Source organism: Nocardiopsis sp. NPDC055879, from assembly GCF_053615935.1.
Genome location: NZ_JBSHCT010000003.1, coordinates 1 through 49,893 on the forward strand (window position 1 = coordinate 1; position 49,893 = coordinate 49,893).

46 protein-coding genes and 3 pseudogenes are annotated in these 49,893 nt (G+C 67.6%); 18 read left to right on the forward strand and 31 right to left on the reverse strand.

The window, feature by feature from the left end; genetic code table 11:
• Positions 1 to 474: pseudogene (locus ACWGKS_RS04010) on the forward strand (flavoprotein); the annotation flags it as partial.
• Positions 475 to 691: 217 nt separating this feature from the next.
• Here the strand turns inward: ACWGKS_RS04010 and arsB are convergent.
• Together arsB and ACWGKS_RS04020 are read right to left on the reverse strand one after the other, a co-directional pair.
• Positions 692 to 1,774, reverse strand: a complete 1,083-nt coding sequence (gene arsB / locus ACWGKS_RS04015; RefSeq protein ID WP_358511372.1) for an ACR3 family arsenite efflux transporter — start codon at positions 1,772 to 1,774, stop codon at positions 692 to 694.
• Complete coding sequence (locus ACWGKS_RS04020) at positions 1,774 to 2,058, reverse strand: ArsR/SmtB family transcription factor (protein ID WP_358511374.1); 285 nt, start codon at positions 2,056 to 2,058, stop codon at positions 1,774 to 1,776. The genes arsB and ACWGKS_RS04020 overlap by 1 nt, the downstream gene beginning before the upstream one ends.
• Before the next feature lie 96 nt (positions 2,059 to 2,154).
• Here ACWGKS_RS04020 and ACWGKS_RS04025 point away from each other — a divergent pair, with 96 nt between their 5' ends.
• Complete coding sequence (locus ACWGKS_RS04025; protein ID WP_358511246.1) at positions 2,155 to 2,565, forward strand: arsenate reductase ArsC; 411 nt, start codon at positions 2,155 to 2,157, stop codon at positions 2,563 to 2,565.
• Between the two features lie 119 nt (positions 2,566 to 2,684).
• On the opposite strand, the gene ureG is transcribed toward ACWGKS_RS04025, so the two are convergent.
• The 9 genes and pseudogenes from ureG to ACWGKS_RS04070 form a co-directional block, all read right to left on the reverse strand.
• On the reverse strand, positions 2,685 to 3,428 hold the full coding sequence (ureG, locus tag ACWGKS_RS04030) for an urease accessory protein UreG (RefSeq protein WP_358511249.1): 744 nt from the start codon (positions 3,426 to 3,428) through the stop codon (positions 2,685 to 2,687).
• Between the two features lie 271 nt (positions 3,429 to 3,699).
• Positions 3,700 to 4,458: pseudogene (locus tag ACWGKS_RS04035) on the reverse strand (urease accessory protein UreD); the annotation flags it as partial.
• Positions 4,364 to 5,074, reverse strand: a complete 711-nt coding sequence (locus tag ACWGKS_RS04040; protein WP_358511255.1) for an urease accessory protein UreF — start codon at positions 5,072 to 5,074, stop codon at positions 4,364 to 4,366. The pseudogene ACWGKS_RS04035 and the gene ACWGKS_RS04040, both read right to left, overlap by 95 nt.
• Before the next feature lie 40 nt (positions 5,075 to 5,114).
• Entirely contained in the window at positions 5,115 to 6,824 is a 1,710-nt protein-coding gene (locus ACWGKS_RS04045; protein ID WP_358511258.1) for an urease subunit alpha, read from the reverse strand.
• Positions 6,817 to 7,182 (reverse strand): urease subunit beta, encoded by a 366-nt coding sequence (locus ACWGKS_RS04050; protein ID WP_358511261.1) that lies wholly within the window; start codon positions 7,180 to 7,182, stop codon positions 6,817 to 6,819. Before ACWGKS_RS04050 ends, ACWGKS_RS04045 begins: the two co-directional genes overlap by 8 nt.
• Before the next feature lie 158 nt (positions 7,183 to 7,340).
• The gene (locus ACWGKS_RS04055) at positions 7,341 to 7,670 is read right to left on the reverse strand and encodes an urease subunit gamma (RefSeq protein WP_452521681.1); all 330 of its coding nucleotides are present in this window, start codon (positions 7,668 to 7,670) and stop codon (positions 7,341 to 7,343) included.
• Between the two features lie 480 nt (positions 7,671 to 8,150).
• Complete coding sequence (locus ACWGKS_RS04060; protein WP_452521683.1) at positions 8,151 to 8,981, reverse strand: ABC transporter ATP-binding protein; 831 nt, start codon at positions 8,979 to 8,981, stop codon at positions 8,151 to 8,153.
• 6 nt (positions 8,982 to 8,987) lie between these two features.
• On the reverse strand, positions 8,988 to 9,995 hold the full coding sequence (locus ACWGKS_RS04065; protein ID WP_358511267.1) for an ABC transporter substrate-binding protein: 1,008 nt from the start codon (positions 9,993 to 9,995) through the stop codon (positions 8,988 to 8,990).
• Between the two features lie 27 nt (positions 9,996 to 10,022).
• Complete coding sequence (locus ACWGKS_RS04070; RefSeq protein ID WP_358511270.1) at positions 10,023 to 11,039, reverse strand: FecCD family ABC transporter permease; 1,017 nt, start codon at positions 11,037 to 11,039, stop codon at positions 10,023 to 10,025.
• A 1,183-nt stretch (positions 11,040 to 12,222) separates the two neighbouring features.
• Between ACWGKS_RS04070 and ACWGKS_RS04075 the strand changes: the two genes are divergently transcribed.
• Positions 12,223 to 14,169: a BCCT family transporter gene (locus ACWGKS_RS04075; RefSeq protein ID WP_358511273.1), complete on the forward strand. Its 1,947-nt coding sequence runs from the start codon at positions 12,223 to 12,225 to the stop codon at positions 14,167 to 14,169.
• A 25-nt stretch (positions 14,170 to 14,194) separates the two neighbouring features.
• Here the strand turns inward: ACWGKS_RS04075 and ACWGKS_RS04080 are convergent, their stop codons facing one another.
• Positions 14,195 to 15,100, reverse strand: a complete 906-nt coding sequence (locus ACWGKS_RS04080; RefSeq protein WP_358511275.1) for a formylglycine-generating enzyme family protein — start codon at positions 15,098 to 15,100, stop codon at positions 14,195 to 14,197.
• A gap of 38 nt (positions 15,101 to 15,138) precedes the next feature.
• Between ACWGKS_RS04080 and betC the strand changes: the two genes are divergently transcribed.
• The 9 genes from betC to ACWGKS_RS04125 all read left to right on the forward strand — a co-directional run bounded on the left by betC (position 15,139) and on the right by ACWGKS_RS04125 (position 24,109).
• Entirely contained in the window at positions 15,139 to 16,677 is a 1,539-nt protein-coding gene (gene betC / locus ACWGKS_RS04085; RefSeq protein WP_358511278.1) for a choline-sulfatase, read from the forward strand.
• A 469-nt stretch (positions 16,678 to 17,146) separates the two neighbouring features.
• Positions 17,147 to 17,842 (forward strand): formylglycine-generating enzyme family protein, encoded by a 696-nt coding sequence (locus ACWGKS_RS04090; RefSeq protein WP_358511281.1) that lies wholly within the window; start codon positions 17,147 to 17,149, stop codon positions 17,840 to 17,842.
• A gap of 299 nt (positions 17,843 to 18,141) precedes the next feature.
• Positions 18,142 to 18,468: a hypothetical protein gene (locus ACWGKS_RS04095; RefSeq protein WP_358511283.1), complete on the forward strand. Its 327-nt coding sequence runs from the start codon at positions 18,142 to 18,144 to the stop codon at positions 18,466 to 18,468.
• Between the two features lie 309 nt (positions 18,469 to 18,777).
• Positions 18,778 to 20,058: an MFS transporter gene (locus ACWGKS_RS04100; RefSeq protein WP_358511286.1), complete on the forward strand. Its 1,281-nt coding sequence runs from the start codon at positions 18,778 to 18,780 to the stop codon at positions 20,056 to 20,058.
• A gap of 145 nt (positions 20,059 to 20,203) precedes the next feature.
• The gene (locus ACWGKS_RS04105; protein ID WP_358511289.1) at positions 20,204 to 20,668 is read left to right on the forward strand and encodes an RNA polymerase sigma factor; all 465 of its coding nucleotides are present in this window, start codon (positions 20,204 to 20,206) and stop codon (positions 20,666 to 20,668) included.
• Entirely contained in the window at positions 20,665 to 20,793 is a 129-nt protein-coding gene (locus ACWGKS_RS04110) for a sigma factor-like helix-turn-helix DNA-binding protein (protein ID WP_358511379.1), read from the forward strand. Before ACWGKS_RS04105 ends, ACWGKS_RS04110 begins: the two co-directional genes overlap by 4 nt.
• Positions 20,794 to 21,077: 284 nt before the next feature.
• On the forward strand, positions 21,078 to 21,638 hold the full coding sequence (locus tag ACWGKS_RS04115) for a copper chaperone PCu(A)C (RefSeq protein ID WP_358511293.1): 561 nt from the start codon (positions 21,078 to 21,080) through the stop codon (positions 21,636 to 21,638).
• A gap of 1,038 nt (positions 21,639 to 22,676) precedes the next feature.
• Positions 22,677 to 23,240, forward strand: a complete 564-nt coding sequence (locus tag ACWGKS_RS04120; RefSeq protein WP_358511296.1) for a hypothetical protein — start codon at positions 22,677 to 22,679, stop codon at positions 23,238 to 23,240.
• A gap of 245 nt (positions 23,241 to 23,485) precedes the next feature.
• Positions 23,486 to 24,109 carry a sigma-70 family RNA polymerase sigma factor gene (locus tag ACWGKS_RS04125; RefSeq protein ID WP_358511299.1) on the forward strand — a complete coding sequence of 208 codons (624 nt, stop codon included), beginning with the start codon at positions 23,486 to 23,488 and terminating at the stop codon, positions 24,107 to 24,109.
• A gap of 277 nt (positions 24,110 to 24,386) precedes the next feature.
• Here the strand turns inward: ACWGKS_RS04125 and ACWGKS_RS04130 are convergent, their stop codons facing one another.
• Positions 24,387 to 25,790, reverse strand: coding sequence for a PepSY-associated TM helix domain-containing protein (locus ACWGKS_RS04130; RefSeq protein ID WP_358511302.1), 1,404 nt, complete (start codon positions 25,788 to 25,790; stop codon positions 24,387 to 24,389).
• A 467-nt stretch (positions 25,791 to 26,257) separates the two neighbouring features.
• On the opposite strand from ACWGKS_RS04130, the gene ACWGKS_RS04135 reads away from it, so the two are divergent.
• From ACWGKS_RS04135 to ACWGKS_RS04150, 4 genes are all read left to right on the forward strand, one after another.
• On the forward strand, positions 26,258 to 26,866 hold the full coding sequence (locus tag ACWGKS_RS04135) for a copper resistance CopC family protein (RefSeq protein ID WP_358511305.1): 609 nt from the start codon (positions 26,258 to 26,260) through the stop codon (positions 26,864 to 26,866).
• Positions 26,863 to 27,456, forward strand: coding sequence for a copper chaperone PCu(A)C (locus tag ACWGKS_RS04140; RefSeq protein ID WP_358511307.1), 594 nt, complete (start codon positions 26,863 to 26,865; stop codon positions 27,454 to 27,456). The genes ACWGKS_RS04135 and ACWGKS_RS04140 overlap by 4 nt, the downstream gene beginning before the upstream one ends.
• On the forward strand, positions 27,456 to 28,685 hold the full coding sequence (locus tag ACWGKS_RS04145; protein ID WP_358511310.1) for a Dyp-type peroxidase: 1,230 nt from the start codon (positions 27,456 to 27,458) through the stop codon (positions 28,683 to 28,685). Before ACWGKS_RS04140 ends, ACWGKS_RS04145 begins: the two co-directional genes overlap by 1 nt.
• 95 nt (positions 28,686 to 28,780) lie before the next feature.
• Positions 28,781 to 28,915, forward strand: a complete 135-nt coding sequence (locus ACWGKS_RS04150) for a hypothetical protein (protein ID WP_358511313.1) — start codon at positions 28,781 to 28,783, stop codon at positions 28,913 to 28,915.
• A 449-nt stretch (positions 28,916 to 29,364) separates the two neighbouring features.
• Here the strand turns inward: ACWGKS_RS04150 and ACWGKS_RS04155 are convergent, their stop codons facing one another.
• The 12 genes from ACWGKS_RS04155 to ACWGKS_RS04210 all read right to left on the reverse strand — a co-directional run bounded on the left by ACWGKS_RS04155 (position 29,365) and on the right by ACWGKS_RS04210 (position 41,023).
• On the reverse strand, positions 29,365 to 30,384 hold the full coding sequence (locus tag ACWGKS_RS04155; RefSeq protein WP_358511316.1) for a helix-turn-helix transcriptional regulator: 1,020 nt from the start codon (positions 30,382 to 30,384) through the stop codon (positions 29,365 to 29,367).
• 453 nt (positions 30,385 to 30,837) lie between these two features.
• Positions 30,838 to 31,632, reverse strand: coding sequence for a sulfotransferase (locus tag ACWGKS_RS04160; protein ID WP_358511319.1), 795 nt, complete (start codon positions 31,630 to 31,632; stop codon positions 30,838 to 30,840).
• A complete protein-coding gene (locus tag ACWGKS_RS04165) occupies positions 31,629 to 32,507 on the reverse strand; it encodes a sugar phosphate isomerase/epimerase family protein (protein ID WP_358511322.1) in 879 nt (292 codons plus the stop codon). The genes ACWGKS_RS04160 and ACWGKS_RS04165 overlap by 4 nt, the downstream gene beginning before the upstream one ends.
• A complete protein-coding gene (locus ACWGKS_RS04170) occupies positions 32,504 to 33,268 on the reverse strand; it encodes a hypothetical protein (protein WP_358511325.1) in 765 nt (254 codons plus the stop codon). Before ACWGKS_RS04170 ends, ACWGKS_RS04165 begins: the two co-directional genes overlap by 4 nt.
• Positions 33,265 to 34,260 (reverse strand): Gfo/Idh/MocA family protein, encoded by a 996-nt coding sequence (locus tag ACWGKS_RS04175; protein ID WP_358511328.1) that lies wholly within the window; start codon positions 34,258 to 34,260, stop codon positions 33,265 to 33,267. Before ACWGKS_RS04175 ends, ACWGKS_RS04170 begins: the two co-directional genes overlap by 4 nt.
• Positions 34,226 to 35,119, reverse strand: a complete 894-nt coding sequence (locus ACWGKS_RS04180) for a glycosyltransferase family 2 protein (RefSeq protein WP_452456989.1) — start codon at positions 35,117 to 35,119, stop codon at positions 34,226 to 34,228. The genes ACWGKS_RS04175 and ACWGKS_RS04180 overlap by 35 nt, the downstream gene beginning before the upstream one ends.
• A gap of 2 nt (positions 35,120 to 35,121) precedes the next feature.
• The gene (locus tag ACWGKS_RS04185) at positions 35,122 to 35,856 is read right to left on the reverse strand and encodes a polysaccharide deacetylase family protein (RefSeq protein ID WP_358511334.1); all 735 of its coding nucleotides are present in this window, start codon (positions 35,854 to 35,856) and stop codon (positions 35,122 to 35,124) included.
• Positions 35,853 to 37,367, reverse strand: a complete 1,515-nt coding sequence (locus ACWGKS_RS04190; protein ID WP_358511336.1) for an Ldh family oxidoreductase — start codon at positions 37,365 to 37,367, stop codon at positions 35,853 to 35,855. The genes ACWGKS_RS04185 and ACWGKS_RS04190 overlap by 4 nt, the downstream gene beginning before the upstream one ends.
• Positions 37,368 to 37,400: 33 nt before the next feature.
• On the reverse strand, positions 37,401 to 37,814 hold the full coding sequence (locus ACWGKS_RS04195) for a VOC family protein (RefSeq protein WP_358511338.1): 414 nt from the start codon (positions 37,812 to 37,814) through the stop codon (positions 37,401 to 37,403).
• 7 nt (positions 37,815 to 37,821) lie between these two features.
• Positions 37,822 to 39,018 carry an MFS transporter gene (locus tag ACWGKS_RS04200; protein WP_358511382.1) on the reverse strand — a complete coding sequence of 399 codons (1,197 nt, stop codon included), beginning with the start codon at positions 39,016 to 39,018 and terminating at the stop codon, positions 37,822 to 37,824.
• Positions 39,019 to 39,066: 48 nt separating this feature from the next.
• Positions 39,067 to 39,651, reverse strand: a complete 585-nt coding sequence (locus tag ACWGKS_RS04205) for a peptide deformylase (protein WP_358511341.1) — start codon at positions 39,649 to 39,651, stop codon at positions 39,067 to 39,069.
• Between the two features lie 37 nt (positions 39,652 to 39,688).
• Positions 39,689 to 41,023 carry a phenylacetate--CoA ligase family protein gene (locus ACWGKS_RS04210; protein WP_358511344.1) on the reverse strand — a complete coding sequence of 445 codons (1,335 nt, stop codon included), beginning with the start codon at positions 41,021 to 41,023 and terminating at the stop codon, positions 39,689 to 39,691.
• A 587-nt stretch (positions 41,024 to 41,610) separates the two neighbouring features.
• Between ACWGKS_RS04210 and ACWGKS_RS04215 the strand changes: the two genes are divergently transcribed.
• Complete coding sequence (locus ACWGKS_RS04215; RefSeq protein WP_358511347.1) at positions 41,611 to 41,862, forward strand: PLD nuclease N-terminal domain-containing protein; 252 nt, start codon at positions 41,611 to 41,613, stop codon at positions 41,860 to 41,862.
• Between the two features lie 42 nt (positions 41,863 to 41,904).
• On the opposite strand, the gene ACWGKS_RS04220 is transcribed toward ACWGKS_RS04215, so the two are convergent.
• From ACWGKS_RS04220 to ACWGKS_RS04235, 4 genes are all read right to left on the reverse strand, one after another.
• On the reverse strand, positions 41,905 to 42,078 hold the full coding sequence (locus ACWGKS_RS04220; protein WP_358511350.1) for a hypothetical protein: 174 nt from the start codon (positions 42,076 to 42,078) through the stop codon (positions 41,905 to 41,907).
• Positions 42,075 to 43,433: a cytochrome P450 gene (locus ACWGKS_RS04225; protein WP_358511353.1), complete on the reverse strand. Its 1,359-nt coding sequence runs from the start codon at positions 43,431 to 43,433 to the stop codon at positions 42,075 to 42,077. Before ACWGKS_RS04225 ends, ACWGKS_RS04220 begins: the two co-directional genes overlap by 4 nt.
• 68 nt (positions 43,434 to 43,501) lie before the next feature.
• Positions 43,502 to 45,526: a CocE/NonD family hydrolase gene (locus tag ACWGKS_RS04230; protein WP_358511355.1), complete on the reverse strand. Its 2,025-nt coding sequence runs from the start codon at positions 45,524 to 45,526 to the stop codon at positions 43,502 to 43,504.
• A gap of 10 nt (positions 45,527 to 45,536) precedes the next feature.
• Positions 45,537 to 46,844 carry an ATP-grasp domain-containing protein gene (locus tag ACWGKS_RS04235; RefSeq protein WP_358511358.1) on the reverse strand — a complete coding sequence of 436 codons (1,308 nt, stop codon included), beginning with the start codon at positions 46,842 to 46,844 and terminating at the stop codon, positions 45,537 to 45,539.
• A 188-nt stretch (positions 46,845 to 47,032) separates the two neighbouring features.
• On the opposite strand from ACWGKS_RS04235, the gene ACWGKS_RS04240 reads away from it, so the two are divergent.
• On the forward strand, positions 47,033 to 47,998 hold the full coding sequence (locus ACWGKS_RS04240) for a TIGR03557 family F420-dependent LLM class oxidoreductase (protein ID WP_358511361.1): 966 nt from the start codon (positions 47,033 to 47,035) through the stop codon (positions 47,996 to 47,998).
• A gap of 45 nt (positions 47,999 to 48,043) precedes the next feature.
• On the opposite strand, the pseudogene ACWGKS_RS04245 reads toward ACWGKS_RS04240, so the two are convergent.
• Together ACWGKS_RS04245 and ACWGKS_RS04250 are read right to left on the reverse strand one after the other, a co-directional pair.
• Positions 48,044 to 48,596, reverse strand: a pseudogene (locus ACWGKS_RS04245) (DUF1360 domain-containing protein).
• A gap of 19 nt (positions 48,597 to 48,615) precedes the next feature.
• A partial coding sequence (locus ACWGKS_RS04250; RefSeq protein ID WP_452521695.1) for a glycoside hydrolase family 15 protein occupies positions 48,616 to 49,893 on the reverse strand: 1,278 nt, incomplete at its 5' end.

Sequence of the window (49,893 nt, forward strand, 5' to 3'; positions counted from 1 at the left end):
TCCTGCGGCACCGTCTACCCGCACGGCGCGGCCGAGCTCTCCCACCCCGAGGACGGGTTCTTCCTGGCGGGAATGAAGTCCTACGGGCGCGCCCCGACCTTCCTGGCACTGACCGGGTACGAGCAGGTGCGCAGCATCGCCGCGCACCTGGCCGGGGACCACGAGGGCGCGGCCCGCGTGGAGCTGGTCCTGCCCGAGACCGGGGTCTGTGGCGGGGCCGGGCTGTTCGACGACCCCACCGCCACCAAGGCCGACGCCGACGGCTGCTGTGACCCCGCGCCCGAGGCCGTGCGGGAGCCCGCCGCGGAACAGGGCGGGTGCTGCGGTGACCTGAGCGTGTCCGAACCACCGGTTCTCTCTCGGCACGAGAGTCCCACGGAATCCTCCGAGGAATCAGTCCTGACCGCTGAGAGCGGTTGCTGCTCCGGCCCTGCACAGCAGGTCGGGCCGGGTGAACCGGGCCGGATTTCGTGACCCCGGTGGCCTGAACGAACCAGCGGCCCCTGGGTCGGGACCTCCACCGGTGGTTCACATGAACCGGCCCGGACACGACGACGTCGACACGGTGTCCTTCGGTGGGCATGGTCATCCTTTCCCGGTCGTCCGGGAAGTCCGAAACCAGGAGGGGCAAGGCCGGGGCTCGGGAGCGCAGACCTGCCGATACGAGGCCTGCGTTCCCGAGGACACTCCCCTACCGGCGTTCGGGGGTGAAGCGCTTGCGCCAGGCCAGGGATACGTAGACCAGGGCGATGAGCACCGGGACCTCGATGAGCGGACCGACCACCCCGGCCAGTGCCTGACCGGAGGTGACCCCGAAGGTCGTGATCGCCACCGCGATGGCCAGCTCGAAGTTGTTGCCCGCCGCGGTGAAGGCCAGCGTGGTGGTGCGGTCGTAGTCCATCCCGATCGCCTTGGCGAAGGCGAAGGTGCCGAACCACATCAGGACGAAGTAGGCCAGCAGCGGCACCGCGATGCGGGCCACGTCCAGCGGTTGACCGATGATCCGCTCCCCCTGCAAGGCGAAGAGCAGCACGATGGTGAACAGCAGCCCGTAGAGCGCCCACGGCCCGATCCGGGGCAGGAAGTGGGTTTCGTAGCGCTCGCGTCCCATCTTCCCCTCACCGAGCCGGCGGGTGAGGAACCCCGCGGCGAGAGGAATGCCGAGGAAGATCACCACGTTCAGCGCGATCGACCAGGGGGACACATCCAGCCCGCCGGTGTCCAGGCCCAACCATCCGGGCAGCAGGTCCAGGTAGAACCAGCCCAGCGCACCGAAGAGCAGGACCTGGAAGACCGAGTTCAGGGCCACCAGCACGGCGGCGGCCTCGCGATGCCCGCACGCCAGGTCGTTCCAGATGACGACCATGGCGATACAGCGGGCCAGGCCGACGATGATCAGTCCGGTGCGGTACTCGGGTAGGTCCGCCAGGAAGATCCAGGCCAGCGCGAACATCACCGCCGGGCCGACCACCCAGTTGATCACCAGGGAGGACAGGAGCAGGCGGCGGTCGCGGGTGACGGTGTCCAGGCGGTCGTAGCGGACCTTGGCCAGCACCGGGTACATCATGACCAGCAGTCCCAGGGCGATGGGCAGGGAGATCCCGCCGACCTCCAGCGCGGCCAGGAGTTCGTTCAGACCGGGAACCAGTCGTCCCAGGCCCAGGCCGACGGCCATGGCGAGCAGAATCCACACGGCCAGGAACCGGTCCAGGGTGGACAGCTTCGCCACCGCGGAGGCGCTGATCTCGCGTGTGGTGCTCTCCGAGCGCCCCATCAACAGGCCCGCTTGTTCTGTGCGGCGTCAGTGGAGCGGGCGGTGGCGGCCAACGCGGACAGCCCTTCGGAGAGCGCCTCCAGGGCCTCCGGGCGCAACCGGTAGTAGGTGAACCGGCCGCATGGTTCGGTCTCCACCACCCCGGCCTCGCGCAGCAGGCGCAGATGGTTGGACAGGTTGGTCTGGCGGGCGCCGGTCTCCTCCACCAGGTGGGTGGTGCACAGGGTCTCGTGGGCGAGCAGGGACACGATCCGCATTCTGAGCGGGTCGGCCAGGGCCTTCATTGGATCAGTATCGACTGACGTCAGCATGCGCTGATATTATCTCATCAGCCTCCCCTGATACGTTTCCCGTCGCTCCGAAGTAGAGGAACACCCGCCATGACCGGCACCGGCAAGCCGTCCGTCCTTTTCGTCTGCGTGCACAACGCCGGACGCTCCCAGATGGCCGCCGCCTGGCTACGCCACCTGTCCGAGGGTCGGATCGAGGTCCGCTCGGCCGGCTCGGCCCCCGCCGACACGCTCAACCCCGCGGTCGTCGAGGCCATGGCCGAGGTCGGTATCGACATCACCGACCAGAACCCCAAGGTCCTCACCGTCGACGCGGTCGAGGCCTCCGACGTGTGCGTGACGATGGGCTGCGGCGACACCTGCCCGTTCTTTCCCGGCAAGCGCTACCTCGACTGGGAACTCCCCGACCCCGCGGGACAGGGCGTGGAAGCCGCCCGCCCCATCCGCGATGACATCCGCGAACGCGTCGAAGGACTCATCGACGAACTACTCCCCCGCTGACCATTTCCACCGCGGGCGCGAGGGCCACTTCCAGACGCCCACCCGCCCCGCACCGCCACGGCACGAGACGGGTGGCGATACGAGCAGGCGATCCACCAGGACACACCCACACCTGTCGACTACGTGTGGCTATGGAAGTATCCGCCCTCCTCGTCCGCGTGAAAGTGAGGAGCCATGGGGCCGGGGTCGGTGGGCACGTGGGCCCCGGCGAGATGCCGGCGGCGCAGGGCGCGCACCCACTCTCCCAGCTGCTCGACGGTGTCCTCGTGCTTCCTCGAAAGCGCCAACACCGGGGCGCCCTCCCGGGCACGTGTGGCGTCCTCGATCATCCGCGCGACATCGACGTCGACGTGGTCGGCCAAGTCGATCTTGTTGACGATCAGCAGATCCGCACGTCCGATCCCCGGCCCTCCCTTGCGTGCCACGTCGCCACCACCGGCCACGTCGAGGACAAAGAACTGCGCGTCCACGAGCGATGGTGAGAACGTCGCGGTGAGGTTGTCGCCCCCGGACTCGACCAGAACGATGTCCAGTGGAGCGAAGTCCTGCTCCAGGTCCTCGACGGCGAGCAGGTTCATGGTGACGTCGTCACGAATGGCGGTGTGCGGGCAGGCTCCGGTTTCGACGGCGCGGATCCGCTCGTCCGGCAGCACCCCCTCGGCCTTGAGGAAACGCGCGTCCTCGTCGGTGTAGATGTCGTTGGTGATGACCCCGATGCGCATTTCCTCGGACAGCGTCCGGCACAGCGTGGCGATCACCGAGCTCTTCCCGGTGCCGACCGGCCCGGCCACTCCCAGACGCAGCGACCGGGACCTCGATGCCTCGACGTTCTGCTTCTCATCGGTGGTGTTCTCAATACCCATGGTTCTCCTGTGTGTGGTCGATGCCGGCGTTCAGCTCGGCCGGCCCGGAAAAGCGTCTGCTCTCGCGCGAGCCCTCCCATCAGCTCTGAGCCCATGGTGGCCCCAGAGACTTCAGGGCGTTCACGGTGGAGCGGCCGACGGCGAGATTGTCCTCTCCCACCGAGCTGATCTGGACGGTGTCGGGGGCGATCCCCATGATCACCGTGGAGTCGTCGACGATCTCGGAACGCGCCCCCAGCGCCGCAGAGCCCGCGCCGATGGCGCTGCCCGGGTCCACCACCAGGGTGCTGCCCACACATTTGGCGGAACCGGCCACTGCCGGGGTGTTCCAACCGATGTGCCGCCCACCGAGGCGCAGTTCCTGGTCGTAGAGGACGCCACCTCCGCGGGTTACGCGCACCCGTTGGGCGATAGCACCCGGTCGTTCACCGTGTCGTCCCATGATGAGCTCCTCACGCAGAAGAACACGTGCGCTCCGGGCCAGTCGCACCCGCACCTCCTGCCGGTGATCGCAGCCGCGGGCGGCGATCACCGGTTCGGGAAGCCAGATGAAGCTGGCCCCTTCCCCGACCTGGACGTCGATCGACATCAGCGACCGGTCCCCGGTGGTCCCCGGCAGAGCCAGGGTCGCGGAGATCTCGTTGAGCACCAGCGAGGCACCGTCCCCGATGACGACTTCGAGGTGCAGCCGGTCACCACCCAGCGGGCCCGCCGTGCCCGCGGACAGCGAGACACGGGCGACGCCGGCCTGGTGATGGGCCCATGGCTCGAAGCCCTTGGCGTGGGTGGGCCGCAACACCAGCTGGCCCTCTGAGCGCATCCGGCTCAGTCGATTGGTGCCTCGACCATCGAGCTCACAGGTCAGCGCCGCCGAGGCGGACATCCATGAAGGTGACGACCTCGCCTTCCGCACGCCTTGCGGAGCGACCGGCGTGTCAGGACGCAAAGAGTCTCGCCTCCTGAGTCTCGTGGACTTCGGCCACGTGGTCTGACAACGGAGCACCGAAGGATGGTAGGTCCTCCGGTTCATCCCAGGCCCGCTCGGCGGCGTCTTCGGCGATCTCGTCGAGGACACCGCGCAGATCGGCGATGACCCGATAAGCGTCGAACGGGTCGACGCTCATCAACTTCACCACCGCCGACGCCGGGCCGGACACGGCATCGTGGAGTACACCCCGGGCGGCGTCGATCGGCGCGAGGTCCAACATCGCCGCCCCGGCGCCGAAGGCCACCGGGTGGTTGGTTCTCTGCGGCATCCGCTGCTGCAGCGGATGCGGGTTCACAGCCTTCAGGGCGCGCAGCAACTGGCGACCCAAGGCGTGTGAGACCTTCCGCAGCGCCGGTGAGGGGGTCCGGGCGTCCAGCTCCGCGTCGAGCGACACCAGCCGATTCAGGGCCTGCCGCCGGTCATCGAGGTCGGCCTCGGGCTCCGCGCTCCGACGCAGGGTCGCACAGGCGGCCGCGGCGAAGGCGGCGTTCATCGCCCCTGTCGTCCTCATCCGTCCGGTGAGGAAGTGTCCGAGGTCCGCGGTGTCACGGACCCTACCGGTACGGATGGCCGATTCGAGTCCACCGGAATGGGCGTACCCGCCGGCGGGCAGACGCCCGTCGGTGAGCAACAGCAACCCCGCACCACCATGTGCCATCCCGCGTGGTCTCCGTCATCTCGTCGCAGCCGATATCGATTCAGAACAGGTAATAGCGCTGGCTCATCGGAACCTCGGAGGCGGGCTGATGCTCGATGAGCTCACCGTCGACGGTCACCCCATAGGTGTCCGGGTTCACCGAGATCTCCGGCAACGCGGCGTTCTCCGGCATGTCCGCCTTCGTGCGACCACGGACGGACTCCACGGCGACCATCCCACGAACGACGTCGAGTTTCTCCGGCAAACCCGCGTCCAGGGCGGCCTGGGACACGAACGCCACGGACGTCGACGCCGCGGCGCGGGTGTGATCGTTGAAACCAGGGCGCGGCATGACCGGTTGCGGGGTGGGGATGGAGCCGTTGGGATCGCCCAACGCGGCCGAGGCGGCCATACCGCCCTTGATGACCGTGTGCGGACGTACGCCGAACATCGCCGGTTGCCACAGCACCACGTCGGCCATCTTGCCGATCTCGACGGACCCGATGTGCGGTTCCAGGCCGTGGGCCACCGCCGGACAGATCGTGTACTTGGCGACGTACCGGCGGGCCCGGTGGTTGTCCGCGTGGGCGTCCCCGGGCAGGGACCCGCGCAGCTCCTTCATGCGGTGGGCGGTTTGCCAGGTGCGGGAGATGACCTCCCCGATGCGGCCCATCGCGTTGGCGTCGGATGAGACGATCGACAACGCGCCGATGTCCTGCAGGAAGTCCTCGGCCGCGATGGTTCCGGCACGCACGCGGGACTCCGCGAAAGCCAGGTCGTTGGGCACCTGCGGGTTCAGATGATGGGCCACCATGACCATGTCCAGGTGCTCGTCGACCGTATTGACCGTGAAGGGCCGTGTCGGGTTGGTCGATGCGGGCAGCACGTTGGAGTAGCCCGCGATCCGGATGATGTCCGGAGCGTGGCCGCCGCCGGCGCCCTCGGTGTGGTACGAGTGGAACGTTCGACCATCGACCGCGCGCATCAGGTCCTCGACGAACCCGGCCTCGTTGAGAGTGTCGGAGTGGACGGCGACCTGTACCCCGGAGTCGTCCGCGGCGCGCAGAGCGGCGTCGATGACCGCCGGGGTGGCGCCCCAGTCCTCGTGGACCTTCAGCCCACCCGCGCCGGCACGGATCTGCTCCCAAAGCGCCTCTTGGGAGACGGTGTTCCCGCGGGCGAGCATCAGGTAGTTCACCGGCCACGGGTCCATCGCCTCGAACATGCGGTGCAGCCACCACTCGCCCGGCGTCGCCAAGGTCGCCTTGGACCCTTCGAAGGGACCTGTACCGCCACCGACCACCGTGGTGGTTCCGGTCTGGATCGCCACACGAAACATGTCGGGGCCCACGTAATGTACGTGTGTGTCGATGGCACCGGCGGTCATGATCATGCCGTTGCCGGACATGATCTCGGTGGAGGGACCGATCACCAGGTCGGGGTCGACGCCGTCCATGGTGTCCGGGTTGCCGGCCTTGCCGATTCCACAGATGCGGCCGTCTCGGACGCCGACATCGGCCTTGACCACACCCCAATGGTCCAGGATCACCGCACCGGTGATGACCAGGTCCGGGGTGCCCTCGGCGCGTGTCACGGTGGACTGCCCCATCGATTCGCGAATCGATTTCCCGCCACCGAAGACGACCTCGTCTCCGCCTGCGCAACGGTCCTCCTCGATCTCGATCAGCAGGTTGGTGTCGGCCAGGCGTATACGATCGCCGGTGGTCGGACCGTAGGACGACACGTACTCGGCACGTGGGATCTCAGCCATCCAGCGCTCCTCCGCACAGACCGCGCAGGCCCGGAACGATTCGTCGTCCCCTGATCGCGACCAACTCCACTTCGACGACGGCCCCCGGCTCGAAACGCACCGCGCCGCCGGAGAGCACGTTCAGTCTGCGCCCCCAGGCGGCGTCACGGTCGAAGTCGAGGGCGGCGTTGACTTCGGCGAAGTGGTAGTGGCTCCCGACTTGAATCGGGCGGTCGGCGGTGTTCAGGACTCGAACTTCGGTGACGTCCAGACCCTGGTTGATGCTCACCGGGTCATCACCGAGCAGCAACTCGCCCGGGATGATGCCGGGCTCACCCGCGTCGACGTGGGTGTCCTCGCGCAACGGAGACTGGCGCATGCCCGTACCAGGGCGGCGTGGCTCCGAGGGACCGGAATACCCTGATGAATGGGCACGGTCGGCGTCCGAGTCGAAACTCCCACGCTCTGGCGCACCCTCTTGGGGGTAGTCACGGCCCGGCGCGTCGGAGGGGTGCTCCCACTTCTGATGATCGTCGCTCATGGGATCGGCCCCGTCACGGTCACGAGCTTCGTACCATCGGGGAAAGTGGCCTCTACCTGCACCTGGGCCAGCATCTCCGGCACTCCGGCCATCACATCGTCACGGGCCAGCACCGTGCGGCCGTATTCCATCAGGTCTGCCACCGAGCGACCATCGCGGGCACCCTCGTACAGCGCCGAGGAGATGACGGCCGTAGCCTCGGGCAGATTCAGCCGCAGTCCCCTCCCCCGTCGTTCCCACGCCAATCTGCCGGCGGTGTAGATCATGAGCTTTTCCTGCTCATGGAGGGCAATAAGCACGACTTCCTCCTCGTCGAGGCGCGGCACGAAACCGAGTCAGGTCGTCCAGGAAACCGCCCGAATCGGGTTCCGGAACCCCAGAGGTGAACCATCCATATCGGCCATTGTTCAGAGTTCACCTTCGATTCTTCGACCGTAGAGCACTTACCCGATAACCCGACGAAGACACGCCCGCCGAACTCCGACATCACCCTCGCAGAAACCACTCTAAGCGTGCGGATTCCGACTTTTAAGCATTGGTCGGGTTCTCACCAGAACCACTACCTCAAGCCAAAATAGATGGAAAGGACATCATCTGAATCGGTTGATGAGCGATTCCGTTCTCACGCGGCAATCGGCTACACCTGTCACATCCAACCGAAACACCCAATGGAGAAAGTGGAAACCATCGGCGAGCGCAGCCCGGTCAGTGACGTCGACACGGTTTCCGGGCGCCGGCACCGATGGCCGTCGTGTGCTCCGACCCGAGCAGGTCGGTACGCGGAGATCTCCCGCAGCGGGTAGGGGTCATACTTCATCCGCCGGCCCCTGGTAACGGTGGAAGAGCAACTGGGGAACCTCGTCGTACGCCGTTGCCCGCTCCGTCGCCACCCCGTAGACGCGCTCGATCGTCTCCGACCGTAGAACCTGCGGAACGTCGCCGCTCGCGCGCACCCTGCCTCGGTCCAACAGCATCAAACGGTCGCAGTACCGGGCCGCGAGATTGAGATCGTGCAGGACCACCACCGCGGTCATCTCCAAACCCCGAACCAGGTCGAGGACCTGATGCTGATAGCCGATGTCAAGGTGATTGGTGGGTTCGTCCAGCAGCAGGCAGTCGGCCTCCTGCACCAGGGCACGGGCGATCAGCACCCGCTGCTTCTCCCCACCGGACAGCTCGGATATGTCACGGTGCGCCAGGTCCAGAGCCCCGACCTTCTCCAGCGCGGCGGCGGCGAGCTCATCGTCTCGGGGACCGCGGCGGGAGAACATACCCAGATGCGGTGTACGGCCGAGGATCACCATGTCGGCGGCGGAGAGCATCAGCTCGCTCCGCGGTTCCTGAATCACCACGGCGATGCGCTGCGCGATCTGTCGGGGACTCAACCGCGTCAGCGGCCGACCGTCGAACGTGACGGTCCCCTCCCGCGGGCGCAGAGCACCGAAAAGGATCCGCAGCAGTGTGGTCTTGCCACTGCCGTTCGGCCCGATCAATCCGAGAACCTCGCCGCGGCACACCTGGAGGTCCACCCCTGTCAGGACGGGCGTCCTACCGTAGGAATGCCCGATTCCGCTCGCCGAGAGTACGGGGCGGGAACTGCTCTGTGCCGCGACAGGGTGGGAAAACATCCGTGTCATCGCGATTCAGCCCCGCGCGTTGAAGTGTTCGGCGATGCTCTCCAGCCCGTCGACCGCCAAAGGCGAGGCCGGCTCGGTGAAGTTGAACAACTGATAATAAACGTCGCCCTCCGAAACCGCTGAAACAACCCCAAGGCCGGAGCGCCGCGAGAGCGCGTCCTCGGCGTCCTGTTCCGCGCCCTGGTAGAGGACGATGAGGACGTCCGGATCGCGGGTGATGAGTTCCTCGGTCTGGACTTCGAAAACACGTTCATCGATGTCGGCGAAGACGTTCTCGAAGCCCGCGGCCGCCAACTGTGGGTGGGCCATCGATGCGGTGCCATAGGTGTACAGCGGCCCTCCGCCGGCAGAGGGGTAGAGCACCGCGGCGCTGCGGTCCTCATCGCGGGTCCGCCCCTCGACCGCGGCGACACGGTCGGACAGCTCGGCGTTGAGCGTCTCGGCCTCTTGGGCGCGGTCGAATATCCGTCCGTAACGGTCGATCTCTGCGTAGAGATCGTCAAAGGATGTCTCCCCCCTGCTTCCCTCGCAGTAGAGCTCCTGGGTCAGGACCATGGCGCCGGCATCGGCCAGGCCCGCACGGGTGACCCCATCAGGCAGCCCCAGAACCAGGTCCGGGCTTTGGGCGACGACCACCTCCTCGGAGATCATCAGGTGACCGGATGCGTCCATGTCCTCGGAGAACGCCTCTACGTCTTGGACCTTCCGTGCCAGTTCGTCGTCGTAGTACTCCAGCGGGAAGTGCCCGGCACGGGACCGCACACGGTCGAAGACTCCGATGCCATCGAGGATCGTCACCGGCGCGGACTCCAGCAGGGTCACCCGCTCCGGCGGGGCCTCGAACGTGATCTCGTGACCGCAGTTCTCCATGGTGAGCGGATAGCCCTCCGGCGATCCGGCCCCGCCTTCACACTCGACGGTCGCGCCGTCTCCACAGGAGGTCATCACCAGGGCGGCGACAACGGAGAGACACGTCAGGCGGGCCCCAGCCGTAACGGCGGTTCTGAATCTCATGGTCTGCCTCTCTCAGCGGGAGCCACCTCAGATGCCAGAACGTGCAAGCGGCTTCCAGGTGTTCTTGGCGTACATCCGTCGGATCAAGAGCAACAGGAACGGGGCGCCGACCAGTGCGGTGATGATTCCGATCGGCAGTTCGCGCGGTTGCATGAGTACTCGGGCGAGAGCATCGGCCCAGATCAACAATCCGCTGCCCAACAGCGCCGCGACCGGCAACATTCTGGCGTGGACGGCGCCCACCAGACGGCGGGCCAGGTGTGGCAGGACAAGCCCGACGAAACCGATGACTCCGGCTCCGGCAACGGCGGCTCCCGTGCAGACCGAGACCGCTGTCAGCAGTTTGAGTCGGGTCGCGGCGGGGTCAACACCCAGGGCTCGGGCCGTCTCGTCACCGACCGCCAGTGCGTCCAGGGGGCGTGAGAGCAGCATCAGCACAACGGCTCCCCCTGCCACGACAGCGACGATGGTGACCAATGATCCGTCCCAACGCGCCGGCGACAGTGACCCGAGCAGCCAGAACATGACGGTGCGGGAGCCCTCTGCGTCGTCGGAGGAGAAGACCAGGAAGCTCGTGACCGCGGAGAGCGCGTAACCCACGGCGATACCGCCGAGGAGCAGACGGATGGAGGTCGCCTGCCCCCCGGCGTGCCCGAGCCAGAAGACCAGAAGGGAGGCGCCCATGGCGCCCAAGAAAGCGCTGACCGGCAGTGAGTACTGTCCCATGCTCGCACCGAAACCGAAGAGGATCGCCGCGGCGGCACCCGTGGACGCACCCGAGGAGATACCGAGGACGTAGGGGTCGGCCAACACGTTGCGGATCATGCCCTGCAGCACCGCACCGCTCATCGCCAGCGCGGCCCCCACCGCAAGGCCCAGGACCACGCGGGGCAGACGAATGTTGATGACGATGAAGGCTTCTGCCGGGGTCGCTCCGGAATCATCGATCAGCCCGATCTCCTCGGCCGCGACCGCCGCCGTCGTCTGGGGCGGCAGCGAAACCGGACCGATACCGACGCACAACACCGCACTGATCCCTACCAAGAGGAGGAGGCCGACGGTCCAAAGCCGAGCACGTCGTCGTACTGCGGCAGTGAGCTGTTCAGGTGCTTGAGTCGCCACTCGCCACATTGTTGCATATACGAGTGGTCTTCAGCAGATCCGAAGCCCTTCTATTTCCGGTTGAAGGAAATACTATTTATTGGCACTTCAGAATCTTTCCGCCGGCTGCGACCGCAACGAACGCCCCGAGGTCTACATGAGGACCCTTTTCATCCTGTTTCCTCCTGAAGATGCAGGGCGCAACCCCGCACCGGCCATCGGCACCCACTCGTGACAGCGAGAAGCCCCTGTCAGAAGAGGTTTCGACCAAAAAACAACCACACATCAGAGGCTCCGACGCAGTTCCACACCGCCGCGCCGCCCTAGTCATCTCCTACGTTGAACCTGGCGGTCCGCGCCATCTGCACTCATCGCAAGAACACCGGATCCCGAAGGCGCGGGCCCACCCCCTCGGGATCAGCCACGAACCCGGCCTCGCGGGGACTTGAGAGAACCTGCCGCCATGAACCCTCCGATGCCGAATGGACCCTACCCGACCACGCTCCCGTCCACCCACTTCGCGAGGACCTCGCGGACGGCCGAATTCAAAGACGCAAGAAAGTCCTGCTCTCCAGAACATCAAGCATGATCATGACATCGATCCCGAGAAAGAAATGCAAGACAATTCAATCTTCGGACCACGATCCGAAGAGTTGACAGTGGCGTGCGCCACAGTTATCCTACATCAAATATGTCGGAATTTGCATTGTTGGGGCAGCGCCGATCCAGGCACGGGCTCAAGACGGGCCCTACGGTTCGAGCCGTACTTCGCGACCCGACCGGCCTGCGCACCTCTCCTGACACGGTCGGCCACGAGAACGACTCGTGGGAAGGAGCGGCGATCGGTTGGCAGGGCGGCGAACCCTGACCGAGAGCGCTCCGGGGGCATCGAATCGAAATTGCCAGGAACGGTGACCGACACTTTCCGACAACGACATGCGCACAGAGATACACGCGTGTCATTCTGCGGCACCCTCGCCAGTAGGGTGTCCTACTTCTGCCGGCATTCGACAGAGCCACCCCTGCCCTTTCAATCTCCCTGATCAACCTTCCTAACGCGCACTCGCGTCTTCGCGGACCCGACCTGCGCCTCTGCCTGAATATTCACGAGGAGGCCGTGTTTGTAATGCCCGAGAACTCGAACCCGGGAAGAGACGAACCAAGCCGCCGCCGAAAAGGTCGCAAGGACGCCAAGGAAAACGATGAATCCTTGAGCCCGCAGAATCGGACTGGCACCACGGCGTTCGGTAGCCTGGACTACAAGCATCCCGGGTATCCCCACGACACGCACCCGGTCCTGGTTCCAGGCATCGCCATCGACGAGCAGCGTCGCCGATACCGAGTCGACTGGCTCGTGTTCGCGATCGCCGGCTCACTGACGGTCGCTTTCGTCATCTGGGGCGTCTTGTCACCGGAAAGCGTCGCCGGGGTCGCTGAAACGGCCTTCTATTGGTCGACCGACAACCTCGGGTGGATGTTCAATGTCGTGGCCATCGTCGTGCTCGTCTCCCTCTTGGGCATAGCGCTCTCGCCCTACGGGAACATTCCGCTCGGCAAGGACGGCGAGAGGCCCGAGTTCAGTACGTTCTCCTGGACTGCGATGCTGTTCGCCGCCGGACTGGGTGTGGCGGTCCTCTTCTGGGGTCCTTCAGAGCCCCTCGGCTACTTCATCTCGCCGCCTCCACTGACCAGCGAGGCCGAGTCGGTAGAGGCGGTGCACACCGCCCTTGCCCAGATGTACTATCACTGGGGCTTTCACGCGTGGGCCATCTACGCGCTGGTCGGCGGCTCTGTCGCCTACGCGGCATATCGCCGTGGTCGCTCCCTGCTCATGTCCTCGATCTTCCGCGCATTGTTCGGGCAGCGGCTCACGGAGGGCTTTGCCGGAAAACTCGTCGACATCTTCGCGATCATCGCAACACTCTTCGGCACCGCCGCCGCTCTCGGTATCGCGGCCATGCAGATCGGCTCCGGTGTCAGTGTCATCTCGGGTGCCGGGGAGCTCACGAACGACACTCTGGTCGTCATCATCGCGATTTTGACCATCGGCTTTATCATTTCGGCCGTCTCGGGGGTCTCCCGGGGCATCCGCTACCTGTCGAACATCAACATCGTACTCACGATCGGCATGATCGTGATCGTGCTCTTCCTCGGCCCCACGCTGTTCCTCATGAATCTGCTTCCCTCGGCGATCATGGAGTATCTCGGCTCCATGTTCGACATGATGGGTCGCTCACTCTCGTGGGGTGCGGATACACAGGAATTCCAATCGTTGTGGACCGTCTACTATTGGGCGTGGTGGATCTCCTGGTCGCCCTTCGTGGGCATCTTCATCGCACGTATTTCCCGCGGTCGCAGCATCCGTCAGTTCGTCCTCGGCACGATCCTCATTCCGTCTTCGCTGCTCTTCATCGCATACGGGGTGATGGGCGGAACCTCCATCTGGATGTACCGGGACGGCGCGGACGGGTTCACCGATGACATGCCCGCACCCGAGGTGCTCTTCACCCTCATCGAAAATCTGCCGTATGTCGAATGGCTGCCCTATGTCGTGATCCTGGTGCTCGCGATCTTCTTCATCACCGCCGCCGATTCCGCTTCGGTCGTGATGGGGATGCTCACCACACAGGGAGATCAAAAGCCCCGCCGTTGGGTGGTCGTCTTCTGGGGCCTTGTCATGTCGGGAATCGCGATCGTGATGCTCCTTCTCGGTGACGCACTGGCACTGGAAGGGTTGCAGCAGCTCGTGATCGTCACAGCGGTGCCGTTCGCGCTCGTGCTGCTCGTCGCCATCATCGCGTGGTTCAAGGAATTGCGTACCGATCCGCTCACGCTACGCATGCGCTATGTCGAGACCGCGGTGAACAACGCCGTGACCGAGGGAGTGGATCGGTACGGCGACGACTTCTCATTGAAGGTCGTGGAATCCCCGCCCGGGGGTGGGGCGGGCGCCGACATCGACTCCACCGACGAGAGTTACACCGAGTGGTACCAGCGCACCAATGAGGAGGGCGAACCGGTCGGCTACGACTTCGGGACCGGGGAGTGGGCCGACGGCTATGAGGACCGCTGACTCCATCACCCTGGGCCCCCGCCCATCAGCCGACGTCGAGGGCCAGGCGAAGACCCGCGTGGCCGAGGGTCGTGTCCGCGGTCGCCGCGATGCGCGCGGAGGTGCGGTATCGACGGCAGTACGACGCGTGGCACATGTACGATCCGCCTCGCAGCACAGGTCGTCCATCGGTATCGCCGAAGACGCTCTCGGTCCACTCCCAGACATTGCCCGTGGTGTTGTGCAACCCGTAGGCGTTGGGTGCGAACGACACGGCGGGCACGGTGCCCACCACACCGGTCGGCCCATCCGGGAAATCACCGGGGAAGGTGTTCATGCGGGGCACTCCCTCCGGTTCTCGTACGGCGCCCCAGGGGAAGGGTCGCTGTTCGAGCCCGCCGCGCGAAGCGAACTCCCACTCGGTCTCCGTCGGAAGCCGGGCACCGACCCACTGGGCGTAGGCCATCGCGTCCCGCTGCGAGACGTGGGTGACCGGGTGTGCGCCGCGGGACTCCACCGAGGACCCGGGTCCTTCGGGCCGGTGCCAGCAGGCACCCTCGACCCGACGCCACCATGGCGCCTGCGCGACCGCCGGGGCACCGCTGCGCAGCCTCTCGGGCAGCAGCCCCTGGAACACGAGGGAGTCTCCCAACCTCTCGGCTTCACTGCGGTACCCGGTGTCGAGCACGAAGGCGGCGAACTCGGCCACCGTCACCGTCGTCGGGGCGATGGCGAACGGCCCCACCCGCTCCTGGCGAACGGGTCCCTCCCCGTCTTCGGGGTAGGCGAACCGATCCGTGCTGCCCATGAGGAACGTGCCTCCGGCGAGGCCGACCATCCGCAGATCGTCGCTCGCGGTGGCGGCGAGGCGCTCCAGCATCCTGCCGTCGGCGCCCGTCAAGCCCCCCGGCCGTCGGCCGGTCGTGTCGCGTTCGGGACCACAGCAACTCATTCGGACCCCCTTGTTCCGTCTCGTTGGAAGGAAGACTCATGACTCGGAATAGACCGAACATCATCGTGATCCAAGCCGATCAGATGGCGGCTCAGGCTCTCGGGGCCTATGGTGACCAGTCCGCGAGGACCCCGAACATCGACGCCCTCGCCGACGAGGGGGCGGTGTTCGATCGTGCGTACTGCAACACTCCGCTGTGCGCCCCCTCGCGTGCGTCGATGATGACCGGCCGCATGCCCTCGGCGATCGGCTGCTATGACAACGGAGCCGATTTCGCGGCCTCCGAACCGACCTTCGCTCACCGGTTGCGGGCGATCGGGTACCACACCGCGCTGATCGGCAGGATGCACTTCATCGGACCGGACCAGCGGCACGGTTTCGAGGAGAGGCTGACCACCGACGTCTACCCGGCCGACCTCGACATGGTGCCCGATTGGGATCGCCGACCGGAGAACCGGCTTCAGTGGTATCACGACGCCGAAGCGGTGTTCGGCGCCGGAGTCTCGAAGGCGACGGTGCAGCAGGACTTCGACGACGAGGTCGGTTTCCGTACCCTGCGGCACCTCAACGACAGGGTCCGTGTCAACCAGGCCGCGGGAGAGAACCTGCCCTTCCTGATGGTCACCTCGTTCATTCATCCGCATGATCCGTACGAGCCGCCACGCGAGCACTGGGACCGGTTCGCCGACGTCGAGATCCCCGATCCGGCCCATCCCGAGGTTCCCGACCCCGAGCAGGATCCGCACAGTCATCGACTGCGGGCGATGAGCGGGTTCGACGTACGGGAGCCCGGTATCGAAGAGGTACGCAGGGCCCGCCGCGCGTACTACGCCGCGGTGAACTACATCGATGACCACGTCGGCCGCGTTCGCGAACGCGTCGAGGAGCTCGGGCTGGCCGACGAGACCGTCATCATCGTCACGAGCGACCACGGTGACATGCTGGGCGAGAAGGGCCTCTGGTACAAGATGTCACCGTACGAGCAGTCCTCGCGGGTACCGATGATCGTGCACGGACCTGAGCACCTGGTGCCCAGGGGACGCTTCGCCAACACGGTCTGCCTGCTCGATCTGATGCCGACCCTGCTGGAGCTCTCAGGTGCCCCCGCGGTGAGCGGGCAGGACGGGCGGTCGCTGTTGGAGACAGCGCGTCAAGAGCGCGCGGGCGAAGCAAGCCCCGAGGATCGCGACATCGTGATCGAGTACCTCGCGGAGGGCACGTTGCGACCCCAGTTGACGTTGGTGCGAGGGCACCTGAAATACGTGCTGTGCCCTGGCGATCCGGAGCAGTTCTTCGATCTCTCGGTGGATCCGGACGAACTACGCAATCGCGCGGCGGCGCCCGAATGCGCGGAGATCGTTCGGGAGATGCGGACGGCGCTCCAGGCGCGATACGACATCCCTCGCCTGGAATCCGACGTGCTCGCGAGCCAGGCGAGTCGCCGTCTCGTCGCCGAGGCGCTGCGGAAGGGGCGGGTGCGCCGTTGGGACTTCGAACCCGAGCCCGAGCAGCGCTACGTGCGTGGCGACTTCTGGGGGGCACTCGGCTACGGGAAGGTCTCCGACCCTTCGAGATGAGTCCGGTACGGGTCGGGCTCACCGTCTCGTTGTGAGCCCGCCCCGGCGCCGTATGCCAAGGAGCGCGGATGGTGCACACCATCGACCACATCCGGCCGTTGCGGCGGGGCGCCACGAGGAACGATCCGTCCGCCTCATTGCGGTGGTCCCGGGTTCCGCCTCCAAGGAGAACCGGTCGACCCATTCCACACACCCGAACGGTTACCGATAGGTTTGACGAGCAAAGCGTCAGACTCATCGCGCAGAATGCGAATAATGGCGGATCGAATTCAGGAACGCGGTGGCTTCCAGGTCCTGATGTGCGATTCGGGCGGACCCGAGGTGGTCACCACGGAGGATGCGTATGACCTCATCGGCGCGGTTTTCCTCGGCTCCGAAGTCGTATCCGTGCCCGCAGAGCGGTTGGAGGAGCGGTTCTTCTCGCGCGGCCGGCGGAGCCCGGCCCCGCCCGAACACGGAAACAATTCCCATGAGTCTTGAACGAACGTCGGCCACCACGAGCTCCGTAGCGCTCATCGGTTTGCCCAGCGGCCAGATCAGACTGCGCGACGAAGGCACCATGACGGGCTGGAGCGTCGATGTGGCCGCGTTCCGTCTGGCGCCGCACCCGGTCACCCGCGAGCTGTACGGGGCCGTGCGGGGCGAGGCACCGGAGATCGACGCGAAACGGCGCAAGCCGGTGACCGAGGTCTCCTGGATCGACGCCGTGCGCTTTTGCAACCTGCTCTCGCTGTCGGAAGGGCTCGAACCCTGCTACACGGAGATCGACGAACCGAACGCGGAGGACGTGGGTTGCGACCGGGAGGCGGACGGCTACCGTCTCCCGTCCGAGGCGGAGTGGGAGTACGCCTGCCGGGCGGGGACCCCCGGGGTGCGGTATGGCGAGCTGGACGACATCGCCTGGCACCGCGGGAATTCCAAGGACGAGGTGCACGACGTCGCCACACGGACCCCGAACGCCTGGGGACTCCACGACATGATCGGCAACGTATGGGAGTGGTGCTGGGACACCTATAACCCTGCGGTCTACGGTCCATATCGGGTTTTCCGCGGTGGAGGCGCCCACGACCTGCCCCGAGCGTGCAGGGCGTCCTGCCGACGCAAAAGCCATCCGACCTTTCGCATCGACGACCTGGGTTTCCGACTCGCCCGGTCGGCGCGATAGCACGATGAGGTGATCCCCGCGACTTTGAATTGAAAGCCGTGAACCGGACCGCGTGGAAGATATGACCGTTCAGCGAACATAGACGTGGAGCCCCGGGTAGAAGACGAGGCGTCGAATCTTGCCGGACTACCGTGAAAGACTCCACGTGGTCACCCATCGTGCCGTCCTCGACGTCCCCAGGGAAGTCGTCCTCTTCCTCTCCCGCCTTGTGGCCACCGAACACAAGCCGCGCGGCACCCGCGAGGGGACCCGTGCCCCGTCCTGCCACCACCAGGCGTTCATGGCGCTGCGCCACCTCCGTGAGGGGACCGACCGCTCGCGATCACGGCATCGGCCGATCCACCGGCTATCGCCACATCGACGAAGCCACCGCCGTCCTTGCCGATCAGGCCCCGGACCTGCACCATGTCACGAGGCGGGCGTGCCAGGGCCCACTGTCGACCCTGGACAACCGCACCCTCAACAAGCTCCAGTGGGGTGTGCGTCGTCTGAGCGAGCACGGATTCGCGCTGGTCACCCAGCGATGGCGGCTGCTCCAGCCCATCACCGCCGGCCCCGGCAAGATCGGGGATGTCGCCGGAGCCGCCCTTGTACTTACTCATTTCGAGCATGGGAGCCCGACCTGAAAATCGTTGGGATCACCTCGGCGGCGACGGAATATCCGCTATCGATCTCGTCATAGCGTTCCACGGTGAATCGCTTTTCGCTGATGAACGATACCCGATCCATCCACTGGACATTCCCGTGACAGATGTCCACCGATTCGATCAGGGGCACCCGTTCCCGGCCTGCACGAGCGCTCTCTGACCTGCCCCCGGATAAGTTCGACGACCTTGATCAGCATGACTTCTCTGTTAACCTGACGCGGCGTTCCGGTGCCTCTGTTCGGGATCGACCCGAAACACCTGTTCGCCAGGAAGATCGGTGTTGAATCCATGCCCGGCTCCCCGAGCAAGGTGTCGACGGCGCCACTCGGTGGAAGTTTCTGGGCCTTCTGGGCCGCGTCGCTGACCTCCAATCTCAGCGACGGCGTGGCGATGGTCGCGATACCGTGGCTCGCGTCTTCATTGGCTCCAGATAATGCCGCTCTCGTGGCATTAGTGGCTACTTTCGGGCGACTGCCCTGGCTGTTTCTGGCGCTTCCCGCCGGGGTCCTGGTGGACCGAGTACCCAGGTTCACGCTGATGGTCGCCGCTAATTCCCTGCGCATGCTGCTCTGGGTACTTCTCGCCGTCGTGGTGTTCTTCGGCTGGGTGTCCGTCCCCCTCCTGGCGGTGTTCGCACTGGCCTTTGGTGCACTCGAAGTCTGTTACGACACGGCGGCCGAGACCACGGTGGCCTCCTTGGTGGCCAAGGAGCGGCTGGAACGTGCGAACGGAAACCTCCGATCCGGGGCCCTGGTGGCGCAGGAGTTCGGTGGCCGTCCTCTGGGCGGTTTCGTGCTGACGCTCGGGTTGTTCGTCCCGTTCCTGTGCAACATCGGTGCGCTGGCGGTGTCGGTCGTGGCTTTGTTGCGAGTGCGCGCCACCGCTCCTCCGGCCGGCGCCTCCCTCACCGCGCTCCCCGGCCCACGAGGGCTCCGTAGTGCGGGGTCGGACCTGGTCGAGGGTGTGCGGGCTCTGTGGAATCAGCCGCTTCTGCGAGCCGTGGCGGTTGTGGCGGTGTTCGTCAACACCGCCTTCGCGACCATGCTCTCCACACAGGTCCTGTTCGTCCGCGACACCCTGGGCCTCGGTTCGGCCGGCTTCGGGCTGCTCATGGCCTTCGCGGCGATCGGGGGGATCGTCGGCGGCCAGATCGTTTCGTGGCTGCGCTCGGTTCTCCCATACGGCACCCTGCCGGTGGTGTGCCTGACCGGAAGCGGACTCCTGTACCTGGCCGTGGCGCTGTTTCCGGTCACGCCGGTGGTGGCCGGGGTGTACTTCCTCGCGGGCGGTCTGGTGTTGGGATACGGGGTCTCCATGACCTCCATTCGCCAGAGGATCACGCCGGATCACCTGCTGGGCCGGGTGAACGCCGCGATGCGCACCGTCACCTGGGGCATGAGCGCTGTGGGCATGGCGCTCGGCGGCGTGATCGTGTCCTTCCTGTCCCCGCACATGAGCCAGGCGGACGCGCTTCGCGCCCCCTATGCCTTGGTGAGCGTGGTCACTCTGACCGTCGTGGTGTTCTTCGGCCGAAAGCTCACCCATCTCGTGCGCGAGAACGACGTCTGATCCGCTTCCCGCAACACCAACGAGGCCGTGCGTTCCGCCGCGCTCTTGGGCATCACCTCCACCGACCCCCGCTCCGGATCGACGTCCTCCCACCTATCCGCCACACCATCGGAGTCGTTTCCCTGAACGGGCCGGTTCCCGAGGAATGTGGCCAACCGACCACCACGCCGACGAAACCGCCCCGGACACCGTTCCGCACTCGCCCCCGTCCGCCGATGTGCCGGGCCTTCTGGTCTCCCAGGCGCGATCCGGGCACGCCGAGGCCTTGGAGTCCCTGTTCACGCTGACCCGAACGGACGTCACCCGCTTCATCGCGGGGCGGGTCACCTCCGAATGGGTCGAGGACCTCACCCAGGAGACGTTCTCCAGGGCACTGCGGGGGTTGCCGCGCTTCGCCGGGCGCTCCTCGGTGCGCTCCTGGCTGTTCTCCGTGGCCCGCTACACCGTGGCCGACCGCTACCGCCTCCAGGCACGCACCCCCGGGCGGAGTCCTTCCCTCCTCTGGAGGACCCGCGCTCCCTCGCGGAGAACGGCCGGTTCGACGAGTACCTGGCCCTGTGGTCCCTGCTGGATCAGCTCCTTCCCGACCGGCGGCGTGCCTTCGTCCTGACCCAGGTCGAGGGTCTGCCCTACGCCGAGGCGGCCGAACTGCTCAAGGTCCCGGTGGGGACGGTGCGCTCACGGGTGGCACGCGCCAGACAGCACCTGATCGAGATGCTCCGTGCCGCGGAGTGAACACCTTCCCGTACCCGACGTGAGAGCGAGACCCGACGTGAACCACGTGACCGCGACGAAAACGCTCCTGGCGGCTCTGGGCTTGGCCTTACCGACCGGTCCGACCGCCCGCGCCACCGTCGGCCCGGTCGGCGGCGCGGCTCTTCGCGATCCCGCCGCTCGAAGACCGGGAGGCCCGGCTCGGTCAGGAGTTGTTCGGTGAGTGGCCCCTCGTCCGGAACTTCGGACCGCGTGCGAACGACTGGATAGGGGAGAAGAGATGCTCCCGCAGAAACGGAAGACACATGAACGGTCACACCTTCACCGGCGGCCGCTGGGCTGTCGCGCTCGCCACGGCGTCCCTTTTCGTTGCGGGGCTGACCGCGTGTGGTGCACCCGACGAGGTCCAAGCCCAGGGATCTGAGCACAGTGACAGGGGCCAAGCCGAACAGGAACATATCCGGATCACCGAGGCGTGGATCCCCGAACCGGCCAATCCCGAGGTCGGCGTGCTCTATCTACGGGCGCACAACACCTCCGAGTCCGACGACCCGATCGTGGACGTGTCCACGAGCGCCTCGGAGGACGCCGACCTGTGCAGTACCGAGACCACGGAATCGGGGGCCGCGCAGATGCGGGTGGTCGAGGAGATCCCCCTTCCCGCGGGAGGGTCGACCGAGCTCGTGGACGGCGGTCACCACATCATGATCAATGACATCGACGCTCCACTCGAACCGGGAGAGGAGATCTCCGTGACCCTTGGGTTCGGCAGCGGTGCGGTGGTCGAGTTCGATGTACCGGTCGAGCCGCTGGGCAGCGGTGACGGTCACGACGACACGGATCACGGGCACGGGGGGCACCACTGAACAACCGCCGGGTAGCGCTTCCGCGCGCAAGCCATCGCGGAGGCGACGAGTTCCGCGTCAGCGCTCTGACGTGGATCTGCTCGATCCGGCAGAACCTGGCCTCCCATCGTCTACGGCGGCTGCGCACGGCCGTTCTCGTGGGCTCACCACGGGGAGGGACGGTGTTCCTGTACGGGCTCCGGCCCCTGGCCGTGGAACTCTTGGGCCTCCTGATCCTGGACCCGGAAGGCCCCGCACACGGACAGGGATGGGCACCACGGCGATGCCGACCAACGAAGTCCGGGAAAACTTCCGTTGGTCGGGAACCTCTTCACCGACAGGGACGACTTCTACTGTGAGCGTTCGGTTGCGCTCGCCACAGAGGACGGTCCGGTGTACCGAATCCCGCGGCATCGAGGAAACACGGAGCCTCCGCCGCTGGACACACTCGAATCGATCCGAGATCCGGTCTGCTCCACCAGCCCGGTCGCGGCACCGCGGTCACCTCGGTCCACCGCATGCGGCCACCGGAACAGGTGTGTGGACGATGGTCGGATTTCATGGGGGTGTTCGGGCAAGCGCGGTCCCGAACGCCCCCTCGGTCCTTCCTCATCGGCCCCGACCGCAGACCGTGCGGCGGCCGACCCTCGACGGGAGGGAGCGAGAGAGTATGACGCGAGCCGAGTCACATGACGGGACGTCCGGGGAACCCGTCGGCACCCCCGCTCACCCTTTCCGGCCATCGAAGATCGGAGAAACACGGAGAAGTTCTCTGATTCGGTCCCACGTCCGGGTCGGGGGTGGTCAGCGTGTTCGATGGTGCTCAGGATCGCCGATCGACCCCGCCGGGAAGGTCGACCGCGACGCCCTGCGGCAGCTGATCGGCCAGGAATCGGCGGTGGGGCCTTGCCCTCGCCGCCGAGACTTCGTTCCCGGGACGGTCCTCGGCGGGCCGAACTCGCCTCGGTTTCTCCCGCGACGCTGAATGAGGGCGGCTGAGAAGTTCGAGCCAGAACCACTCTTGGCCCGATCGTCACCGAGTGGCACGATACGTGTGCGATGACCGACCGACAACCGTGCCGCCTGTTACGCGCCGGGATGTTCACCCTGGTGTGCGCCACTGTGTCCGCACACTCCCATCGCTCGAGTTCGGGGGACGAGGTCCCCCTCGGTGGTCTGCTCCTGGGCATGGTGCTCGTGTTCGGGATCGCCTGGGCCGCCTCGAACCGGCCGCAGAGCCGAGGCACGCTCATCGCATGGATGTTGTGGAGCCAACTGGCCCTCCACCTCACCTACGGCTACACCTCCTCCGGCGGTGGACACCACCAGATCTCTACCGAGGCCGCCGCATCCGCACCGACCTGGACGATGCCGGCCGCTCACGTCCTGGTGGCCGTGCTCAGCGCCTGGTGGTTGGGGGCCGGGGAAACGCGGCTCTTCGCCTTCCTGCGTTTCATGGCGATGGCGACCGTCGGCCTCCTCCTCGTCGTCATCGGAGTTCTTCCCCGTCGCCGGGCACCGGCATCACCCCTACCGAAAGACGAGCGGGGCACCGGCTCGCGCGGTACCTGTCTGCGGTACGTGCGCGTTCTGCGCGGGCCGCCCAGCACCGTGACCATCTGAGTACCGCCCCGGACGGCGCCGGCTTGTCGAGGGCCATCTCTCCTGCCTGTTTCCCTTCGTGACGGACCGGGTCGGAAGGCGCCGTCGATACGGCTTCTTCCACCATGCGCGCATCCGAGTGCGTTCCCCCTTCCCCGCTGATCGCCCATGCGAGCGCGCAGCGCCCTGTCCGGACCGACCGGATGAGCCGGTCCCGTCGCGGATCGGCCTTGTCGTGCGACGAGGGCAAGACAGAAGGAACCCGTATGCCTTCCCCCCGACCCACCCCCATCTCCCCTGCCTCGAATCAGGTCGGCTCTCCCTCTCCAGTGGACGAACGCGATTCGAAGGACCACGAGCTGACCGTGCTGGCCCTACGGGCCCGAGCAGGAGTACCCGGAGCGTTGGACACGCTGTTCACCCGAACCCGTGCGGACGTGGCGCGGTTCATCGCCGTGCGCGTCGACGCCACTTGGGTCGAGGACCTGACCCAGGAGACCTTCACCCGTGCCCTGACCGGGCTGTCCCGTTACACCGGTCGCGCACCGATCCTGGTGTGGTTGTTCTCCGTCGCCCGACACACCGTGGCCGACCGATACCGCGCCGAGCGCCGTCGGCCGGTCTGCGAACCCTTGGAACACGCCCTACGGAGCAGGGACATGGCCGCCGTGGGCCGATTCGACGAGCACCTGGCTCTCCTATCGCTGGTCTGTCACCTGACCGAGGAACGGCGTACCGCCTTCACCCTCACCCAGATCTGCGGCCTGCCCTACGCCGAGGCCGCGGCCCTGACCGGAGCACCGATAGGAACCGTCCGTTCGCGGGTCGCCCGCGGCAGGCGGGACCTGGCCGACATGCTCCACGAGGCCGCATCGGAGCACCGAACGTGATCGTCGGCCGTGCCCGAGCGAAAACCCCCGACGTCCACCCCGCTGCGCGCCGTTCTGGGTCTGCGCCGGAACATCAGCGGGATGATCGCCGTGGACGGTCCCGGTGCGCACTCCGCGGCCCGGGACGCCGCCCGTGACCTCGGATCCGGCCGCCGTCGCCGACGCCGACTTCGTGCTCTTCAGTCGGCTCCGTCCCGGGCGCGCACCTTGGCGCATGGGGCACAACGACGCGGGGTGGAACCGGGTTTCGGTTCCACCCCCGCCTTCGCGGAGAGACCTACACTTTCGATTCGACCGAGGCCGGCGCATCCCCGGTCGGGGTTCCTGTGGAGCCTCGCCGACGGTGGTAGGCGCCGACGGCAAGATCCACCAGGAGGAACACGACGAGCGAGAGCCCCAGCAGGGGCAGAGCCCAGCCGACCCCGACAACAACGGCGATCACGACACCCTTCAGCCACCAGGGCAACACACGAAAGCTCCCCCGGGGATAGGGGCGGCCCAGACTCCACGCGCTCGACCGGGTCGGTCGCCGCTGCCACCACATCCGATATCCCAGGCCCACCACGGTGATCAGAGCGAGCGCCAAAGCCGTGAGCACGATCTGGTTCGGCACCCCGAAGAGGACCCCCATGTGGGCGTCGATCCCCCACCGGCTCAGCTTGGCCATCAGGGAGTAGTCCTCGAAGCGCACCGTGTCGGTGACCTCTCCGGTGTCCGGAGCGATGGCCACCGCCTCCACGCTGGAGGGCCAGCTCCGATCGATCTGGGTCACCGTGTACAGGGAGGTGCTGTCCTGTGGCACGGCCACCTCCACCAGACCGTCCAAGCCGTGATCACGTGCCGTGTCGAGCGCGCGGTCGATCCCCAGATCGACCCCGGGCGTTTGTGGGATCGCCTCGATGGAGACCGAAGGTGTGGTCCAGGCCAGCCGTTCCCTGAGTTCGGTGATGTTGGTTCCGGCGTGCTGAGACCAGGTGAGCCCGGTCGCCGAGAGAAAGAACAAGCCGATCAGCGCCCACAGACCGATGGTCCCGTGAACCGACAGGGAGCGGGCACGGCCCCTCGACGAGGTGACCTGGGGTACGAGCGCCCGGCGAAGCCCACGTCGGCGCCGGTTTCGGGCTATCCACATCACGGCTCCACCAGCGGCCACGGCCCAGAGCCAACTGGCCGCGAGTTCGCTGTACAGACGACCGACGTCCCCCAGGTGCAGGGTTCGATGCAACAGGTCGATCCAGGTCCGTGCGGGCAGTGCGCCACTGGTTCCGTAGGACTCCATCACCCCCAGGACGTCACCGTCGTAGGGGTCGACGAAGACCGCCATCCGGTGGCTCTCCCCAAGCTCTGGCAGGTCGAACAGCACCCGGGTCGAATCGGTCGCGGTCGTGGCCGGACGCACCGCGTTCAGCTCACCCGTGGGCAACTCCTCCTGGGCGATCAACACCTGTTCCTGGAGCGTGATCGGTTCGCCCTGCTGTTCCACGTGCAATTGGTCGGTGTACAGGGCCTGTTCCAACTGCGGAGTCCATACGTACAACAGCCCGGAGACCGCGGCGACCAGGATGAAGGGCGCGACGAAGACACCGGCGTAGAAGTGCAGGCGCAGGATCAGGGGTCGCAGGAGTGCCCATGTGTTGGGCCGCGCCTGCGCGGTGTCGGGTGGTGGGGTGGTGTCTGCCATGGTCGTGGGTTCCTCGGTTGGGCATCTGGGAAACGGCCTTCGGTCCGTCGAAAAGCACTCGCCGATGTCCGTTACCTCACCAGTCGCCCTCGAAGGCCCCGAAGTTCCCGCCGACCACAGCGCACCGCCACGAGTGAGTACCAAAGAGAGCCGAGGATGCCAAGAGGGGGACCCACTCCACTCTCCGAGACGACTGTCATTGCGTGAGGCGGCCGTCTCCGACCATCTCTCGATCGATGGTTCGGAACCGGGGCGATGGGCCAAGGGGAGCCCTCCGGTCCGTCGGCGCCGATCCACCGTGAACGCCACAGAGCCGTCTCCTCCGGCCAGGGAACCGGTCTGCGGGTTTGACCCACGCGGTGAACGGATGCCCGGGGCGATGTCGAAAAGCCACCGGGAACCACCTTCGCCTCTTGGACGACTTCTCTTGATGAAGACCGTCCCGTCGCAATCGTCCAGGAGGTTTCATGCGGGGCATCCCACGCCTACTCGGTGCTATCGCCGCCCTCGTGCTGCTCACACCGGCACCGGCGTTCGCCCACGACACCCTGCTCTCCTCCAGCCCTGAGGACGAGCAGCGTCTGGGCTCCTCACCGCGAGAGATCGTCCTGAACTTCAGCGGGGAGGTGATGGACGTCTCCACCACGGTGGTCGTCCTGGACTCTGAGGCCGAGACCGTGGACACGACCGAGCCGCTGGTCGACGGCACGGACGTCAGTGTCGAACCGCTCGGCGAGTTGACGGACGGCGGATACGCGGTGCGCTGGCGCGTCGTCTCCGGCGACGGCCACCCCATCAGCGGAACCTTCACCTTCCACGTGGGAGAGGGCGGGCCCCCGCCACCGTCTCTGGACGCGGCTCCGGCAGAGGAGCCCGACGAGGACGAAGAGGTCGCCTCCGGTGAGGCGGGGGAGCGCGCAATCGCCAACGGTCTTCTGCGCAGTGCGTTACTCGCACTGATCGGAGCCCTGGTCGGACTCGTTTTGTACGCGGGCGCCCTGCGCGTGCGACGCACGAACGGTCAAGAGCGTCGACCTGCGACGCAGCACACCCCAGAAGAAACGGAAACACGATGACCGCCCTGACCACCCGATTCCTTCTGTTCCCGGCCGCCGTCGGCGCCGCGCTGTTCCTCGGAGCGTGCTCCTCCGCCTCACCCTCGGAGGAAGAGGAGTCAGCCCTCCAAGCCGAAGCGATCACCGTCTCCGACCCCTGGGTCAAGGCCGCCGCGGCCGACGAGGGGATGACCGCCGCCTTCGGCGTACTGACCAACGAAGGCGACCAGGACGCGACCATCGCCGCCGCCCACGCCGAAGAGGTCTCCGACATGGTGGAGCTCCACGAGGTCGTCAGCGGGGACGACGGCAACATGGTCATGCAGGAGAAGGACGGCGGGTTCTCCGTGGCCGCCGGGGCCGAGCACGAGTTGTCTCCCGGAGCCGACCACATCATGATCATGGGTCTGACCGAAGACCTGGAACCCGGTGTGGAGGTCACCATCACCCTGGAGTTCGAGGACGGCTCCACTCAGGAGTTCACCGCTCCGGTGAAGGATTTCGAGGGAGCCAACGAGAACTACGACGATGACCATGAGGGCCACGGAGACTCCGAAGACCACGGCGACCACGGCGACCATGGGGACACCGGGCAGGACGAGGAACACTGATGCCGGAGTCCACCGAAGACACCTCCCGTCCCTCACGCCGAAGTGTCCTGCTGGGCGGTGCCGCGGCCGCCGGCGCGGGCGCGGTGGCCCTCAGCGGCGGTGACGCCCTGGTCCGTTCCCTGCGCCCCTCCGAGGAGGCCGCGCCCGATGTGGAACCGGTGCACGGTGACCGCACCCACCCCTTCCACGGCACGCACCAGGCGGGGATCACGACCCCACCCCAGGCGCATGCCCGGTTCATCGGCTTCGACCTGGATCGGGACGTCGACGCCGACGGCGTGCGCCGACTGCTGTCCCTGCTCACCGATGACGCCACCCGGCTCACCCAGGGCCGATCCGCCCTGGCCGACACCGAACCCGAACTCGCGCTCTCCCCTGCCGGGTTGACCATCACCCTGGGCTTCGGACCAGGGCTGGTCGAACGGGTCGACCCGCGGTCACTCCCCCCATGGTTGGGGCCATTGCCGGACTTCGAGACCGACCGGTTGCAGGACCGCTGGTCTCATGGGGACCTCCTGCTCCAGGTGTGCTGCGATGACCCGCTCACCCTCTCCCATGCCGCCCGGATGCTGATCAAGGACACCCGGGCCTTCGCCACGGTGCGCTGGTCCCAGGACGGCTTCCGCCGTTCCCACGGAACCGAACCCGAAGGTACGACCATGCGCAACCTCATGGGGCAGGTCGACGGCACCGTGAACCCCGAGCCACCCGACGACGACTTCGACCCACTGGTCTGGTGCGGGGAGGACGCCCCGGGTTGGCTCCGCGGCGGTACCGCCCTGGTCCTGCGCCGTATCTCCATGGACCTGGACGAGTGGGACCGTCTCGATCGTCCAGGCCGCGAGGACTCCGTGGGTCGCCGCCTCGACAACGGGGCGCCTCTCACCGGTGAGAACGAGCACGACGAACCGGATCTGGACGCCGTGACCCCGCTGGGGTTCCCGGTGATCGCCGAGTATGCCCACATCCGCCGAGCCCGCTCCGAAGACCCCGGCGAGAGGATCTTCCGCCGGGCCTACAACTACGAGTCCGGCACCGAGGGCGACGCCGGGCTGTTGTTCGCCTGCTACCAGCAGGACCCGGAAAGGCAGTTCGTCCCGATCCAGCGCCGCTTGGACGAACTCGACCTGCTCAATGAATGGATCACCCACATCGGCTCAGCGGTCTTCGCCATACCCCCGGGCTGCGGGGAAGGAGAATTCATCGGACAACCCCTCTTCGAGGCCTGACCGGCACAAGACCCGCAGGGAGCACGCCCGCGTGGGAATTACGAGCAATCGTCCGGGAACCTCGCCCTCTACCATCGGACGCCTCCCCGGTTCGCGTGCTCCGTTCGTGCTCCGGAGTTCGGGACCGGGACGTCAACAGACGGCTCCGCACCCGGGTCGCCGGACTCGGCATCAACGGCGAGATCCTGCGCAAGGCAGCCGCCTATTTCGCGCAGGAGACGAAACCGTGAGCCGCTTCGGTTTCGTCTTTGGCGTCCGGCGGCTGTGCCGGATTCCGGGTCTGGCCCGCTCCCCCTACTACGCCTGGATAAGGGCGCGCCCCAACGCGCGCAGCGGGCCGAGGCGGGCACTCTCGAAAAAGGAGGCACGGTCGGATGCTCGGTGACGATATGACCATGGCCGCCTACCAAAGGTGACGAAACCCATGGTCGAAACGGACGAGCCCGGGCGCCTCTGTGGCGAAGGGGAGATTTTCGTCGAGCTACGACGTGGGAATCCTATTCGCCGAAAAACCCGACGAACAGGCGATGGTGAACACCTCACGGCATGTCGACCCGGAACCGCGAGCGCCCCTGCGACGGACGGCTCCTGGCCGACCTGGATCCCGGCCGGGATGTGGAACGGACCGCCGACATCGTTCGCCTGCTCGGTAAGGAGACGGCTCTGCCGCGCCCGGGGGTCAGATCAGCGCCGACGACACGATCCCGGTCCCTTCCAGCCACCCCAGTTGCCGTGCCCGGCTACCCATCTGGAAGCGGCTGCGAACGCCCAGGTCCTCGTACAACTCGGAGATATGGCGGCCGAGTGTTCGGACGGAGACACTGAGCCGCTGCGCGATCTCCCTGTCGGAGAGGCCGGCCTCCAACATCCGCAGGATGTCCGCCCGGATGCGTTGTTTGGTGTCCTCATAACGGCTCTCCTGCACCGTGGAATAGGGGGCCCCTGTGTCCCAAAGAGCCTCCCAGAAGCAGTGCAGGACCCCGATGAGCTCGCGTTGGCGGAGCACCAACGCGCCGCCGCCCTCTTCGGGAGCGCCGGTCGACACAAGCGCGGTCTCTCCGTCGAAGACGATGACCTGGTTGGGAATGCCCGTGTTGGTTCTGACCTCCATGCCCAACCCCGTCATCTCGTCCAGGTACTTGTGCATGTACCGGTGGCCCAGACAGGCGTGGGAGTAGAGCGAGCGGACCGAGACACCGCGCCGCAGGGCTTGCTCCGTGCGCAGGCTCCCCTCGACCGCGATCCTCTCGGACGGGACGGCGGGGTGCATGACCGTGATCTCCTTCTCCACCTCCTCGGTCAGCCGGGTCACCTCGGAGCGGACCGCGTGGAGGTCACCGATGATCTCCATCCCGGTCGTCCCGGACACAGGCACGTCCGACAGCCGGGCCGCGTGGGAGAGTTTGGAGCGTATCTCGGAGAGTCGGAGACGGCAGTGTTGAACCTCGGCCTCAATCGGCCCCACCACGTGCGCCATGGCGACCGCGGGGCTGTGCGGACGGAGAGTGGCGCCGTCGAGGTAGAGGAAGTTCCGGTCCCGGAGCGCCTCGACAACGGATACCGCGGTGTCGAGATCGAAATCGAATTCCCGGGCTAATGATCGGGCGTCCACTTGCCCGTTTTGGATCGCCCATTGGTAGACGGAGAGATAGGACTCCTCCAGGAAGAAATCGGCAGCCTCGATGACTCTTTCACTCATGGCGGACCATAATAGGTCTGGAGGATGGCCCGGTCAAGACAGAAATCGGGCACCCGGTTTCAATCGAAATCGACACCCAAAGAACCTTCTCGAACCCCTACCCGAAAAAGAGGGGGAGGTGGAACCCCTATAGGGGTCCCACCTCTTACTCATGACCGATCATTAGATGATACCGGCCTCGGCGAGCTCCATCTCCATTGTCACACCTCCTTCTCGACATCTGTTCACGGGAAGGTAATACCATTCGGTGTTTCCCTCTCTTGGCGAGTCAAATATGACAAGCCCCGGATCCAGGGTCAATGCATCCTCCATGGCTATTCTCGGACGTCATACTCAGGACATCCGGCGCGGTTCCCCCGGGCGGTCCGGGCCTGATGGGGGCAGCACGAAGGCGTCGGCGTGCCCCCTGGTTCCGGGCACAGCACGACGGTCGGTATCAGGGGGCCTGCCCGATCACGCGTCCGAACCGACCATCGCCCTCGCCTGAAGCCGATCCCAGAGATCACCGACCGGAGGGGGAAGCTTCCCGGTCGCAGAGCGCGGCGACCGGTTCAGGAGGTCCGTGTAGGGGTCCAGGTCCAAGCCCAGGAAGGCGCCGAGTCCCGTGAGTCCGCCGTCACAGACCCGCGCGTAGTCGGCCACGTACAACCTGGAGGTGTCCTGAAAGAGCGGGTCCTCCATCAGCGGCTCGTGCCAGGCCGCCCACTTGTCCAGGGCGTCCTCGCGGGTCCGGGGCCGCCAGGGGCGATCTCCACGCCAGGCCAGTACCGAGTCCGCGACCTCGGAGGGGTCGCGGACAAGGAGGACGATGAGTGGGTCGTCGAACATGCGCCGGGGCACGGAAAGGTCGAGGAGGTACTCGTTGTACTTGTCCCCGACCCGCTGTACCGACCCGTAACTCTCCCGAACGATCCACCGGCAGAGTTCGTCGGGATCCTTCCACGAACCCGACGCGACCTCGGACGATGCCCTGGCCAGGACCTTACCTACCTGCTCGGTCCATGCCCGGGCCCCGTCACCGTAGGGGGGTTTCCGGTGGAGGGCGCACAGGATCTCCTCCGCGCGCAGGTGTCGGCCTGCCAGATCCCGAGCCCGGCACCAGCGGTCCAGCAGGTAGGGAAGGCGTCCGTTGATCGTGAAGCTTCCGCCGCTCCGAGCGAAGGCCCGTTCGAGGACGGAGGCCAGCCCCGTTGTGCCGGAACGCTGGGCGCCGACGAGGAGTACCGGGCGCTCTTCCCGCACCGTCACCGCCCCGCACCGTCCGTTGCCGTTGCCGTTGCCGTTGCACGGTGGTACCACTCCGAGAGGAGTTCCATGCACACCGCACTGGCCTCGGCACCACCGGTGGAAAAGCCCTCGCCCCAGGGCTCGTCACGTTCTCCGGCGGTCAAGATACGGTCTGTCCGCCAGTGGGTCTCCAGGCTGACATAGCCCTCGAAGTCGTCCTCGGCCAACCGACCCAGGATCTCGGTCCAGGCGAGGTCGCCCTCCCCCAACCTCACGTAGGAGTCCTGGCCGGCGGGGTCCTTGACGTGGACGTGCCGGATCAGGTCGCGCACCGCTTCGTACTCCCGGGGGAAGGGGGAGGGTTCCCACCCGCTGAACACACTGTTGCCCGGGTCCCACAACACCCCGATGTCGGGGCGGTCCAGTACCTCTAGGAACTCCAGCAGGTGCCGGACGGAGGGGGTGTTGGTCCTGGTGCCGGTCTCCACCACCAGGGGTACCCGTGGAGGAACCCCGTCCAGGAGCCTCCGAGCCGCGTGGCCGGCCACGACGGGGTCCGGGTCGCCGTCCCGATAGAAGGCGAAGATCCGCATGGTGGGCGCCCCGATCAGCTCCGCGCGCCGCAGACACTCGTGCAACAGCCGGGAAGCCTCCTCGAACTCCCGGTCGGTGACGGGCAGGGCGTGCTTGAAGACGGGGGAGGCGAAACCGGCGACCTCACGGCCTTGCCCACGCAGCACCCGCGCCACCTCGCGCAGTTGTCCGTCGCTCATCAGGTGGGGTGCGCAGCCCCACGCCGAACGTATCTCCACCCCCGGGAACCCGTGCCGGACGGCGAGGTCCGCCACCACCGCCGGGTCCTGAGAGATCTCGTCGCCGATGACGGCCAGTCTCATACCGTGTCCCCTTCCCGGTTCCCCCGCGCCGGCTCCTCCGTGCTCTGGGCGATACGCGCGCCGACCGTCGACCGCAGGAACCCCTTCAGTGTTCGCACGTCGTCCTCCAGTGCCCCGGCCCGGGACTCCACCGTCACCCAGGGGGCGGTGCAACCCGCGGCGTACAGCTCGTACAAGGGTTCTAGATCGTGTTCGTCCAAGGGACGGTGCCGGTGGGTCGTCCCGTCGAACCCCTTGACCTGGATCGCCCGGGTGAAGGAGGCGAGACGGCGATCCGGGGCGCGCCTGCCCCCGGGCGATCGGAACAATCCCAGCGTGTCCACGACCAGCCCGAGCCCCAGTTCCTCGCACAGGCCCAGGAGGCGGGGAATCGGTGGTCCCCCGGCATGGGTCTCGACCCACACCTCCGGAGCCGTGGCACGGAGCCGTACGAGGTCGGCCTCGACCTCCGGGCCGTCCGGGTCCTCCACACAGAAGACCTTGACCGGCAGGTTCCGGTCGCCGATCTCCCGGGGAACGTCCTTGGGGGTGCCGTCGCCCAGGTGGGCGCCCAGGCCGACGAAAGCCGTGTGGAGCCCGCTCTCGGCAACGGTGTCCAGCCCAAGGGCGATCCCGTCGCCCTCCCACAGGTGCCCCTTCCCCACTCGGACGTCGACGCAGGTCGAATGTGACTTCCTGGCGCGGGCGACGAGTTCCGGGGCGCGGGCCCGTGGCAAGGAACCGGTACTGACCCCGATGTGGACGGAGCACGCGGGGCTCATGGTGTTCCCCCGGTCTCGATGACGTCGCGAAGCATCTCCAACAGGGCGGTGGTGTCCCTGGCCCGCCGCATCGACGACAGACCCATCGGGCGCCCGTTCAGTATCGCGCCGACGAACTCGCGGTAGACCAGGGAACGCAGCTCGTGCACGGGACGCCGTTCGGACCGCACATCACTCCCCCCGATTCTTCCCCGGACCGACCCGTCGCGCACCTCCAGCCAGTCCTGTCGCCCCAGGAGGGTGAGCCGCTCCATCCGGTGGTCGGCGTCGCTGGTGATGAGTACGCGCAGGCGGTGACCGTTCTCGAACTCCACTCCCGCGGACAGGGTGGTCTCCACTCCCGGCGCCGCGTACCGCGTCTCCTCCACCCTCACCGAACGGGGCGCCCCCAAAAGGAGGCAGGCCAGATCGAGGTAGTGGATGCCGAGGTGAGTGACCACCCCGCCCCAGGAGGTGGCGGGGTCCGCCCGCCAACCGTTCCGGTAGTGCTCGGGAGGGCGGGGTCGGGAAACGATCAGTTCCGCCCGGGCCGGTCCGAAGTCGTTCTCGAACACGGCCTCGGGCAAGGCGTGCCGGTGCTGGAGCATCACCGCGACGGTGAGCGAGGAGGCCTCGGCGTGCCCGATCAGGGTGTCGAACTCCTCAAGGGTCCGTGCCACGGGTTTCTCCATCACCAGGTGCCGGCCCGCGTCCAAGACCTGGTGGGCGAGGGAGCCGCGTTCGCCCGGGGGCACGCACAACGCCACGGCGTTGACGCGGGGGTCGTCGAGGAGCTCGCGCAACGGCCGTAGTTCGGGCCCGTCCTCCGGGGTGCCGCTCGGGGCGGCGGACGCCCTCGTGTCCGTTCCGGCCAGGAGGGTGGCGCCGCCGGATCCATCGAGGACTTCGGCGTGCTGGCGTCCGCTCGAACCGAGCAGCCCTATCACCCCGACCTTCAGGGTCGTCGGAGCGATGGGGTCAGGAGTGTTGGAGGGGGTTGGTCGCAAGGCCATGGGCGTCTCCTGTCCTGTGCTGCGTGTGGTGATCCGTTCCGTTCGTGACGGGATTCGTATCGGGGGCGGACCGAGCGAAGGCGGCACCGAGTGCGTGCACGGTGCCCAGGGCCGTGTTGGCCATTCGCACCATGGGGTCGGCCCCCACACGGCTGGACCTGATGCGTCCCAGGATCCGACGGCGGCCCCCGGTCCGTCCCGCCGTCCGGCCCGCGCCCCAGGCTGCGGTGATCGCGGGGCCCCACCCCTTGCCGTTCCGGTGGGCGATGACGAGGGAAGGCTCGAAACGGACCTCGTGCGCCCGTTCGCGGAGCTTGTCCACCAGGACGTTGTCACTTCCACTCCCGGTCGAACCGAACCCCCCGGCCCCGGTGAAATCATCGGTCATCACGGCACTGTTGCCTCCGGCGAAGAAGTCGACCGGGTCGCCCGGGCGCAGGTTCGCGTACCGCAGGTCGTACCTCGCCTGGCGGGCACGGGAGAGCAGTCCGAGGTCGAAGGGGAGCACCCGGCCGGTGATGGCGACGGCGCCGTCGCGCATGCTCTCGGCGATGACCGTCAACCAGTCACCGCGCGGTACGGCGTCGTCGTCGAGGAAGGCCAGCACCTCCCCCCGGGCCTGCGCTGCGGCGATGTCCCTGCTCCGGGAGGCGCCCACAGCGATCTCGTTGCGGAGCACGCGCACGGGCGCCCCGACGGTGACGGGCGGAGCGTCAGGGTAGGGGGAGGACGAGCCGTCGTCCACGACGATGGCCTCGACGAGCCGGCCCACGCCCGGGTCCAGTTCGTGGGCGGACTCCGCCAGGCCGGAAAGACAGCGGGCCAGGTCCTCCTCACGGTCCTTGCTCGGGACGATCACTGTTATCCGTACCATTGGCGTTTCCAATCCTCGGCGAGGGAGACCCACATCTCCGGCAGGTCGGTGGGTAGGTAGGTCCGCCGGATCTCGTGCGGGGCACGGTCCCAGGGGCGCGCCGGGGACTTGACGGTTCCGAAGCCGAGGACGGAGTCGGGCAGCACGGAGCTGTGGGCGACCTCCCCGTAGGGATAGGCGAAGGAGCGGGGGTGTCGGCCGAGCACCGCCGTGATCCGATCGAAGGAACCGGCCACCTCCCGCTCGGCCTGGGCACGGGTGAGCTCGGTCAGGTGGGGATGCGTGCGCGTGTGCGCGCCCACCGTGTGGCCCAGGCCGGCCATACGGGCCGTCTCCGCCCAGTCGAGGTAGGTCCGGCGCGGGGCCAGTCGGGCACGTACCCCATCGGTGAGCGAGGAGGCCTCGTCGATCCTGTCGGTGACGCAGAACAGCGCGGCGCCGACCCCGAACTCCGCGAGCAGGGGAGCCGCCCGGGACAGGTTGTCCCGGTACCCGTCATCGAACGTGAACAGCACGGTCGGGGCGTCGGGCGGTGCGATCCTCGGTCCCACCAGGGCCGGGTCCAGTGCCGGACCGAAGTGGGTCAGCACCGTGTCGAGGGCGCGTCGGAACGCGTCCTCGGTCAGCGCCGTGTAGTGGTCGACCCGGGGGTGCACATGGTGGAAGTACAGGACCAGCGGCCATCCCGGAGCACCCCCGACCCGCGGGGATCGCGTACTCACGCCCCGGCCACCGCCGTTTCGGGGGGCGTGTGCCAACCCAGTTCCCCCAGCACCTGGTCGGGGACCAGGATCCCCTCCTCTCGGACGGCGGCCTCGTGGGCCCGCTCCATCTGGTCGGGGAACCAGTGGCCGTCCGGCACCGCCCCGTCGTGGCCCCGCAGGACGGCTTCCTCAAGCGAGGCCACGGCCGCACCGGTGTCCGCCCCGAAGGTGTCGGCGGACAAACCCAGGAAGAGCTGGGAGCATCCCATCACGCGACCCGGTTCCTTGCGTTGTTTGGCGACGTGCGGGCTGACCGTGTTCCCGGCCAGGGCGCCGGCGAGGATCTCCACTATGAGGGTGGTGCACAGGCCCTTGTGACCGCCGAAGACCGGAATGGACCCGCCCTGGTCCAGCAGGGAGGGGTCGGTGGCCGGTTTCCCGTCCGGTCCGGTCAGCCAGTCCGGTGGGACCTCCGCGCCCCGGTTTCCGGCGTCGCGGATCTTCCCGGCCGCCACCACGCCGGTGGCGTAGTCGATGCAGAACGGTTCGTCGTACGCTCCCTCGGAGACCGGGGTGACCAGGCAGACGGCGTTGCTGCCGAGAGTCGGCCGAGCGGCGCCGGGCGGCGCCACGGACGGGCCGGAGATGTTGAGGATCAGCCCGACCACCCCGTGCCGTTGGAAGGGCCCGCGGTAAGCGGCGAGCATGCCCACGTGGTTGTTGGAGTGGACGTTGGCCACGGCCACCCCGTGGGCGGCGGCGGTGCGAGCGCACCACTCTGCGGCCTCGAAGGCCGCAGGCTGTCCGAAACCTCCGCCGGCGTCGAAGGAGGCTCGTGTGGGACCGTGGTCGGTCCGCTCCGGGCCGACTCCGGGACGGATGCCCCCCTCGCGCATCCTGCGCAGGTAGGTGGGCAGCAGGGCGACCCCGTGGGAGCGGTGGCCGCGTACCTCGGCGTCGACCAGCACCCGTGCGACCTCGTCCGCGATGCCCGGTGCGACCAGGTGGCCGGTCAGGGTCGCGTACACGGCCTCGTGTAGGCGTTCGGGGCTGAAACGTCCGGGACCGACGTCGGAGTTCGGGGCGTCAACGGCGGTTCGCGCGCCGAAGGCGCCGGGATCCTCGGCCGTGCTCCCGCCGGGAACGAACCGACCTCCCCGCAACTCCCACCTGGGAGCCCCTGCCGGCACACCCGGGGCCTCCGTCCCCTCGGTGACCACCACCACGGTGTCACCAGGGCGCCCGGCCTGCATGCCCGGCCGCGCCTCGGCGTCGATCACGATCGTGCTGGGCGGCGCCCCCTCGGGGAGTCGCACCGGGCCGATGACCGGACGCACCACGTCCACCTCCCCGTAGCTGGGCGCGCGCCGCGTCAGCAGCAGGTCGACCACCGCCCGGCGCGCGTCGGCGCCGAAGGTCCTGATGACAGAGGTCACGCCCTCGTCCACCTGTAGGTCGGCGCCGCGGAGTACAACGCCGCGAGCCCCGTCCACGCCCGAGGTGTGCACCACGTCCCGCAGTCGGATCATCGTCGCCTCCTCTGTTCCGGTAGCGGTGGCGCCTCAACCGCGGGACATGAACTCAAGACGGTTCCCCACGTTGTCGAAGACGTAGAAACGCCGGTATCCGGGGAATTTGTCGTCCCAGGCCACGGCGTGCCCCCTCTCCCCTAGTCGCCGGCCGAGGGCGTCGAGCTCGCGGACCAGGATTCCCGGGTGAGCCTTGCGGGCGGGCCGGAAGTCCTGCTCCACTCCCAAGTGGATCTCCAGGGAATCCGCGCGTACCCACAACCCGCCGCGGGCGGCCAGGACCGGGGGTTTCTCCACCTCCGTGAACCCGAGGTCGCCCAGGTAGAAGGTCCGGCAGTCGTTCTCGCTGCCCGGCGGGATGGCCAACTGCACGTGGTGCAGACCGAAGCCGATACCGGTACGGGGCTCGGCCGTCTCGTACGGCTCGGGAGAAGGGAAGGATCCCATGTCTTCGTCATCCTTTCGCTTGGTTCGGATCGGGGTTCTGGAAGGTCTTCCTCCTGGCCGTGCGCAGCGCCAGGATCCGATAGGCGAACGCCGCCGCCAGGGTGATCGCCGCCAGCACGACCCACGCCCAGAACCCGAGCGGGATGATCAGGAAGGTGTAGGCGAGGGGGCCGAGCAACTGCTGGCCCGTGGTTCCCAGGGAGAAGGCGGCCAGGTAGGAGGACCTGGCGTCCTCCGGGGCGAGGTCATAGGAGACCACCCAGGCCGACGTGGTCTGGCCGATCTCGCCGATACTCAGCAGCACGACTCCGGCGCACAACAGGGCGACGGTCCACCAAGAGGAGGTCCAGGCCGCACCTCCGAACAACAGGTAGGAGCAGGACAGCGCCGCTGCCGCCCACACCACCGCCGACGCGGCCCGGGGCACTCCCTCGATCCCGCGGCCGAGCCGGACCTGGAGGCCTACGACCAGTACCGTGTTCAGCCCGAGGAAGAGCGCCGTGATCTCGGGCTCGACCCCCTGGGAGAGCGCCCACAGGGGCAGGGCCACGACCAGGCCCGTCATGTGGAAGGCGAGCAGACCGTTGAGGGCGGTGAGCGTCAGGTACCCAGGGTCCCGGAACGCCGGAGGGGCCTTGCGTCGCCGGCCGCCGGTGGCGGAGACGTCATGCGACCTTCTGATCCACCACAACCCGGCACAGTTGACCAGGTAGCTCAAAGCACAGGTGCCGATCAGCAGAACGGCCCCGTCCTCCCCGAGGAATGCCAGCGCCAGGGCGGTCATCCCGCTCCCGACGGCCATGCCCGCGTTGCGGGCGGCCCGCACACGGGCCATCACCAACACACGTTCCTCACGGCCGAGGACAGCCGCCACCACCACCTGGTTGATCGGCGGGATGGCACGTCCACCCACCGCGGTCATCGTGGCCACCACCGCCAGCCCCAAGATGCCGTCGACACCCGTGAGGATCACGAACGCGCACGCCTGCCAGGCGTTCAGCGCGATGAGGGCGGTAAGGGGACCGACCCGGTCGGCCAGGCTCGACACCGGGACGACGCAGACCAGGCTCACCCCGACGGACACGGACATGACCACGCCGACCTGCGCCATGGGCAGGCCCAGACCCACGGTGTAGTGGATCATCGAAACGGCCATGAACATACCCATGCCACACGAATTGACCAGAGCGGACACCAGGAACACCGTCCCGGGGGACAGTCTCGGCGATCTGCGGGTGGTGGTAGGGACCAATCAGAACACCAGCCCACGGGCCGCGGCCTCCGCGTCACCGCGGTAGAAGCGGTCAACGGAGCCAAAGGTGCACAGGCTGCGGCTGGGGGCCCTGTCCACGATGAGCACACCGTCGAGGTGGTCGACCTCGTGCTGGACGACCCGGGCCGCGCGGCCGCGCAGGAACCAGTCCACCCGTGAACCGTCCGGTGTGGTCGCCCGGTAACGGACGTACCGGCTGCGCTCGACGACCCCGGATATACGCGGCACGCTGAGGCAACCCTCGAAATCCGCCGCGTACTCGGGCACACCGTGTTCCTGCGCGGCCACGGCCTCCCACGAGGGGTCGAGGTGGATCACGGCGTCCCGGTGCCCCACCCGGTCGGCGATCTGGCACATGTGGGCGGCGTTGAGGACGACCATCCGGATCGATGCGCCGATCTGCGGAGCGGCCACCCCCAGTGCGTCGCGGTCGAGGAGGACGGCGGTGAGACGGTCCGCCAGGTCTTCCAGTTCGTCCCGCACCACGTGTGCGGTGGACTCACAGACCGTTCTGAGCACGGGCGCGCCCAGCGACACCAGGGAAGCCGAGGACGCGGTCTCCACGGGCGCAACCCCGCCGACGGGCGGTACGAACCGGGGTTCAGGCTCCGGAGAGGGCACCGTCATGATCCTCACCCACCCTCCGTGCGAGCCAGGCCTGTGTGGCGAAGAGTTCGAACCGGGGAGACTTGCCCGCGGCCGTCATCATCTCGGCCAGCGGGACCACTCGCACCCCCACCCGCCGCTGACCGGCGACGCGGGCGATCCGTTCGGACATCTCCTCCTTCTGTTGGAGGGGGAGCTCCGTCTCCAGGGTGCAGAGGACGTCCAGTTCTCCGGCCCGGGTCTGCACGACCCGCCACCGGGAGAGCGACAGCGAATCCAGGTACAGCTCGACCTGTTTGACGTTGACGAAACGGCCGTCGTCGGTGGCGATGAACGATCGCTGTCTGCCGACCAGTCCCGAGATCCGGGACAGGACCCGGCCGCAGGGGCACCGCTCCGATACGAGGGTGCCTCGGTCCTCAGGGCGGTAGCGCGCCATGACCGAGGCCCGGTTGACCAGATTCGTGATGAGCAGTGCTCCGTCGTGGTCCGTCTCCACCACGACCTTTTCGTCGTTGACGTGGTAGGTGCCCGCGGCCTCCGGGCACTCCCAGGCGATCATCCCGAACTCCTGGAGCCCGTACAGGTCCAGCGGACGTTCCTGGAAGATCTCGGCGCAGACCCGGCGCGCCCCCTCGTCGAGGGAGTCGCCGTGCGACAACACCCTCGAAGGAGCGGGGAAAGCCGACAGGTGCTCGCGTAGTTTGCCCGCGAACAGCAACAGTTCCATGGGCTGGGCCCACAGGACCGGGGCCGCGTAGTCGCGCAGCAACCGCGAGACGTACTCCGCGTTCTCCCGGTCGATGAGGCCGGCGTTCAGGCGGATCATGCTCCCTCCCCCGGCCTTGCTGGGAAAGTCCACGAGGGGGTGTGCGGGGTTACCGGAGATCCGCAGAATGCGGTCGGAGACACCGATGCCATAGGCGTCGAACGTCCGCAGCCTGCTCGCGGCGGCGTGTACCAGGTGCTCCTCGGAGTGCTCGAACACCGCGGGCCTGCCGGTCGTTCCAGAGGTGCGCACGCGAATGACGTCGAGAGGATCGACCTCACCGGTGCGATAGTCCTCCATCCGCCGGACGAAGTCCGACTTGCGGGTCACCGTCGCGGTGCTCGGCCACTCGTCGTCGACCTCACGGTAGGCGGCCGTCGAACGGGCCCGCTCGCGCAGCTCGGCCAGTCGCTCGGAGCGGTACTCCTGGAGGACACCCGCGTCGAACTCGGTGTGCCGGTAGACGGAGTCATAGAGGTCCCAGGCCTGCCCCTCGGCTGCGGTGACCCGCATGTCCTGCGAATCCCACCAACGTTTACGCGGCGATCGCGGTGCGCTCATGTGCGGCTCCAGGGGCTCATTGTCTCGCTCCTCCAAGGGCGCGTCCGGCGACCGCCCCAGAAGGCACCCGTGCTTTCGACCTGTGGCTTCCCGCCCTCCGACACGACGGACCGGCAGGGGCGAGTGGGTCCGCGCCGGTACGTGCGCCGTTCTCCAGGGAGGGGGAACAACGGTTCCGCCTGCCAAGGGCTGCCATCAGGAGCTCAACAGCGTGCCTGGGCAAGTCTCGTGAACGCCGATCCCGTGTTCAATGGTTCACCGATGTCCACTCTTTGACGACATGGTTCGGTCAACCACCAGGGAAAGCGGGGTAAGGGCCCGTCTCCCGGCGGGTGATCGGCCCGCGATCACCGGCCCTGAACGAGGCCCTCCCGGGTTCTTCGGGCCAGGCCTTGGGGCACACCCCCGACGAAAGTCGGTACCGCGCATCGACCATGGCGACACGGCGAGCCGCGATCGCGCCGTCGAAGGCATGGGAGGGAACGTCCCGGCGGTGGATGTGGGGGCGGGTGTCGCGCTTCTAGCGTGGACAACGTCCCCGGCGGTCACGGAATCGGCCGCCGTCCCGAAGCAGAGAGGCAATGATCATGACCCTGGAGAACCTTCTGGCCGACGTCTCCACCGAGAGCCTCTTCGGCCTCGGATTCGCGGGAGTGTTCCTGGCCGTCGCTCTGGCGGTGGTCGTGCTGGTCGTCGCCGCGGTGTTCAGCATCCTCTTCTCGCGGATCGGTTTCGGGATGAAGGTCGTCTGGTTGATCTTCGTCGTCATCGCACCCGTCATCGGGGCGCTGCTGTGGTTCTTCATCGGCCGCAACCACACACCGGTCCGCCACTGGTGAGGGGCCCGGTGGGCGCTCCCTCCGGGCCCGGGTCCGGCGTCGTCACAGGGCGTCGAGAAGGTCCTGACAGGCCCGTGAGCACGCACGGTACGCCTTGGCGCACACCACGCACACTTGGGCGCAGAGTCCACACGCCTCGACGGCGGCTCGTACCTTCCCTCCCACGCCCTCCGGGTCGTCGGGATGGGCGTACAGCATCTGTCCGACCACGCTCATGCGTCGACACCTCCTCGTGCCGTGCCTTGGTAGGAGAAACGCAGGGTGAAGTGGTCGAGGGAGGCGGGCAGCTCACGCGGACGCAGTGGCGGTGCCTCGTCCACGCGGTGCAGCGGGCCGCCCCGGAGCAACGTTCGCAAGAAGAAGGAGACCGTCAACGGAACCAGGTCGCGTCCCGGGCACCCCGCCGGACCATGGCTGAAGGGCAGGATGCCTGGTTCCTGTTCGGCGCGTCCGTCCGCCCAGATGGCCGGTTCGAAGGAGTCGGCGTAGGGCAGGCGGGTGGAATCCCGGTGGAAGTAGGAGCTCATCACCAGGAACGCCGTTCCCGATTCGATGGTCCGCTCGCGCCAGGTGGTCTCCCGCAGGCTCTCCCGGATGACCACCAGTGTGGTCGGCCACAACCGGACGGATTCGCGCAGGGTCGCCTGCAGCAGTGGCAGATCCACCCCGTCCTCGGTGAGTCCCTCCGCGCGCGCGGATTCCGCCGCGGCCCCCTGGGACGTCAGCAGGGCCAGGGCGCGGTAGGTCGCGATGGCCGCCGCGTCGAAGGCGAAGAGCCAGTGGGCGACCTGGTCCTCCGGGCGTTCCTCGGACCCGGGTCGGCCCAGACCCGCGGCCAGAGCGCCGGGCTCGGAGCGGTCGATGTTCTCGCGTACCCGATCCAGGAACGCACTCCTGGCGTTTCGGTCCACCGGTGACAGGTACGACCAGTTGGCGCGTGCCCGTAGACGCCGTAGAAGCTCGGTGGTTCGGCGGTCCCCCGCCGCGAACGTCCCGAAGACCACCCGACGAGCGAGCGCGTCGAAGGTCTCGGAGAACCTGCCCCAGTCCAGGACGCCGCCCAGCGATCCGGCGTTGCGCAGCGCCGCGACCAGGGCCCGCGCCTCCTCGTCCGCGTGCGCGGCTATGGTGCGGGCCTCGGGGTGGATCGGCCGGCCCAGGGCCAGGGCGTGCTCGTTGGCCTCGCGTCGGTGGGGCCGGTCCCCCTGCGCTGAGACCAGGACTCCGTGCGGTTGGAAGTGGGAGAGCGCGCCACGTTTCTCCGCGCCCCCGGGAGAGAACGGGTCCGGGGTGTCGCGTAGGAGCACGCGCACGTCCTCGGCCGCCAGGACCAAGGCGATGTTCCGACCCATGTACCGCAGGGGCAGCGGATCGTCACCGTGCCGTGCGCGGAGTGCGCGCAGGGTCGAGACGAGCCTGCGGTCGCTGTCGGTGGCCGTGGCGAGGGCCTCTCCGGCGGGGCGGCGCACGATGGCGCCACGCGCGACGGTGGGCAGCAGGACCGACGACAGGATCCCCAGTCTCTCCCCGGGGGTCGTGCCGTTCGCCTTGTGGTGTGGCTCGCTGTACATGTGGGTTTCGGCTCCCCTGGTTCGCCTTCGCTCGTCACACGGTCGTGCGGTCTCACCCGATCGCGCGATCAGACGTGGTCGCGGGGCAGGCTCTCGGTCCACTGCCGGGAGAAGATCCTCTCCCCGGACTCGTAGGCGTCGAGTGTGGCGTGCACGCGGAACTCCTCCTCGGTGCATTCCAGGGCCGTGTAGGTCTCGGTCCGGGCGTGCCAGTCCCCCCGGGAGAAACTCATCGTCCACGCTGTTCTGCCACACGCCGACGTGAAGTCGTCCCCCACCGCCTCGTAGGTCTCGTGGGCCTTGCGGGTGACGTCGAGGTCGATCTCCTCGAAGTGCAGGACGCCTCCGTCCTTGACGATCCGAAGGGTGATGCGGTTGTCCACCAGGTCACGATGCACCGACCAGTCGTGCTCTCCCTGGGTCGTGCGCGTGGTGGTGATCGAGGGCGTGGCCTCCGGCTGGTCGAACACCTCTTCGTGCGGGTCCGCGCCCGGGGACTCCCGACGCACCGGAAGGACGAGGGCGCTGTTCGCGGGGTGGACCGACATCAGCGCCGGTCGCGGTGGTGGCCAGGCCAGCGGCCAGTAGGAGGTGGACAGTGACAGGCGTATGCGGTGCCCTGGTGGGAAGACCTGGGCGACACCGTTCATGGTGACCTCCACACGGTAGACCTCCCCCGGCACCAGGGATTCGGGGTGTTCGTCTCCGTTCCGGTGGGTCAGGTTGAGCATCCCGTAGGTCACCCGGGTGGCGCTGCCGTCGGGGGCCACGTCGCACAGTCGCGCCGCGACCATGGCCACGGGTTCGGTGACCGAGAGTTCGAGCTCGACCCGTGTGGGGCCCAGGATCTCGACCCGTTCCTCCAGAGGTTCGGTGTCGTAGACCAGGGAACCGCCGTCCTCCTCTCGTTGGTCGTAGGGCAGGTCCGGCGGTGCGCTGTAGGAGGCCCACTTACCGGCGAACTGCCCGACGGACAGGGGCGAGAGGATGCTCTGCGGCGCGGTGCTCCTTCGTTCCTCGGCGACGCCGAGCCGGTTCTCCGACAGCGGCAGGGAATGGTGTTCTACACGCTCGGAGGGCCAGTGGGGCTCATAGACCCAACGGCCGGGGCGTTCTTGGTAGGAGGTGGAGGGTGGGACGCTCTCCTGCATCCAGAGCCAGAGTCCGGTCTCCTTCTCGACCCCGTTGTCCTCGCCCTTGGTCCAGTGGTCGAGCCAGCGCACCACCTCCTGGAGGTAGCCGATGGCCGGTCCGGGAACCCCCATGTGCGGATACCGGTGCGACCAGGGACCCACCAGGCCCTTGGTCGGGGTGTCAAGGTTCTCCATGAGTCGTAGGACGCCGTTGGAGTAGCCGTCCGCCCAGCCGCTGGAGGCCAGCACCGGGCACTGGACCCGGGTGTAGTCCTCTCCGACGGAGGCGTGCCTCCAGTAGCGGTCGCGGCGCTGGTGACGGAGCCACTCCACGACCCAGGGGCCGTTGGCCTCCAGCCTGTCCAGCCACATACGACGCCACTCCGGGCCGACGACCTCCGGGTCGGGCGGGCAGGTACCGTAGGCGAAGGTCGTTCCGGCCTCGGCCAGGTTGTCCGAGAGCAGACAGCCGCCCATGTAGTGGAAGTCGTCGGCGTACCGGTCGTCGGTGAACGAGCTGATGGCGATGGTCCGCAGGCTCTCGGGGCGCCTGGCGGCGACCTGGAGCGCGGAGAACCCGCCCCACGACAGGCCCATCATCGCGGTGTCGCCGTCGCACCAGGGTTGCGCGGCCAGCCAGGCCAGGATCTCCTCGGCGTCCTGCTGTTCGCGCTCCAGGTACTCGTCGGTGAGCACGCCCTCGGAATCGCCCGTTCCCCGCAGGTCCACACGTACGCACGCGTATCCGTGTCCCGCGATGTAGGGGTGGTGCATGGAGTCGCGTACCGCCGTCAGGTCACGCTTGCGGTAGGGAATGTACTCCAGCACCGCGGGCACCGGGTGGTCCTGCGCCGACACCGGTCGCCACAGTCGCCCCGCCAGTCGCACACCGTCCGATATGGGGATCCAGAAGTGGTCCTCGATCTGGATCTCGTATGGCAGATCCTCCACCAGACGCATACGCACCTCCTCAGTTGCCGGTGACGCCCTCGACCCGATTGCCGCCGCTTCCACCGTCCTCGAACTCGAACCACAGGCCCTTCACACAGCGTTCGTACTTGGCCTGCATCTCGATCTCGCTCGCGGCGCCGATGACGATCTTGGCCAACTCGAAGCTGTAGCTGTCCTGGGCGAGCATCTCGGAGAGGCGTTGGCCCACACTCGGGACGATGTGGATGCTCACGCCCGACAGCTCCTTCTCCAGGGCCTCCACCTCCTCCGCGGCGGGCACCCGGGTGACGATTCCGTCCCGGAAGCGTCGGTGGTACCACTCCGCGGCGACGGAGAACCCTCCCTTGGACCTGTCGGTCAGCGCGGGGTCCTCACCCAGCGCCATGCGGAGCATGCGTTCGTGGTTGGGCACGCCGTCCACGAGTTCGAAGAGGGGCGTGTGGCTCTGGGAGTGCCGGGGGTTGATCTCCACGATGCCCAGGTCGTCCTCGATCGGGTCGTAGAAGAACTCGACGCTGAACGTCGAGTCGTTCAGGCCGTGCTGTTCGATGACCCGCACGGAGATGTCCCTGATGCGTTCCTGGACCTTCTCGGGCAGGCTGGAGGGGTACTGGTGGCGCAGGAAGGACGGGTTCCCCGGGAAGTCCACCGAGTCCAGCACCGCGTACACGTGGACGTCACCGTTGTAGACGTAACCCTCGGCCGCGGTCTGGAGCCCGTGCAGGGCACCCTCGGCCAGGCAGTGGTGTCGTCCCGCCGCCGCGACCTCCGAAGGCAGTTCCACTCTTTCCAGGATGCTCTCGAAGGGGCGACCGATCCTGTCGACGCTTTCGCGGATGCGCGCCGCCGCCGCCTCGAAACCCTGGTCGTCCTCCACCCGGTAGGCCAGTTCGGAGGAGGCGGACTTGATGGGCTTGAGCCACAGCGGGTAGTCCAGACCGTGCTCGGGGGTCTTCGCGTCCAGGTCGACCAGGGAGAAGGGAGGATGGGCCTCGGTCACCTGCGCCTGCAGGAACCTGCTCCAGTACTTGTGCTCGCACCTGACCACCGATTCCAGGGCCGGTGCGGGCAGTGCGCGCTCGGCGCACAGGATCGGCACGAGCAGGGTGATCGGAAAGTCGCGGTAGCCGATGATGGCGTCCACCGTGCCGTCGAACTCATCGAGCACGGCCCGGGCCGCGGCCAGGGTCTCCTCGATGTCGATCTCGCCTCGTTGCAGCTCCTCGACGCCCAGGAGTCGATGGAACCGGCAGTCACGCCCGGTGGGGGTCCTCGCCAGGAGTTCCCGGTTGCGCTCGTCCAGACCCATCACGAACACGTTTCTCATGCTCTCGCACCGCCCTTCGCTCGCGAATGTCGTGCTGGGGGATGTGAGAGGGATCGTCTCTGGTAGCGCGCCTACCCGGGCCCCACCCGTCCCATACGTGCGCCTGGCCACGGTTTCCTCGGCGAGGGTTCCGGGTAGCCGATCCCCCACCTCCCTCGGCAACGACCCGTCCAGTCCGGGAGGACACCATGACGAGATTCGGATACTTCCTCGCGACCGAGGAACACGGCCCCGCGGAGTTGGTGCGTCAGGCCGGGGCCGCGCAGGAGGCCGGCTTCGACGCCCTGTGGATCTCCGACCACTACCACCCATGGCTCGGTGCCCAAGGGCAGAGCGCGTTCGTGTGGTCGGTGGTCGGGGCGATCGGTCAGGTCACCTCGCTGCCCCTGGCCACCGCCGTCACCTGCCCGACCACCAGGATCCATCCGGCGATCGTCGCCCAGGCCGCGGCCACCGCGGCGGCGATGACGCCCGGCGGGTTCAGTCTCGGTGTCGGTACGGGAGAGGCGCTCAACGAGCACGTCCTCGGCGATCCCTGGCCGCACGCGGCCCGTCGGCTCGCGATGTTGGAGGAGGCGATCGAGGTCATGCGCGAGCTGTGGTCCGGTCGTACGGTGAGCCATCACGGCGAGTTCTACACCGTGGACACCGCGCGCCTGTACACGCTGCCGCAGGAGCCTCCGCCGGTCCTGATGTCGGCGTTCGGCCCGAAGGCCACGGCACTGGCCGCGCGCGCGGCGGACGGTCTCGTCCAGGTGGCCCCGGCCCCTGAGACGGTCGACCGTTTCCGACGAGAGGGCGGGGCGGGCAAACCCGTCCAGGGCGGACTCAAGGTCTGCTGGGCACCCGACGAACAGGACGCGATACGCACCGCCTACGAACGCTGGCCCAACGAGGCGTTGTCCGGCGAGGCCCCGCAGGTGTTGCCCTCGCCTCGACACTTCGAACAGCTCACCCAGGGGCTGGTGACCCCGGAGATGGTCGCCGAGGAGGTCACCTGTGGCCCGGACCCCGAGCGGCACGTGGCCGCGATCGAGGCCTACCTGGAGGCGGGGGTGGACGAGGTGTACGTGTGCCAGGTCGGGGACGACCAGGACGGTTTCTTCGGGTTCTACTCCGAGGAGGTCCTTCCCCGGCTGCGCGGGACGCGCTGATCATGGCCGTGAGGGCGCCACGGCCTTGGCGCCCTCGGCACCCGGTCACTCCTGCACCTGCTGGAGACGGGCGTAAGCCGGTTGCAGCCGGTCCGACACCGCCACGGTGCTGAACACCGCGCCCGCGCTCCGGGGGAGGGTGGGGGCGAACACCAGGCCGAAGGCGTATCCGGTGGCGACCCACTGCGAGGTGCAGAAGGGGCAGGTGAGCAGCTCACCGATCGCCTTGCGGCCGCCCTCGCCGCGCACGTCCTCCTCCAGTTCGGAGGGCCCGGACGCCCCTTGGAACCTGGTGAAGAACGCCCGCAATGGACTGGTGACGGGATCCTTGGCCGGCAACCGTGACAGTTTGTGGGTGGTGAGCCCCATCAGGGCCAGTCAGGGCCAGGTCCCATGGACCCACCGTCGCGGCCGCGTCCCGTGTCCGGAAACGTCGTGCGAGGAGCACCCCGGCCGCGACCATGGCCGTGTAGGAGGCGGCGATCATGGCATATCCGGCGAGCGGCTGCTCGCTGCCCCCACGGTAGGCCTCCGCCTCCTGTCGGATCGTCCCCTCGATGCTCTCGGTGGTGTCGTTCTCGGTGGCGTCGTCCTTCATCGTGTTCCCTCTCGTCCGGTCACCTTCGGGCCTGATCCGGGCCTTCGCCACGAGTCCTGGTGCGCGCCCAGCGATGCAGCGCCTCCCCGTCTCCCGCGGTGTCGAGGTTGACGGCGGCCTCGATGAGCGCGAGCTGGGTGAAGGCCTGGGGGTGGTTACCCGTCTGGGTGCCCTCTGCCGTCATCCCCTCCGCCTGGATGCCCGGTTCACCGGTGCTCTCGCACAGGACCTCGAACCTGCGTCGGGCCTCGTCGATACGCCCGGCGAGCACCAGGGCGGACACCATGTCGAACGAGCAGAGAAGGAAAGCGCCTTCCGGGGTTCCGATCCCATCATCGGTCTGCTCGGGGTCGTACCGGTGGACAAGACCGTTCCCCTCCCCCAGCTCGTCCTCCACCCGTTCAAGGGTGCGCGTCACCCGCGGGTCGGTGCCCTCCAGGAACCCCAGGAGCGGGATCCGTAGCAGTGACCCGTCGACGTTGTTCGCTCCGTACGCCTGGACGAAGGTCCCACCGGCGGTGTCATAGCCGTGGGCCAGGACGTCCTCGTGGATCTCTTCCGCCGCGCGGCGCCACTCGGCCAGTGGGACCCGGTCCTCGCGGCCGGTGATCCGCGCGAGTTGGATTCCGCGATCGAGGCACGCCCAGGCGTAGACCTTGGAGTTGGTCCAGTGGCGTGGGGACGAGCGCACCTCCCACGGGCCGTTGTCGGGCTCACGCCACAGGGCGCGGACGGCCTCGACCACGGAATCGAGCTGTGCCAGTTGCCCGGGTTCCAGGCCTCCGGTGGCCTCCTCGTAGCACAGCGCCGCGTCGAGGATGTGCCCGTACACGTCCAGCTGGTGTTGTGAGTACGCCGCGTTGCCGATCCTGACCGGTCGGGCACCGCCGTATCCGGCCAGGTGATCGAGGATCTCCTCCTCTGGCGGTGGTCGCTCGTCGACCGCCTGCACGGGAGGGATCCAGCCGATGGGGTGCCCGCACATCCGCAGCAGGAAACGCAGGTAACTCCCGGCCTCCTCCTCGTGTCCCAGGCGAAGGAAGGCGAGGACCACCAGGGCCGCGTCACGATGCCACACGTATCGATAGTCCCAGTTGCGCACCCCTCCCGGGTCCTCGGGCAGGGAGGTGGTGGGAGCGGCGATCAGTCCTCCACTCTCCTCGTGCAGGAGTCCGCGCAGTACGAGCGCGCTTCGCCGCACGTGGGAAGCGCCGACACCGTCATAGTGGGTCCGGTCCGACCAGAGGCGCCAGGCGTCGAGGGTGGTCCTCAACAACGCGTGCCCCTCCCCCGGAAA

Coding starts and splice junctions, on each gene's coding strand:
- ACWGKS_RS04060 (WP_452521683.1), bottom strand. CDS start 8,981: ATGACACGGATGTTTTCCCACCCTGTCGCGGCACAGAGCAGTTCCCGC.
- ACWGKS_RS04040 (WP_358511255.1), bottom strand. CDS start 5,074: ATGGCACATGGTGGTGCGGGGTTGCTGTTGCTCACCGACGGGCGTCTG.
- ACWGKS_RS04140 (WP_358511307.1), top strand. CDS start 26,863: ATGACCGCCCTGACCACCCGATTCCTTCTGTTCCCGGCCGCCGTCGGC.
- ACWGKS_RS04220 (WP_358511350.1), bottom strand. CDS start 42,078: ATGAGCGTGGTCGGACAGATGCTGTACGCCCATCCCGACGACCCGGAG.
- ACWGKS_RS04190 (WP_358511336.1), bottom strand. CDS start 37,367: ATGATCCGACTGCGGGACGTGGTGCACACCTCGGGCGTGGACGGGGCT.
- ACWGKS_RS04170 (WP_358511325.1), bottom strand. CDS start 33,268: ATGAGCCCCGCGTGCTCCGTCCACATCGGGGTCAGTACCGGTTCCTTG.
- ACWGKS_RS04025 (WP_358511246.1), top strand. CDS start 2,155: ATGACCGGCACCGGCAAGCCGTCCGTCCTTTTCGTCTGCGTGCACAAC.
- ACWGKS_RS04090 (WP_358511281.1), top strand. CDS start 17,147: ATGAGTCTTGAACGAACGTCGGCCACCACGAGCTCCGTAGCGCTCATC.
- ureG (WP_358511249.1), bottom strand. CDS start 3,428: ATGGGTATTGAGAACACCACCGATGAGAAGCAGAACGTCGAGGCATCG.
- ACWGKS_RS04135 (WP_358511305.1), top strand. CDS start 26,258: ATGCGGGGCATCCCACGCCTACTCGGTGCTATCGCCGCCCTCGTGCTG.
- ACWGKS_RS04075 (WP_358511273.1), top strand. CDS start 12,223: ATGCCCGAGAACTCGAACCCGGGAAGAGACGAACCAAGCCGCCGCCGA.
- arsB (WP_358511372.1), bottom strand. CDS start 1,774: ATGGGGCGCTCGGAGAGCACCACACGCGAGATCAGCGCCTCCGCGGTG.
- ACWGKS_RS04065 (WP_358511267.1), bottom strand. CDS start 9,995: ATGAGATTCAGAACCGCCGTTACGGCTGGGGCCCGCCTGACGTGTCTC.
- ACWGKS_RS04175 (WP_358511328.1), bottom strand. CDS start 34,260: ATGGCCTTGCGACCAACCCCCTCCAACACTCCTGACCCCATCGCTCCG.
- betC (WP_358511278.1), top strand. CDS start 15,139: ATGACTCGGAATAGACCGAACATCATCGTGATCCAAGCCGATCAGATG.
- ACWGKS_RS04195 (WP_358511338.1), bottom strand. CDS start 37,814: ATGGGATCCTTCCCTTCTCCCGAGCCGTACGAGACGGCCGAGCCCCGT.
- ACWGKS_RS04115 (WP_358511293.1), top strand. CDS start 21,078: ATGAACGGTCACACCTTCACCGGCGGCCGCTGGGCTGTCGCGCTCGCC.
- ACWGKS_RS04210 (WP_358511344.1), bottom strand. CDS start 41,023: ATGAGCGCACCGCGATCGCCGCGTAAACGTTGGTGGGATTCGCAGGAC.
- ACWGKS_RS04145 (WP_358511310.1), top strand. CDS start 27,456: ATGCCGGAGTCCACCGAAGACACCTCCCGTCCCTCACGCCGAAGTGTC.
- ACWGKS_RS04235 (WP_358511358.1), bottom strand. CDS start 46,844: ATGAGAAACGTGTTCGTGATGGGTCTGGACGAGCGCAACCGGGAACTC.
- ACWGKS_RS04215 (WP_358511347.1), top strand. CDS start 41,611: ATGACCCTGGAGAACCTTCTGGCCGACGTCTCCACCGAGAGCCTCTTC.
- ACWGKS_RS04045 (WP_358511258.1), bottom strand. CDS start 6,824: ATGGCTGAGATCCCACGTGCCGAGTACGTGTCGTCCTACGGTCCGACC.
- ACWGKS_RS04050 (WP_358511261.1), bottom strand. CDS start 7,182: ATGCGCCAGTCTCCGTTGCGCGAGGACACCCACGTCGACGCGGGTGAG.
- ACWGKS_RS04165 (WP_358511322.1), bottom strand. CDS start 32,507: ATGAGACTGGCCGTCATCGGCGACGAGATCTCTCAGGACCCGGCGGTG.
- ACWGKS_RS04155 (WP_358511316.1), bottom strand. CDS start 30,384: ATGAGTGAAAGAGTCATCGAGGCTGCCGATTTCTTCCTGGAGGAGTCC.
- ACWGKS_RS04100 (WP_358511286.1), top strand. CDS start 18,778: ATGCCCGGCTCCCCGAGCAAGGTGTCGACGGCGCCACTCGGTGGAAGT.
- ACWGKS_RS04130 (WP_358511302.1), bottom strand. CDS start 25,790: ATGGCAGACACCACCCCACCACCCGACACCGCGCAGGCGCGGCCCAAC.
- ACWGKS_RS04240 (WP_358511361.1), top strand. CDS start 47,033: ATGACGAGATTCGGATACTTCCTCGCGACCGAGGAACACGGCCCCGCG.
- ACWGKS_RS04080 (WP_358511275.1), bottom strand. CDS start 15,100: ATGAGTTGCTGTGGTCCCGAACGCGACACGACCGGCCGACGGCCGGGG.
- ACWGKS_RS04020 (WP_358511374.1), bottom strand. CDS start 2,058: ATGAAGGCCCTGGCCGACCCGCTCAGAATGCGGATCGTGTCCCTGCTC.
- ACWGKS_RS04125 (WP_358511299.1), top strand. CDS start 23,486: ATGCCTTCCCCCCGACCCACCCCCATCTCCCCTGCCTCGAATCAGGTC.
- ACWGKS_RS04105 (WP_358511289.1), top strand. CDS start 20,204: ATGTGGCCAACCGACCACCACGCCGACGAAACCGCCCCGGACACCGTT.
- ACWGKS_RS04120 (WP_358511296.1), top strand. CDS start 22,677: ATGACCGACCGACAACCGTGCCGCCTGTTACGCGCCGGGATGTTCACC.
- ACWGKS_RS04225 (WP_358511353.1), bottom strand. CDS start 43,433: ATGTACAGCGAGCCACACCACAAGGCGAACGGCACGACCCCCGGGGAG.
- ACWGKS_RS04230 (WP_358511355.1), bottom strand. CDS start 45,526: ATGCGTCTGGTGGAGGATCTGCCATACGAGATCCAGATCGAGGACCAC.